General features: G+C 72.1%; 49 protein-coding genes (1 of these 49 running past the window's edge). 16 read left to right on the top strand and 33 right to left on the bottom strand.

Annotated elements, in window-relative coordinates; translation table 11 throughout:
* From ACFYZA_RS22845 to ACFYZA_RS22785, 13 genes are all read right to left on the bottom strand, one after another.
* On the bottom strand, nt 1–403 hold the 5' portion of the coding sequence (locus ACFYZA_RS22845; protein ID WP_382585992.1) for a 1-hydroxy-2-methyl-2-butenyl 4-diphosphate reductase. The gene continues 242 nt to the left of window position 1, outside the view; 403 of the gene's 645 nt are visible here — the first part of the coding sequence; its start codon is at nt 401–403; its stop codon lies beyond the left edge, outside the window.
* Nucleotides 403–2,397 carry a squalene--hopene cyclase gene (gene shc / locus ACFYZA_RS22840; RefSeq protein ID WP_382585989.1) on the bottom strand — a complete coding sequence of 665 codons (1,995 nt, stop codon included), beginning with the start codon at nt 2,395–2,397 and terminating at the stop codon, nt 403–405. Before shc ends, ACFYZA_RS22845 begins: the two co-directional genes overlap by 1 nt.
* 107 nt (nt 2,398–2,504) lie before the next feature.
* Nucleotides 2,505–3,614, bottom strand: coding sequence for a polyprenyl synthetase family protein (locus ACFYZA_RS22835; RefSeq protein ID WP_388492412.1), 1,110 nt, complete (start codon nt 3,612–3,614; stop codon nt 2,505–2,507).
* On the bottom strand, nt 3,611–4,993 hold the full coding sequence (gene hpnE, locus ACFYZA_RS22830) for a hydroxysqualene dehydroxylase HpnE (RefSeq protein WP_388492410.1): 1,383 nt from the start codon (nt 4,991–4,993) through the stop codon (nt 3,611–3,613). Before hpnE ends, ACFYZA_RS22835 begins: the two co-directional genes overlap by 4 nt.
* A 136-nt stretch (nt 4,994–5,129) precedes the next feature.
* On the bottom strand, nt 5,130–6,080 hold the full coding sequence (hpnD, locus tag ACFYZA_RS22825) for a presqualene diphosphate synthase HpnD (RefSeq protein WP_382585980.1): 951 nt from the start codon (nt 6,078–6,080) through the stop codon (nt 5,130–5,132).
* Nucleotides 6,077–6,970 carry a squalene synthase HpnC gene (gene hpnC / locus ACFYZA_RS22820; RefSeq protein ID WP_388492408.1) on the bottom strand — a complete coding sequence of 298 codons (894 nt, stop codon included), beginning with the start codon at nt 6,968–6,970 and terminating at the stop codon, nt 6,077–6,079. The genes hpnD and hpnC overlap by 4 nt, the downstream gene beginning before the upstream one ends.
* A 420-nt stretch (nt 6,971–7,390) precedes the next feature.
* A complete protein-coding gene (locus ACFYZA_RS22815) occupies nt 7,391–8,206 on the bottom strand; it encodes an ABC transporter ATP-binding protein (protein WP_382585974.1) in 816 nt (271 codons plus the stop codon).
* Entirely contained in the window at nt 8,193–9,074 is an 882-nt protein-coding gene (locus tag ACFYZA_RS22810; RefSeq protein ID WP_382585972.1) for an ABC transporter permease, read from the bottom strand. The genes ACFYZA_RS22815 and ACFYZA_RS22810 overlap by 14 nt, the downstream gene beginning before the upstream one ends.
* A 55-nt stretch (nt 9,075–9,129) precedes the next feature.
* Nucleotides 9,130–9,975 carry a glycosyltransferase family 2 protein gene (locus tag ACFYZA_RS22805; RefSeq protein WP_382586509.1) on the bottom strand — a complete coding sequence of 282 codons (846 nt, stop codon included), beginning with the start codon at nt 9,973–9,975 and terminating at the stop codon, nt 9,130–9,132.
* Nucleotides 9,976–10,010: 35 nt separating this feature from the next.
* Nucleotides 10,011–10,790, bottom strand: a complete 780-nt coding sequence (locus ACFYZA_RS22800; protein ID WP_382585969.1) for a CDP-alcohol phosphatidyltransferase family protein — start codon at nt 10,788–10,790, stop codon at nt 10,011–10,013.
* Nucleotides 10,768–11,829, bottom strand: a complete 1,062-nt coding sequence (locus tag ACFYZA_RS22795; RefSeq protein WP_382585966.1) for an iron-containing alcohol dehydrogenase family protein — start codon at nt 11,827–11,829, stop codon at nt 10,768–10,770. Before ACFYZA_RS22795 ends, ACFYZA_RS22800 begins: the two co-directional genes overlap by 23 nt.
* Nucleotides 11,817–12,554, bottom strand: a complete 738-nt coding sequence (locus ACFYZA_RS22790) for a sugar phosphate nucleotidyltransferase (protein ID WP_382585963.1) — start codon at nt 12,552–12,554, stop codon at nt 11,817–11,819. Before ACFYZA_RS22790 ends, ACFYZA_RS22795 begins: the two co-directional genes overlap by 13 nt.
* Entirely contained in the window at nt 12,551–14,356 is a 1,806-nt protein-coding gene (locus ACFYZA_RS22785; protein WP_388492697.1) for a DUF5941 domain-containing protein, read from the bottom strand. The genes ACFYZA_RS22790 and ACFYZA_RS22785 overlap by 4 nt, the downstream gene beginning before the upstream one ends.
* A 410-nt stretch (nt 14,357–14,766) precedes the next feature.
* Between ACFYZA_RS22785 and ACFYZA_RS22780 the strand changes: the two genes are divergently transcribed.
* Together ACFYZA_RS22780 and idi are read left to right on the top strand one after the other, a co-directional pair.
* Complete coding sequence (locus ACFYZA_RS22780) at nt 14,767–15,708, top strand: cation diffusion facilitator family transporter (protein WP_382585960.1); 942 nt, start codon at nt 14,767–14,769, stop codon at nt 15,706–15,708.
* 115 nt (nt 15,709–15,823) lie between these two features.
* Nucleotides 15,824–16,429 (top strand): isopentenyl-diphosphate Delta-isomerase, encoded by a 606-nt coding sequence (gene idi, locus ACFYZA_RS22775; protein ID WP_388492405.1) that lies wholly within the window; start codon nt 15,824–15,826, stop codon nt 16,427–16,429.
* Here idi and ACFYZA_RS22770 read toward each other — a convergent pair.
* Nucleotides 16,404–16,904 (bottom strand): ATP-binding protein, encoded by a 501-nt coding sequence (locus ACFYZA_RS22770; RefSeq protein ID WP_382585953.1) that lies wholly within the window; start codon nt 16,902–16,904, stop codon nt 16,404–16,406. The genes idi and ACFYZA_RS22770 overlap by 26 nt on opposite strands.
* Nucleotides 16,905–17,038: 134 nt before the next feature.
* On the bottom strand, nt 17,039–17,716 hold the full coding sequence (locus ACFYZA_RS22765; protein ID WP_382585950.1) for an HdeD family acid-resistance protein: 678 nt from the start codon (nt 17,714–17,716) through the stop codon (nt 17,039–17,041).
* 74 nt (nt 17,717–17,790) lie between these two features.
* Here ACFYZA_RS22765 and ACFYZA_RS22760 point away from each other — a divergent pair, with 74 nt between their 5' ends.
* Entirely contained in the window at nt 17,791–18,534 is a 744-nt protein-coding gene (locus ACFYZA_RS22760) for an enoyl-CoA hydratase/isomerase family protein (RefSeq protein WP_388492404.1), read from the top strand.
* Here the strand turns inward: ACFYZA_RS22760 and ACFYZA_RS22755 are convergent.
* Entirely contained in the window at nt 18,525–19,163 is a 639-nt protein-coding gene (locus ACFYZA_RS22755; protein ID WP_388492403.1) for a DJ-1/PfpI family protein, read from the bottom strand. The genes ACFYZA_RS22760 and ACFYZA_RS22755 overlap by 10 nt on opposite strands.
* 20 nt (nt 19,164–19,183) lie before the next feature.
* Complete coding sequence (locus ACFYZA_RS22750) at nt 19,184–20,146, bottom strand: GlxA family transcriptional regulator (protein WP_382585939.1); 963 nt, start codon at nt 20,144–20,146, stop codon at nt 19,184–19,186.
* Nucleotides 20,147–20,333: 187 nt separating this feature from the next.
* Here ACFYZA_RS22750 and ACFYZA_RS22745 point away from each other — a divergent pair, with 187 nt between their 5' ends.
* Entirely contained in the window at nt 20,334–21,197 is an 864-nt protein-coding gene (locus ACFYZA_RS22745; protein ID WP_388492401.1) for a hypothetical protein, read from the top strand.
* 66 nt (nt 21,198–21,263) lie between these two features.
* A complete protein-coding gene (locus ACFYZA_RS22740; protein ID WP_382585933.1) occupies nt 21,264–23,714 on the top strand; it encodes a Tex family protein in 2,451 nt (816 codons plus the stop codon).
* Nucleotides 23,715–23,822: 108 nt separating this feature from the next.
* On the opposite strand, the gene ACFYZA_RS22735 is transcribed toward ACFYZA_RS22740, so the two are convergent.
* The 5 genes from ACFYZA_RS22735 to ACFYZA_RS22715 form a co-directional block, all read right to left on the bottom strand.
* The gene (locus ACFYZA_RS22735) at nt 23,823–25,151 is read right to left on the bottom strand and encodes a glycosyltransferase (protein WP_388492399.1); all 1,329 of its coding nucleotides are present in this window, start codon (nt 25,149–25,151) and stop codon (nt 23,823–23,825) included.
* A gap of 123 nt (nt 25,152–25,274) precedes the next feature.
* Nucleotides 25,275–26,411 (bottom strand): non-hydrolyzing UDP-N-acetylglucosamine 2-epimerase, encoded by a 1,137-nt coding sequence (gene wecB / locus ACFYZA_RS22730; RefSeq protein WP_388492398.1) that lies wholly within the window; start codon nt 26,409–26,411, stop codon nt 25,275–25,277.
* A 233-nt stretch (nt 26,412–26,644) separates the two neighbouring features.
* Nucleotides 26,645–27,337, bottom strand: coding sequence for a response regulator transcription factor (locus ACFYZA_RS22725; RefSeq protein WP_388492396.1), 693 nt, complete (start codon nt 27,335–27,337; stop codon nt 26,645–26,647).
* Entirely contained in the window at nt 27,334–28,461 is a 1,128-nt protein-coding gene (locus ACFYZA_RS22720) for an ATP-binding protein (protein WP_382585920.1), read from the bottom strand. The genes ACFYZA_RS22725 and ACFYZA_RS22720 overlap by 4 nt, the downstream gene beginning before the upstream one ends.
* Nucleotides 28,462–28,538: 77 nt before the next feature.
* Nucleotides 28,539–30,176 (bottom strand): ABC-F family ATP-binding cassette domain-containing protein, encoded by a 1,638-nt coding sequence (locus ACFYZA_RS22715; RefSeq protein ID WP_382585917.1) that lies wholly within the window; start codon nt 30,174–30,176, stop codon nt 28,539–28,541.
* A 403-nt stretch (nt 30,177–30,579) separates the two neighbouring features.
* Here ACFYZA_RS22715 and ACFYZA_RS22710 point away from each other — a divergent pair, with 403 nt between their 5' ends.
* Nucleotides 30,580–31,356 carry a thioesterase II family protein gene (locus ACFYZA_RS22710; RefSeq protein ID WP_388492394.1) on the top strand — a complete coding sequence of 259 codons (777 nt, stop codon included), beginning with the start codon at nt 30,580–30,582 and terminating at the stop codon, nt 31,354–31,356.
* Nucleotides 31,357–31,363: 7 nt separating this feature from the next.
* Here ACFYZA_RS22710 and ACFYZA_RS22705 read toward each other — a convergent pair whose 3' ends face one another.
* Nucleotides 31,364–33,355 (bottom strand): Xaa-Pro dipeptidyl-peptidase, encoded by a 1,992-nt coding sequence (locus tag ACFYZA_RS22705; protein ID WP_388492393.1) that lies wholly within the window; start codon nt 33,353–33,355, stop codon nt 31,364–31,366.
* 212 nt (nt 33,356–33,567) lie between these two features.
* Between ACFYZA_RS22705 and ACFYZA_RS22700 the strand changes: the two genes are divergently transcribed.
* Together ACFYZA_RS22700 and ACFYZA_RS22695 are read left to right on the top strand one after the other, a co-directional pair.
* Nucleotides 33,568–35,103: a M1 family metallopeptidase gene (locus ACFYZA_RS22700; RefSeq protein ID WP_388492391.1), complete on the top strand. Its 1,536-nt coding sequence runs from the start codon at nt 33,568–33,570 to the stop codon at nt 35,101–35,103.
* A gap of 227 nt (nt 35,104–35,330) precedes the next feature.
* Nucleotides 35,331–36,356, top strand: coding sequence for a LacI family DNA-binding transcriptional regulator (locus ACFYZA_RS22695; RefSeq protein ID WP_382585905.1), 1,026 nt, complete (start codon nt 35,331–35,333; stop codon nt 36,354–36,356).
* Between the two features lie 41 nt (nt 36,357–36,397).
* Here the strand turns inward: ACFYZA_RS22695 and ACFYZA_RS22690 are convergent, their stop codons facing one another.
* Complete coding sequence (locus ACFYZA_RS22690; protein WP_388492390.1) at nt 36,398–37,273, bottom strand: oxygenase MpaB family protein; 876 nt, start codon at nt 37,271–37,273, stop codon at nt 36,398–36,400.
* 178 nt (nt 37,274–37,451) lie between these two features.
* On the bottom strand, nt 37,452–37,925 hold the full coding sequence (locus tag ACFYZA_RS22685; RefSeq protein ID WP_388492388.1) for a hypothetical protein: 474 nt from the start codon (nt 37,923–37,925) through the stop codon (nt 37,452–37,454).
* Between the two features lie 172 nt (nt 37,926–38,097).
* Between ACFYZA_RS22685 and sph the strand changes: the two genes are divergently transcribed.
* Together sph and ACFYZA_RS22675 are read left to right on the top strand one after the other, a co-directional pair.
* Nucleotides 38,098–39,084, top strand: a complete 987-nt coding sequence (gene sph, locus ACFYZA_RS22680; RefSeq protein ID WP_388492387.1) for a sphingomyelin phosphodiesterase — start codon at nt 38,098–38,100, stop codon at nt 39,082–39,084.
* Between the two features lie 217 nt (nt 39,085–39,301).
* Nucleotides 39,302–40,102 carry a MerR family transcriptional regulator gene (locus tag ACFYZA_RS22675; protein ID WP_388492385.1) on the top strand — a complete coding sequence of 267 codons (801 nt, stop codon included), beginning with the start codon at nt 39,302–39,304 and terminating at the stop codon, nt 40,100–40,102.
* Nucleotides 40,103–40,315: 213 nt separating this feature from the next.
* Here the strand turns inward: ACFYZA_RS22675 and ACFYZA_RS22670 are convergent, their stop codons facing one another.
* From ACFYZA_RS22670 to ACFYZA_RS22655, 4 genes are all read right to left on the bottom strand, one after another.
* On the bottom strand, nt 40,316–42,490 hold the full coding sequence (locus ACFYZA_RS22670) for a 3-hydroxyacyl-CoA dehydrogenase NAD-binding domain-containing protein (RefSeq protein ID WP_382585890.1): 2,175 nt from the start codon (nt 42,488–42,490) through the stop codon (nt 40,316–40,318).
* 50 nt (nt 42,491–42,540) lie between these two features.
* Complete coding sequence (locus ACFYZA_RS22665; protein ID WP_388492383.1) at nt 42,541–43,755, bottom strand: acetyl-CoA C-acetyltransferase; 1,215 nt, start codon at nt 43,753–43,755, stop codon at nt 42,541–42,543.
* Between the two features lie 85 nt (nt 43,756–43,840).
* Nucleotides 43,841–44,983, bottom strand: a complete 1,143-nt coding sequence (locus ACFYZA_RS22660; protein WP_382585884.1) for an acyl-CoA dehydrogenase family protein — start codon at nt 44,981–44,983, stop codon at nt 43,841–43,843.
* Between the two features lies 1 nt (nt 44,984).
* Nucleotides 44,985–46,133, bottom strand: a complete 1,149-nt coding sequence (locus ACFYZA_RS22655) for a CaiB/BaiF CoA transferase family protein (RefSeq protein WP_382585881.1) — start codon at nt 46,131–46,133, stop codon at nt 44,985–44,987.
* A 249-nt stretch (nt 46,134–46,382) separates the two neighbouring features.
* On the opposite strand from ACFYZA_RS22655, the gene ACFYZA_RS22650 reads away from it, so the two are divergent.
* Nucleotides 46,383–47,564, top strand: a complete 1,182-nt coding sequence (locus ACFYZA_RS22650; protein WP_388492381.1) for a saccharopine dehydrogenase family protein — start codon at nt 46,383–46,385, stop codon at nt 47,562–47,564.
* 15 nt (nt 47,565–47,579) lie between these two features.
* Here ACFYZA_RS22650 and ACFYZA_RS22645 read toward each other — a convergent pair whose 3' ends face one another.
* Nucleotides 47,580–48,284 carry an endonuclease V gene (locus ACFYZA_RS22645; RefSeq protein WP_388492379.1) on the bottom strand — a complete coding sequence of 235 codons (705 nt, stop codon included), beginning with the start codon at nt 48,282–48,284 and terminating at the stop codon, nt 47,580–47,582.
* A gap of 318 nt (nt 48,285–48,602) precedes the next feature.
* Between ACFYZA_RS22645 and ACFYZA_RS22640 the strand changes: the two genes are divergently transcribed.
* Nucleotides 48,603–48,902 (top strand): YciI family protein, encoded by a 300-nt coding sequence (locus tag ACFYZA_RS22640; protein ID WP_388492377.1) that lies wholly within the window; start codon nt 48,603–48,605, stop codon nt 48,900–48,902.
* Here ACFYZA_RS22640 and ACFYZA_RS22635 read toward each other — a convergent pair.
* Nucleotides 48,899–49,972: a WD40/YVTN/BNR-like repeat-containing protein gene (locus ACFYZA_RS22635; RefSeq protein WP_382585869.1), complete on the bottom strand. Its 1,074-nt coding sequence runs from the start codon at nt 49,970–49,972 to the stop codon at nt 48,899–48,901. The two genes, ACFYZA_RS22640 and ACFYZA_RS22635, sit on opposite strands and share 4 nt — an antisense overlap.
* A gap of 354 nt (nt 49,973–50,326) precedes the next feature.
* Between ACFYZA_RS22635 and ACFYZA_RS22630 the strand changes: the two genes are divergently transcribed.
* The 3 genes from ACFYZA_RS22630 to ACFYZA_RS22620 all read left to right on the top strand — a co-directional run bounded on the left by ACFYZA_RS22630 (nt 50,327) and on the right by ACFYZA_RS22620 (nt 54,056).
* A complete protein-coding gene (locus ACFYZA_RS22630) occupies nt 50,327–50,743 on the top strand; it encodes an SsgA family sporulation/cell division regulator (RefSeq protein ID WP_382585867.1) in 417 nt (138 codons plus the stop codon).
* Between the two features lie 455 nt (nt 50,744–51,198).
* A complete protein-coding gene (locus ACFYZA_RS22625; RefSeq protein ID WP_388492375.1) occupies nt 51,199–52,839 on the top strand; it encodes an ABC-F family ATP-binding cassette domain-containing protein in 1,641 nt (546 codons plus the stop codon).
* A 248-nt stretch (nt 52,840–53,087) separates the two neighbouring features.
* Nucleotides 53,088–54,056, top strand: a complete 969-nt coding sequence (locus ACFYZA_RS22620) for an acyl-ACP desaturase (protein WP_388492374.1) — start codon at nt 53,088–53,090, stop codon at nt 54,054–54,056.
* Between the two features lie 88 nt (nt 54,057–54,144).
* On the opposite strand, the gene ACFYZA_RS22615 is transcribed toward ACFYZA_RS22620, so the two are convergent.
* Nucleotides 54,145–54,396: a WhiB family transcriptional regulator gene (locus ACFYZA_RS22615; RefSeq protein WP_382585858.1), complete on the bottom strand. Its 252-nt coding sequence runs from the start codon at nt 54,394–54,396 to the stop codon at nt 54,145–54,147.
* 191 nt (nt 54,397–54,587) lie between these two features.
* A complete protein-coding gene (locus ACFYZA_RS22610; RefSeq protein WP_382585855.1) occupies nt 54,588–55,355 on the bottom strand; it encodes a GntR family transcriptional regulator in 768 nt (255 codons plus the stop codon).
* A 242-nt stretch (nt 55,356–55,597) separates the two neighbouring features.
* Here ACFYZA_RS22610 and ACFYZA_RS22605 point away from each other — a divergent pair, with 242 nt between their 5' ends.
* Nucleotides 55,598–56,926 (top strand): PTS transporter subunit EIIC, encoded by a 1,329-nt coding sequence (locus ACFYZA_RS22605; protein WP_388492373.1) that lies wholly within the window; start codon nt 55,598–55,600, stop codon nt 56,924–56,926.
* Nucleotides 56,927–56,945 lie beyond the last annotated feature (19 nt).

Here is a 56,945-nt window from a genome sequence, read left to right as displayed (position 1 = left end):
GCTCAGGGCCTCGTACGACGTGGTCCGACCCGGTGAGCGGGCCGGTGTGCACCGTACGGTCCGGCAGCGCTGCGGCGAGCGCCTTGGCGAGCACCTCGGTGTCGGTGCACACCGTGGTGCCGTCCGGGCCGCGGGTTTCCTCGGCGACGACCAGGTCCCCGGGGTGCATCCCGGGGACGAGGCCGGCGCAGAAGCCTGAGGCGATGACCGCCGCGTCGCGCATCCCTGCCGCGCCGAGCGTGCGCACCATCGCGCGTTCGGCGGCCCTGGGGCCCATGCCGCTGCGCAGCACGGTGACCGGGCCCGCCGCGCCGCCGTGGGCGCCGCGCAGCGCCAGCCGCTCGATGGTGAGCGCACAGGCGATCACCAGCGGGACGGGCTGCGGGGCCTGGGGGGTGTCCATCAGCTCCCCTTGGCGGCGATGAGGGAGAACGGTTCTCCATGGACGTACCGGCCGAGCGCGGTCAGCGGGAAGACCTGCCGGTAGAGGTGGTAGTTGATCGAGAAGTCCCAGGGGAATCCCGTGCCCGTGAAGTACGGCTCGTCCCAGGAGCCGTCCGCGCGCTGGTTCTCGGCGAGCCAGGCGATGCCGCGCTCGGTCGCCGTGGCGTCCCGCTCCCCCGCCGCCAGCAGCGCGAGCAGCGCCCAGGCGGTCTGCGAGGCGGTGGAGGGCCCGCGGCCCACCCATTCGGTCTCGCCGTAGGAGCGCAGGTCCTCGCCCCAGCCGCCGTCGTCGTTCTGCACGGACTCCAGCCAGCCGACCGCGCGGCGGATCGCGGGGTGCGCGGCGGGGATCCCGGCGGCGACCAGGGCGGGCACCACCGACCCTGTGCCATATACGTAGTTGACGCCCCAGCGGCCGAACCAGGCGCCGTTGGCCTCCTGTTCGGCGAGCAGCCACTCGATGCCGCGCCGGGTGCGCGGATCGTGGGACTTGCCCTCGTAGGCGAGCATCTCCACGACGTGTGCGGTGACATCGGCCGAGGGAGGGTCGATGACCTCGCCGAAGTCGCAGAACGGCAGCCGGTTGGGGAAGGCGCTGGTGTTGTCGGCGTCGAAGGCGCCCCAGGCGCCGTTCTTCGACTGCATCCCCAGGTTCCAGCGCACCCCTCGGGAGATGGCCGCCTCGACCTTCTCCTGCTGCGGGTGCTTGACCCGGCGCAGCGCCAGAATGACCTCGGCGGTGTCGTCGATGTCGGGGTAGTTGTCGTTGTGGAACTCGAACGCCCAGCCGCCGGGCTGGAGTTGGGGTCTGCGCACCGCCCAGTCGCCTGGGCGGGTGATCTCCTCCTCCAGCATCCAGTCGGCCGCCCTGACGAGCGCCGGGTGGTCGCCGGGCACGCCCGCGTCGGCCAGGGCGATGGCGGCGAGGCAGGTGTCCCAGACCGGCGACTGGCAGGCCTCGATCATCCGGGCGCCGTCCTCGCGCCATACCGCGAACCGGTCGAGGGACTCCAACCCGGCCCGCATCACCGGGTGTTGGAGGTCGTAGCCGAGCAGATGGAGGGCGATCACGGAGTAGACGGCGGGGGGCTGGATGCCGCCCCAGCAGCCGTCGTTCTCCTGGCGCTCCACGATCCAGCGGGCGGCGCTGCGCATCGCGGCCCGCCGCAGCTTGCGGGGCGCCACCTTGTGGTAGGCGTGCAACACCTTGTCGAGGCGCTGGAACGCGCCGTCCCAACTCGCCACCGGGGCAAGGGGTTTGACCGGATTGGGCCGGCGGGCGTCGGTGTGCAGCTCATCCAGCGCGAAGGGCGCGGGGCGCACCGGGCGTTTCGCCGAGACCACCGTGAGCGGCACGATGGTCTGCCGGGCCCAGCAGCCGAAGTCGTAAATGTTGAGCGGGACCCACTTGGGCAGGAAGATCAGCTCGGGCGGCAGCTCGGGCAGGTCGTCCCACTTCCACCAGCCGAACAGGGCCAGCCAGATGCGGGTGAAGACCCGGCTCGCGGCGATGCCGCCCCTGGCTCTGATCCAGGCCGCGGCGCGGGCCATGTGCGCGTCCTCGGGCCGGTCACCGGCCAGCCTGAGCGCGACGTACGCCTCGACGGTGGTGGAGAGTTCGCCGGGGCCGCCGTAGAAGGTGGCCCAGGTCCCGTCGTCGCGCTGCTCGCCCCGGATGAAGAGGGCGGCGGCGTGCAGTGTCTTCTCGTCCTGGATGCCGAGGAACTGACGCAGCAGCAGGTCCTCGGCGTCCATGGTGACGTTGGTCTCCAGGTCGCCCTTCCACCAGCCCTGGGCGTCCTGCCGCGCCAGCAGATGCTCGACGCCGCGCTCGGCGGCCTGCCGGGCGGCGTCGAGTACCGCGTCCGCGCCGGGAGCGATCCCGGTTGTTGCACTGGCCGCGGCGGCCCGGGGCTGCGGAGCCCCGGTGCTTCCGTCGGTCGTCGCTGTCATGGCTTCCCCTTCGTGCAGTAGCTACTTCTGCTGTGCTGGGGTCTCCGTCGGAGGCGGCCCGGTCTCCCGGGCCGTTCCGGCGACTGCGAGTCATATGCGAATAGTGATCATCTCTTTCGGACGACGACGAAGTCCGCGAGCGCGGTGAGCTGTGCGCGGACCTTTTCCGGCATGTCGACGGCGTCGAGCGCCTGGATCGCGATGGTGTGCTGCCTGCGGGCCTCCTGCGAGGTCCACTCGCGGCCGCCGGCCTCCTCGATCAGGGCGGCGCGGGTGGCGAACTCCGCCTCGGAGAAGCTGTCGAAGTCGTTGCTCTTGGCGTCGGCCGCGAGCAGTTCGCCGAGCCGGGTCGAGGCCGGGCCGCCCGCGGCGAGCGCGGCCACGACCGGCAGCGACTTCTTGCGCTGGCGCAGGTCGCTCCAGGTCTGCTTGCCCGTGGCGTCCGGGTCGCCCCAGATGCCGAGCAGGTCGTCGACGGCCTGGAAGGCGAGGCCGAGGTGGTAGCCGTACGCCTCGAGCGTGTCGGCGGTGTGGTCGTCGGCGCCGCCGAGGACGGCACCGATGGAGACGGCGCAGGCGAGCAGCGCGCCCGTCTTGTTGCCCTCCATCTCCAGGCACTCCTCGACGGTGACCCGCTCGCGGTGCTCGTAGGAGATGTCCTGGGCCTGACCGTCGATCAACTTCCTTGTGGCGGTGGTGAGTCGGCGGGTGGCGCGGCCCGCTTCGACCGTGCCGAGTTCGAGGAGGACCTCGTTGGCGAGGGCGAACAGGGCGTCGCCGACGAGGATCGCCTGGGCGGGCCCGTGCACCTTCCACACCGTGTCGCGGTGGCGGCGCTGCTCGTCGCCGTCCATGAGGTCGTCGTGCAGCAGCGAGAAGTTGTGCACCAGCTCCACCGCGACGGCGCCCGGCACGCCGACCTCGGCGGCGGCACCGGCCGCCTCGGCGGAGAGCAGGGCGAGGGCGGGCCGTACGGCCTTGCCGCCGTCGCCGTCCGCCGGGCGCCCCTGGGCGTCGATCCACCCGAAGTGGTAGGCGGCGACGGTGTCCATGGGAGCCGCGAGCCGCTCGACGGCCGCGCGCAGCTCCGGAGTCGACAGCGCGCGCCCCCGCTCCAGCAGGGCGGTGACGTCCACGGTGTCCACAGCCGGATTCGCCGAAGCCGAAGGCACAGTCGGCACAGTCTCTCCTCTTGTTCCAGTACTGCTAACAGTCATGCCGCCTCCTGAAGCGGATGAACATGGGGGCGGCCGAGGGCGGACAGAGCGGCGCCGGCGGCACTGAATCCGCTGCGCACGGCGCCCTCCATGGTCGCGGGCCAGCCGGTCGCGGTCCACGCGCCGGCCAGGTACAGGCCGTCCGCGCGGGTCCGCGCCGAGGGCCGCAGCCGTCCGACGCCGGGGGTGGGGGCGAACGTCGCCGTACGCTCCCGGGTGACGAAGAAGTCGAGGATCCCCGCGCCGCGCGCCGCGGGCAACAGCTTTTCCAGCTCGGGCAGATAGCGGGCGCGCAGTTCGGCCACCGGCAGCTCGATCTCGTCCCCGGCGTCCGACTGGGAGACGGCCAGATACTGCCCCCCGCCGGTGAGGCCCGAGGAGTCCGTCCGGTCGAAGACCCACTGCACCGGGGAGCCGAGCGCGGCGAAGAAGGGCTGCTTGAGCACCTTGCGGTCGTAGACGACGTGCACGTTGAGGATCGGCGCGGTGCCGATGTCGAGGAGCCTGTCCGGCTCGTCGAGGGCGCCTTCGGGCAGCAGGTCGTGGGTCTCCTTCTGCGGTACGGCGAGCACGACGACCTCGGCGTCCAGCGTCTCGCCGGCCAGCTCGACCCGCCAACCGCCCTTCTCCGTACGGGAGATGGACTCGGCCTTGGTGCGCGTCTCGACGCGCACGGCCGCCGACTCCAGGGCCTTGCGGGCCAGCGTGTCGTGCAGCCGGCCGAGCGGCACCCGGGCCCAGCCGATGTCGGCGGCCCCGGCCTCGGAGAGCAGCCCGGTCTTGAAGACCATGGCGGCAAGGCCGAGGGAGGCGTGCGGCGCGGTGGCGTTCAGGGTCGCCACGCCGACCAGGTCCCACAGGGCTTCGATGGTGCGCTCCGACTGGCCGTGCCGGCCCAGCCAGGTCGCGAAGTCCACGTCGTCCAGGGCCGGGTCGCTCGGGTCGAGCTTCTTCAGCGCGAGCGCGGCGCGCCCGACCGAGGCGCGCTCGGCGAGCGAGAGGTGCGGGTACGTCGCGAGGCTGCGCCCCAGGTGCAGCGGCACGGGCAGCGGGTCGCGGCGCAGCCGGCCGAGCCGGGGCCCCCTGGGATGCCCGACGTCGAGCACGGGAACGTCCAACCGGTCCTGGACCGGGGCGAGTTCGGCTCCGCCGACGCGGTCGAGGAACCAGCGGTAGGCGGTGCAGCAGCGCAGATAGACGTGCTGGCCGTTGTCCACGGTGAGGTCGCCGCGCCGGAAGGAGAACGCGAGGCCGCCGAGCCGCGGGCGGCCCTCGACCAGGGTCACGCCGAGGCCCGCGTCGGCGAGTTCGAGCGCCGCGGTGATGCCGGCGAGTCCGCCGCCGACCACCACCGCGCGCTGGGACCGCGTGTCGCTCATGCTTGCTCCCCCCGGGCAGCGCCGGTGCCGTGCGCACGGCGGGCCGGCACAGTCAGGGACGCATCGCCGCACGGAGAAGTTGCACGTCGGGCCCGCTCCATGGTGCTCGGCCCTGCGTCCAGGTGCGCGTGGTGCATCAGACGCGCCTCCTGGCGGTCTGCCGGGAGACGTACCGGGTGTCGAGACCGGAGAGTCCGCGTACCGCGACGTACGCCTTCTCCCGGCCGGGCAGCGACACGCGCCCGCGCAGCACCGCCTCCGGGTCGCGCTCGATGCGGTCGAGCAGACGGCGGTAGATCCCCGCCATCGCGGCGACACAGGCGCCGCTGCGCCGGTCCAGCATGGGAAGCAGCCGGTAGCCCTCGGCGAACAGGGCCCGGGCGCGCCGCACTTCGAAGTGGACGAGCCCGGCGAAGTCGGAGCCGGGCGGCGGGACGGGCCCGTCGAAGCCCGTCGAGCAGCCGAACTTGGCGAGGTCGTCGGAGGGCAGATACGTCCGCCCGTTGCCGGCGTCCTCGCGAACGTCCCTGAGAATGTTGGTGAGTTGGAGTGCGAGCCCCAGCGTGTCGGCGTACTCCGGGGCGCGTTCGATGCCCGGCGCGCCGGGCTGGGTGCCGAACACGCCGAGCGAGAGCCGGCCGATGGCGCCCGCGACACACCGGCAGTAGGTCTTCAGGTCGTCCCAGGTCTCGTAGCTCTCGCCGTGCACGTCCATCAGGACGCCGTCGATGAGCTCGTCGAGCCCGCCGAGCGGGATCGGGAAGCGGCGTGCCGCGTCCGCGAGCGCCACCGCGACCGGGTCGGTGTCGTCCTCGTCGACGGCGCCGTCGCGGACGCGCCCGAGCAGCGCCCGGGTCTCCTCAAGGCGCGTCTGCTTGGCGTCGTTGGCCAGCGTTCCGTCACCGATGTCGTCGACCCGGCGCGAGAACGCGTACAGCGCGGACATCGCCTGCCGCTTGTCGGCCGGCAGCAGCCTGATGCCGTACGCGAAATTGCGCGCCTGCTGCCCGGTCACGGCCTCGCAATAGCTGTATGCGGCCTGTACCGGTGCGGACACGGGTGCCTGTGCCTCCACTGTCCGGCTCACCCCTCTCTACGCGCTCTTCGCAAGACGGCTCCCACCTCGCGCATCAGCCTTGCCTTGGTGGGCTTGGGCGGCCCCGGGAGTACGTCGTGGCCGGCGGCAGCGACCGCGTCGAGCGCGGCGCGTCCTCCGGCCACGAATCCGGCCAGCAGCAGCTTGAGTCTGCCGTGGACGCTACCCACCAGAGGGGTACCTTCATTCAGCAACGACCCGGCGCGTTCCGCTTCGAACGCGACCAGGGCACGCACCGAAGCGCTCCCCGTAGGGGCGGCCAGATCGGCCTGCGTGACATGGAAACGTGACATGTCCTCGGCCGGCAGATAGATCCGGTCCCGCCCGAGGTCCTCCTTCACGTCCTGGAGGTGTTCGACGATCTGCAACGCCGTGCAGATCGCGTCGGAGCGGCGGACGCGCTCCGGGCTCGTGGTGCCGGTGATGGCGAGGACGAGCCGCCCCACGGGGTTGGCGGAGAGCTCGCAGTAGGCGAGCAGCTCCTCGTACGTCTCGTAGCGCCGGACCCGCTGGTCCTGGCGGTTGGCCGCGACGAGCCCGAGGAACGGCTCGGGGGTCAGCCCGCAGCGCCGCACGGTGGGCTCCAGGGCCACCAGGAGCGGGTGGCGGGGCGTGCCGTCGAAGACGCGGCGCAGATCCGCCTCGAAGGCGTCGAGCATGAGGAGCCGGTCGTCGGCGTCGGCCGGCGCCACGCCGAGGTGGCGGGCGTCGGCACCGCCGGGGGCGAGGTCGCCGTCACCGATGTCGTCGACGAGCCGGGCGAAGCCGTACACGGCCATCAGGTCGTCGCGCCAGGCGCGCGGCAGGAAGAAGGGGGCCACCGGGAAGTTCTCGTCCGCGGCCTTGTCGAGCGTGGCGCGCGAGGGGGTTCCGGTGCGCACGTCCCGGACTGGGGTCACCGGGTACCGCCCGGGGCGGGAACGGCGGCCGTCCCTTTGAGCTGGAGATTTTCCGAAGCCATGGCCGTCACATCTCCCGTTCTACACCGCCGACCCAATACATCCTATTTCGGACACGCCGCCTGACCTCCCCGGACGGAGTGACCCGTCGTGCGAGGAGCCGGGGGCGTATTACCCCACTTGCCGCGAATCAGCACCGGTACAGCTTACGTTGTACAACGGCCGACGCCACGTCGGGGTGTTGCGAGCATTACAAGAACACTCCATTCCGGCCCAACCTTCCCCGCACACTGGCAACTTGACGGGATCTTGACTGTCCGACCACACCATAGGACGCGGAAGCCCCTGCCGGGGTTGATCGACAGGGGCTTCGATGTGCGCGGTCCGCCGGATGACGCCGCGTCAGCGGCCGGACTCCTTCTGGTAGGCCTTGACGACCTCGTCGGTCGGCCCGTCCATGAGCAGCTCGCCCCGCTCCAGCCACAGCACCCGGTCGCAGGTGTCCCGGATGGAGCCGATGCTGTGGCTCACCAGGAACACGGTTCCCGCGTGCTTGCGCAGCTCCCGGATGCGCTCCTCGGAGCGGATCTGGAACTGGCGGTCACCGGTGGCGAGCGCCTCGTCGATCATGAGGACGTCATGGTCCTTGGCCGCGGCGATGGAGAACCGCAGCCGGGCCGCCATGCCGGAGGAGTACGTCCGCATCGGCAGGGAGATGAAGTCGCCCTTGTCGTTGATGCCGGAGAAGTCGACGATCTCCTCGTAGCGCTCCCTGACCTCCTCGCGGGACATGCCCATGGCCAGGCCGCCGAGGATGACGTTGCGCTCGCCCGTCAGGTCGTTCATCAGCGCCGCGTTCACGCCGAGCAGCGAGGGCTGCCCATCCGTGTAGACCCGGCCGCTCTCGGGCGGCAGCAGGCCGGCGATGGCCCGCAGCAGCGTCGACTTGCCGGAGCCGTTGGAGCCGATCAGGCCGATCGCCTCGCCGCGGTACGCGGTGAACGACACGCCCTTGACCGCGTGCACCCGGCGCATGCCCCGGGCGGCTCCGCCGGTCTTGTCCTTCTTGACCATGCGGCTCAGGGCGGCGGTGGCGCTGCCCTTTCCGCCGCCGCCACCGTTGACGGTGTACACGATGTGCACGTCGTCGCAGATGACGGTGGGAATCCGCGCGTCCTCGACCGCGACGCGGTCCCTGATGTCCTCAGCCACGGCCATATCGCTCCTCAGCCTTCCAGAAGTACACGAATCCGAGGGCGCCCACGACGACGGCCCAGCCGACGGCGAGTGCCCAGACGTGCGGGGGCAGGGACCCGCCGCCGTAGCCGTCCAGCAGTGCGTAGCGCGCCAGGTCCATGTAGATGGCGGCCGGATTGACCTGCAGGACGTGCTTGAGCCAGCTCGGCTTGTCGTGGAGCACCGCGGTGATGCTGAACATCACGCCGGACGAGTACATCCAGGTCCGCATGATGAACGGCATCAGCTGCGCGAGGTCCGGCGTCTTGGCGCCGAGCCGGGCGAAGATCAGCGCCAGTCCGGTGTTGAAGACGAACTGCAGCGCGAGGACCGGGATGATCAGGATCCACGTCATGCCCGGCATGAAGCCGGAAGCGACCACCACGATCATCAGGACGATCATCGAGAACAGCAGCTGCTGGAGCTGCTGCAGCGCGAAGGAGACGGGCAGCGAGGCGCGCGGGAAGTGCAGCGCCCGCACCAGGCCCAGGTTGCCCGAGATGGCCCGTACGCCGGCCATCAGCGAGTTCTGCGTGAAGGTGAACAGGAACACTCCGGTCACCAGGAACGGGATGAAGACATCGTTGGGGATGCCCTTCCTCGTTCCCATGAGCACGCCGAAGATGAAGTAGTAGACCAGCGCGTTCAGCAGGGGCGTCGCCACCTGCCAGATCTGGCCGAGCTTCGCCTCGCTGTACTGGGCGGTGAGCTTGGCCGACGAGAACGACAGGATGAAGTGGCGCCGACCCCACAGCTGCTTGATGTAAGCGGTGAGCCCGGGCCGGGCACCGCTCACCGACAGCCCGTGCTTGGCGGCGAGGTCCGCCGGGGACAGGGTTGTGTCACTCACAAGTGGAAACTTTCGTGTTCAAGAAGTACGCCCGATGGTCTCAGAGCCGAGACTCTCAGATGACGGGGGGACGGCCCAGCCGGGTGAGCTTGAAGACCGTACGCCACTTCATGGGGCGACGCGGTCCGCAGGGCGTCGTCCAGCCCTCCTTGAACCCGCCGAACCAGGCCTTGAGCGCCGGGCCCGACGGCTTGCGCGCCAGGGTCAGGAGCAGCCAGACCCCGAGGTAGACCGGCACGAGCGGGGCGGGCAGGTTGCGCCGGGCCAGCCAGACCCGGTTGCGGGCCACCATCCGGTGGTAGACCGCGTGCCGGGACGGGGCGGTCGTCGGGTGGTGCAGGACCATGTCCGCGCGGTAGTCGATCATCCAGCCGGCGTCCAGGGCCCGCCAGGCGAGGTCGGTCTCCTCGTGCGCGTAGAAGAACTCGTCGGGCAGCCCGCCGACCTCCGCGAACACCTGGGTGCGCACGGCGTTGGCGCCGCCGAGGAAGGTCGTCACGCGCGAGGAGCGCATCGGGTCGGCGGCGCGCAGCCTCGGCACGTGGCGGCGCTGGGTGACGCCGGTGTCCGGGTCGGCGATCCGGAAGCTGACGATGCCGAGCTCCGGGTCGGCCGCGAAGGCCTGGCGGCACAGCTCGGCGGTGTCCGGGTTGGGGAGCAGGCCGTCGTCGTCCAGGAAGAGCAGCACGTCGACCTCGGCGCCCGAGGGGCCGAACGCCTCGATGCCGACGTTGCGGCCGCCCGGGATGCCCAGGTTCTCCGGCAGCTCCACGGTGCGTACGCCCTCGGGGACGTCCGGGACCGGGGCGCCGTTGCCGACCACCACGACCTCGACGTGGTCGCCGTCCTGCTTGGCGACGGAGTCGAGCAGGGCGCGCAGTTCGGCGGGGCGGTTGCCCATCGTGATGACGACGGCGCCGACCTTCAGGGGGGCGTTCACTTGAGCCTGCTCGACGCGAGGATGGACACGAGGTGCAGCACCGTCTGCAGCAGCGCGATGCCGGCCAGCACCGCGACGCCCAGGCGCGAGAAGTACAGGTCGCCCCGGACCTGGTCCACGATCGCGAGGACCAGGATCAGCAGGGACGCCTCGATGCCGAGGACGAGCCGGTGGAACTTCAGCGCGGCCGCGGCACGGCGGGCCAGCGCCACACCGGAGGAGCGCGGGGTGGCCGCCGCGTCCTTGACCAGCGGCAGACCGCCCTGGTGGCGGGCGACGCCCACGAGGTCGGTCTCGGCCTTGATCAGGATCGCGCCGAGGGCCGCGAGCGTACCGAGGAAGGCCCACAGCCAGTCGATGCGGCCGGGGCCCCACAGGTCGGCGGCGCGCAGGCCGAAGCCGACCAGGACCGCCGCGTCGCACAGATAGGCACCGACGCGGTCCAGGTAGACGCCGGACAGCGAGAACTGCTTCTTCCAGCGGGCGACTTCGCCGTCGACGCAGTCGAGCAGCAGATAGCCCTGGACGGCGACGACACCGAGCACGGCGCCCCAGATGCCGGGCACGAGGAGGGCCGGGGCGGCGAGGACGCCGCTCAGGGTCATCAGGTACGTCAGCTGGTTCGGCGTGACCTTGGTGGTGACCAGGACGCGGGTGATGCGCAGCGAGATCTCGCGCATGTACAGGCGGCCGCCCCAGTGTTCTCCGCTGACCCGGTCCTTCACACCCGCCGGGTGCACGACCGGGCGGAGCTCAGCTACGGATGGTCTTGGCATAGTCGGCGTACGCGTCCCTGATCTGGTCGGTGGACAGGTCGAGGTGCTCGAGGATGGTGTAGCGGCCGGGGCGGGTCTGCGGGGCGAACTCCACGGCCTGGACGAACTCGTCGGCGGTGAAGCCGATTTCCTCCGCCGTCACCGGCAGGGCGTGCCTGCGCAGCACCTCGGCCATGAGGGCGGACGCGTCCTTGGCACCGCGCAGGTGCATGGCGAACGCGGCGCCCAGGCCGCACTGCTCGCCGTGGCTGGCCGCGCGCTGCGGGAAGAGCAGGTCGAAGGCGTGGCTGATCTCGTGGCAGGCGCCGGACGAGGGCCGGCTGTCGCCGCTGATCGACATGGCGATGCCGGACATGACCAGGCCCTCGGAGAGCGTGACCAGGAAGTCGTCGTCGCCGACGGTGCCCGGGTGGCGCAGGACCGCCTCGCCGGCGCTGCGCGCCATGGCGGCGGCCAGGCCGTCGACGGGCTCCCCGGTCTCGCGGTGCGAGAGCTCCCAGTCCGCGATCGCGGACAGGTTGGAGATCGCGTCGCCGATGCCCGACCGCACGAAGCGCGGCGGGGCGTCCCGGATCACGTCCAGGTCGATCAGGATGGCGATCGGGGTGGGCACGCCGTAGGAGCCGCGCCCGTTGTCGTTGTCCAGGGTGGAGATCGGCGAGCAGATGCCGTCGTGCGAGAGGTTCGTGGCGACGGCGACCATCGGCAGGCCGACGCGGGCCGCCGCGTACTTCGTCACGTCGATGATCTTCCCGCCGCCGAGCGCCACCACCGCGTCGTAGCGCTTGCCGCGCATCGCGTCGGCGAGCCTGACCGCCGCGTCGATGGTGCCGCCGTCGACCGGGTACCACTCGGCGCCCGGCAGCAGGGGGCCGAACTGCTCGCGCAGCTTGAGCCCCGAGCCGCCGCTGATCGCGATCGCCAGCTTGCCGTTGGCGGAGATGCGCTGGTCGGCGAGGACGACCGCGAGGTCGTCCAGGGCCCCGCGCCGGATGTCGACGACAACCGGCGAGGGGATCAGCCGAGTCAGTACTGGCACGCGATCTCACGGCCCTTCGCCAGGTCGTCGTGGTTGTCGATCTCGACCCACGACACCTCGCCGATGGGGGCCACGTCGACGGTGAAACCGCGGTTGACGAGCTCCTGGTAGCCGTCCTCGTAGTAGAGGTCGGGGTCGCGCTCGAAGGTGGCCTTCAGCGCGTCGGCGAGCTCCTCGGCGGCCTCGGCCTCGATGAGCGTGACGCCGATGTACTCGCCGGTGGCGCTCGCCGGGTCCATCAGCTTGGTGATGCGCTGGACGCCCTTGCCCTCGGCGGTGATGACCTTCATCTCCTCGTCGGCGAGGCTCTTCACCGTGTCGAGGGCGAGGATGATCTTCTGGCCGTCGCCGCGCGCGGCGAGCAGGGTCTTCTCGACCGAGACGGGGTGGACGGTGTCGCCGTTGGCGAGGATCACACCGCGCTTGAGGACCTCACGGGCGCACCACAGGGAGTAGGCGTTGTTCCACTCCTCGGCCTTGTCGTTGTCGATCAGCGTGATCGCGACGCCGTACTTGGCCTCCAGGGCCTCCTTGCGCGCGTAGACGGCTTCCTTGCGGTAGCCGACGACGATGGCGACCTCGGTGAGGCCGACCTCGGCGAAGTTCTTCAGCGCGATGTCCAGGACGGTGGTGTCGCCGTCAACAGGCACGAGGGCCTTCGGGAGCGTGTCGGTGTAGGGGCGCAGACGGCGTCCGGCACCGGCTGCCAGTACGAGGCCAATCATGCTGTTTCTCCTTCGTCATGTACGGCAGGTGCTCCGGAGGACACCCAGAAACGGATGGACTCCACGAGCACCACGAGCGCGATGACCGCCGCGAGGGCGGTGAGCGCCAGGGTGAAGTCTGTGTCTCGCGTGGCGAGGACGGCGGCGAGCACCGTCACCACGAGCGTGCGGCCCTCGTGGCCGCCGATCACCCGCACCAGCCACTGCGGCGGCGCGCCGGACCCGCCCTTGATGCGGTAGACCGTGTCGTAGTGATGGTAGGCGACCGCCGCGACGAGCCCGAAGGCCGCGGGAAGGGCCCCGGCCACGTCCGAGCGGGCCGCCAGGATCAGGACCGTGCAGTACTCGGCCACCCGGAAGAACGGCGGTACGAGCCAGTCCAGCGGGCTCTTGAGGGGCCGGGCGACGGCGAGGCCGGACAGGACCGCGTACAGCACGGCCGCACCGGTCACCAGGCCGCTGCCGACGGGCCGCGTGAGCGCGGCGGCGATGAGCAGCAGCGCGCCGACGGCGGCCAGGACGGGGGCGCCCGGGATCCGGGGCGCCCTGGCCGCGACCAGCTGGGCGAGCGGCCCGCTGTCGGCGAGCTCGGCGAGGGCCCGGGCCGCGCGGTCGGTGCGGGCGGCGCGGCGGCTCAGCGAGCGCAGGACCCGGCCGGCGGTGGTGTAGCAGGCGGCGAAGGCGCAGCCGATGAGCAGCGCGTAGAACACGACGCGGGGCGTGGTGACGGCGGTCAGCACGGCGATCATCGCCCAGCGCTCACCGATCGGCAGCACGATCATGCGCCGCACCCACACCGTCCAGCCGACCGAGTCGAGCTTGTCGGAGAGGGCCGCGGTGGGGCTGGTGTTGGCGGTGGCGTCAGTGCCTACGACGTGCGCCTCGTTGAACGAGAAGTCCACGACGTGACGGCAGGTCTGGAGCACCATCGCGCCGAGCGCGAGGGCCCACACGTCGTCGCCGCCACGGGCCGCGCCGAGGGCGAGGCCCGCGTAGTAGGCGTACTCCTTGGCCCGGTCGAACGTGGCGTCGAGCCAGGCGCCCATCGTCGAGTACTGGAGCGAGTAGCGGGCGAGCTGCCCGTCGGTGCAGTCCAGGACGAAGGAGAGGATCAGCAGCACTCCGGCCGCGACATAGCCGCCGCGCGTCCCGGTCGCCGCGCAGCCGGCCGCGATCAGCGCGGTGAGCAGCGAGGCGGTGGTGACCTGGTTGGGGGTGAGACCCCGGCGGGCGCACCAGCGGGCGAGGTAGCGGGAGTACGGGCTGACGCAGTGGGTGGTGAAGAAGCCGTCGCGGGACTTCACCGCGTTGCGCAGGCGCACGGCCTCGTCGTCGACGGCGGCGACGGCCTGGCTCGCGGCGGCCGCGGCCACCGCGTCGGCGGGGACGGTCGCGACCAGCGAGCCGAGCTCGGGGTGGTGGACCGCGACGCCCTCGGCCTCGACGGCTGCCGCGATGTCGTCGGTGAGCACCGAGGCCGTACGGACCTGGGCGGCGGGCGCCGCGGAGCCGCCGGACAGGGCGCGGACGAGCGCCGGGCGGGCCTCGGCCTGAACGGTGAGGGCGCCCGGGACGGAGGCGGCCGCGAAGCGCGGGTCGGTCAGCGCGAGCCGCAGCGCGTGGACGTGGCCGAGGAAGCGCGGGTCGACCAGAGCGACGCGCTCACCGGCCGGCACCTCGGCCAGCAGGCGGGGCAGGTCGTCGGGGAGCAAGGCGTTCCGCACGTCGAATCCCAGCGCGCGCAGATCGGGTCCGAGCTGCGATCCGGGCACCGGCGGACCGGTAAGGATGGCGGTCGACAGACGAATTCACTCCTTGCGACTGACATGGCTGACGTCACGGCCCGGCCCGGCACGGGGGCGGGCGGCACGTCGGCAGAGGCTATCGGATGCGCGGAACCGGGAATTCACTGGCCGTTTACGCCCGATGAGGCCCGGGAGCGCCCGTTGCCGGGGCGCCGCGATCATCATGGTCGATCAAGGGCGCAGCCCACAAACCGCGTTCGAACGCCGCTCGTCCGCCCCGCGCGCCCGCGCTCCCGGGGCGTCCACGAAGCGATCACTGCGACGCTCTGACCTGCAAGCATTTCCGCAGGTCAGAGCACATGACAACGGTGTTCAGTCCCGTGTTGCACATACCCCCTACCCGTAGTTCACTGACCCCTCGTACACAGACATCGGGATTGATCGGCGACGGATCCGGGAGGGCCTTCATGGGGGCTGGGCACGACCACGGACACACACACGGCGGGCCGCCGCCCACCGGCACCGCGGCCGCCGCCTATCGCGGCAGGCTACGTATCGCGCTCGGCATCACACTGACCGTGATGGTCGTGGAGATCGTCGGCGGTCTGCTCGCGGACTCCCTCGCGCTCGTCGCGGACGCGGCGCACATGGCGACGGACGGCCTGGGGCTCGCGATGGCGCTGCTCGCCATCCACTTCGCCAACCGCCCGGCCGGGGGCAACCGCACCTACGGGTACGCCCGCGCCGAGATCCTCGCCGCGCTCGCCAACTGTCTGCTGCTGCTCGGGGTCGGCGGCTACGTCCTGTTCGAGGCGGTCACGCGGTTCGTCGAGCCCGCCGACACCGCCGGCGGCACCGCCGTGATCTTCGGCCTGATCGGTCTGGTGGCGAACTCGGTCTCCCTTTCGCTCCTCATGAAGGGGCAGCAGGACAGCCTCAACGTGCGCGGCGCCTTCCTGGAAGTCCTCTCGGACGCGCTCGGCTCGGCGGCCGTGGTGGTGGCCGGTCTGGTCATCATGACCACGGGCTGGCAGGCGGCCGACCCGATCGCCTCGCTGGTGATCGGCCTGATGATCGTGCCCCGGACCGTCAAACTGCTGCGCGAGACCCTCAACGTGCTGCTGGAGTCGGCGCCCAAGGGGGTCGACATGGCGGAGGTGCGGGCCCACATCGTGGAGCTGCCGGGCGTGGAGGACGTACACGATCTGCACGCCTGGACCATCACCTCCGGCATGCCGGTGCTCTCGGCGCACGTGGTGGTCAGCCAGGAGGTGCTGGACAGCGTGGGGCACGAGAAGCTGCTGCACGAGCTGCAGGGCTGCCTGGGCGATCACTTCGACGTGGAGCACTGCACGTTCCAGCTGGAGCCCGGCGGCCACGCCGAGCACGAGGCGAAGCTCTGCCACTGAGACGCGCGGTTCCGGCGGCCCCGCGTGGGGCAGGACATGCGGATGCCGGTCAATGGCGGAGACGCCGCTTTTGTACGGCAGACTGAGCAGCCGAGGACCGAAGCGAAGGATGGTTATGCCGAGCACATCAGCCACCACGGCGAACAACTCGTCGAACGGGACCACGGGCGCCACCGCACCAGAGATCATGCTCGAACTCGTCGACGAGAGCGGCAACACCATCGGAACCGCGGAGAAGCTCTCCGCCCACCAGGCGCCCGGGCAGTTGCACCGGGCGTTCTCCGTCTTCCTCTTCGACCCGGCGGGCCGGCTCCTCCTCCAGCGGCGGGCGCTCGGCAAGTACCACTCCCCCGGTGTGTGGTCCAACACGTGCTGCGGCCACCCCTACCCCGGCGAGTCCCCGTTCGCGGCGGCCGCCCGGCGCACCTACGAGGAGCTGGGCATCGCGCCGTCGCTGCTCGCAGAGGCGGGCACGGTGCGCTACAACCACCCGGACCCGGAGTCGGGCCTGGTGGAGCAGGAGTTCAACCACCTCTTCGTGGGCCTGGCGCAGTCGCCGCTGCGGCCGGACCCGGAGGAGGTCGGCGAGACCGTGTTCGTGACGCCGCGCGAGCTCACCGAGCGGCACGCGCGCGACACGTTCTCGGCGTGGTTCATGACGGTGCTCGACGCGGCGCGGCCCGCGGTCAGGGAACTCACGGGGCCCGACGCGGGCTGGTGATCCCCGGCAGGGGGGCCAGCGGGAGTGCGGCCCAGACGATCTTTCCGCCGTTGGCGGTCTGCTCGACGTCGCACACCCCGCCGGCCTCCTCGGTGATCTCGCGGACCAGGAGCAGGCCCCGGCCGCCGGTCTGCGCGTAGTCGGCCTCCAGGGCCTTCGGCCGGTAGGGGTGGTTGTCCTCGACGGACACCCTGATCCACTCGGCGCCGATGGCCACCTCGACGGCCACCTGCGGCGAGAGCAGGGCCGCGTGTCTGACCGCGTTGGTGACCAGCTCCGAGACGATCAGGAGCAGGCCCTGGATGAGGTCCTCGTGGGCCGGCACCCCCTGGCGGCGCAGCAGGTCGCGCACCGCGTGCCGGGCCTGCGGCACGGAGGCGTCGACGGCGGGGGCGGTGAACCGCCACACGCCCTCGTACGACTGCTGCCGGGCCGGGGCCGCGGGTTCGGGCGGCAGGCTCCCGCGGATCTCCATGTTCCGGCACCACCCTCGCGGCTCGACTCCACACTCGTCTGCTGAAGAGTGTCGGGAGTGCGTTGGTCCGGACCGGCAGACTGAACAGAAGTCAGCGTCTATCGCCGCTTTTTGATCCCCGATGCGGGAAAAGGTCATCTCTCCGTCGGGTTCTGACCCTCGTCTGACGGCTTTGCCATGGCTTGCGGGGGTGTCGGAGACATCGGAGGGGTGCCCTTTCCGCCCTCTCCCGGGGTCACCGCGTCGCTGACGAGAGTGACGATTCTGCGCCCGCCCACTCCGATGGCGATCAGCCCGAGCCCGTCGAACAGCAGGGCCAGCGAGAAGAAACAGCCGATGACGTACCGGCTGTTGCTCGGCCAGTTGGCGAGCACCAGGATGCCCAGGAGCACCCCGAACGCGCCCTGCACCAGCGTCCAGCCGAACTGCGGGCCGCGCACCACCACGCTGCCCACCAGACGGAAGACGCCGCCGGTCAGGAACAGCAGGGCCGCGAACATCGTGAGCGCCTCGGCGCTGCCCTCGGGCCGCCTGATGATCACCACGCCGGCGGCGAGGTTCAGGGCCGCGACCACGACGGCGAGCCAGAAGAAGCCGGAGCCGCGCGACTGGATCGCGTGCGCGAGGCCGACCACGCCGCCGATCAGGAGCAGCCAGCCGAAGAGCAGCATCGTGGTGAGGGTGGCGAACTCGGTGTAGCCGAGGCCCACCAGACCGGCCACCACCAGAACCGCCCCGAGCAGGGCGAGCAGTCCGAAGCTGCGGCTGAGTCTCCTGCCCTCGCGTCCGACGTTCTGCTTGGGTCCGGCCATCGGCGTCTCCTCATCGATCCGCGTGCGACCCCCTTGTGATCATAGGTTTCGCCCGCCCGGATAGCATCCGGCGCATGCAGCTGGAGCAGAGCCTCGCCGATGGCGTCGCCACCGTCGTGATCAGCAACCCCGCCAAACGCAACGCGATGACCTCCGCGATGTGGCGGGAGCTTCCGCCGCTGCTCGACGCCCTGGCCGGCGATCCACGGGTGGGGGCCCTGGTGCTGACCGGGGCCGGCGACACGTTCTGCGCGGGCGCGGACATCTCGACGCTGCGGGAGCCGGGCGACGACCCTAGGGCCCTCGCGGTACGGGCGGAGGAGGCGCTCGCCGCCTTCCCCAAGCCGACGCTCGCCGCGGTGCGGGGGCACTGCGTGGGCGGCGGCAGTCAGCTCGCGGCCGCCTGCGATCTGCGGTTCGCCCAGGAGGGCGCGCTGTTCGGCGTCACCCCCGCGAAGCTCGGCATCGTCTACCCCGCGTCGGCGACCCGCCGGCTCACCGCGCTCGTGGGTCCCGCGACCGCCAAGTACCTTCTTTTCTCAGGGGAGTTGATCGACAGCGCGCGGGCGCTGCGCACCGGCCTGGTGGACGAGGTGCTCGCGGCGGGCGAACTGGACGAGCGGGTGGCCGAGTTCACCCGCGTCCTGGTGTCGCGCTCGCGGCTCACCCAGGCGGCGGCGAAGGAGTTCGCGGACGGCAGGACCGACCGGGACGCGCACTGGGCGGCACAGGAGCGCGGCTGCGGCGACACCGCGGAGGGGATCGCCGCCTTCCTGGAGCGCCGGGCCCCGCGCTTCACCTGGCACCCTCAGGCCTGAGGCACGCCCTTGGCCCTGAGGTGCTCGACCAGGTCGGCGGGCGCCTTCCGCGGCGAGCCCGCGTCGTAGGGCGGCTGCGGGTCGTACTCCATGAGGAGCTGGACGGACTGGGCGTGCCGGTCCCCGGCGATCTCGCCGAGCAGCGTGAGGCCCATGTCGATGCCGGAGGACACCCCGGCGGCGGTGACGTACTTGTGGTCCATGACCACCCGCTCCGCCGTCGGCGTCGCGCCGAAGCCGCGCAGCCCGTCCAGGGCGAGCCAGTGCGAGGTGGCGCGCCGGCCCCTGAGGAGCCCGGCCGCACCGAGCAGCAGCGAGCCCGTGCACACCGACGTCGTCCACGTCGTCATGACGTCCACCTTGCGCAGCCAGTCCAGGAGCGGCCCGCCCCCGAGGTGCGGCTCGACCGCCTCGGACGGGGCGCCCGGCACGACAACGATGTCGGGTCGGACCACGTCCGCCAGGGACCGCTCGGCGACGAGGCGGAGGCTGCCGCTGTCGTTGCGCACGGCCCCTGCCCGCTCGGCCACGAACACCGTCTCGGCGCCGGGAAGCCGGCTGAGCGCCTCGTACGGGCCGACCGCGTCCAGGGCGGTGAACCGGTCGTAGAGCAGGATCGCGATCTGCATGGGGTGCCTCTCGGGACGGGCTAGGCGGGGGCGGGGCGGAAGCGGCGGCGGTACTCGGCGGGGGCCGTGCCCAGCATTTTGACGAAGGCGCGCCGCATCGCCTCGGGGGTGCCGTAGCCGGCCGCGCGGGAGACCTCCTGGATGCCGTCCGGGGTCTCCTCGAGGAGGCGGCGGGCGTATTCGAGGCGGACGCGCTCGACGTAGCGGCCGGGGGTGGTGCCGGTCTCGGCGTGGAAGGCGCGGGCGAAGTGCCGGGGCGAGAGGCTGGCGCGCTGGGCGAGGGCCTCCACCGACAGGTCGCCGTCGGGGTGCTCGGCGATCCACTGCTGGAGTTCGCGCAGCGGCTCGCGGCGGGCCGTCTGCGCGGCGAGCTGGGCGCTGAACTGAGCCTGATTTCCCGGTCTGCGCAGAAACACCACCATGGTGCGGGCGATGGCCAGGGCCACGTCCCTGCCGTGGTCCTCCTCCACGAGGGCGAGGGAGAGGTCGATGCCGGCGGTGACCCCCGCCGAGGTGGCAACGTTGCCATCCCGCACGAAAATCGGATCCGGCTCGACCCGTACGGCCGGATAGCGGTGGGCGAGGCGGGCGCACAGCGCCCAGTGCGTGGTGGCCCGGCGCCCGTCGAGCAGCCCCGCCTCGGCGAGCAGCAGCGAGCCGGTGCACACCGAGACGAGCCGCTGGGCGCGCGGGCCGTGCGCCCGCAGCCAGTTGACCAGGCGGGGGTCGGGCGCACTCGCGCCGTCGCCGCCCGGCACGAGCAGGATGTCGGCGGGCCCGGCGTCCGCGAGCGCGCAGTCGGCCATGAGGCGCAGCCCGCTGTGCGAGGTGACCGGGGCCCCGTCGAGCGAGGCGAAGCGCAGCCGGTAGGCGGCCGGGTCCCCGAGGACGCGGCACGCCGCGGCGAACACCTCGGCCGGTCCGGTCACATCGAGACTCTGGACGTCGTCGAAGAGGACGACCAGGACGGAGCGCTGCGTCATATCCCCATCCTTGGGCCGGGGCGCGATGGCCGCAATGACGAGAAGCCCACCTTTCCTGCCATCGCGACGCCGGCAGAGGCTGTCGGAGGCCACCTGAGCCCGGCGGACGGCATCGGGGTGCTGTGGTCCTATGCCGGGGCCGCCCCTGCCCTTCACGGCGTACCGACCAGTCGGTAACGTGCCGTGCATGAGTACTCTCCCCCCGCTCGCCGGGCGCCGCTGTCAGAACCCCGTCAACTCCCTGCACTCCACCCTCTACTTCTCGCCCGACCTCACCAAGGAACTGGCCGGGCTCGGCATCGAGGACCGCAGCGCCGCCTACTTCGCCGGGCGGGCGGCCGCGATGGGTGCCGTGGGGCCCGGCGTGGTGGCGGCCACCTTCTACAACTTCAAGCACGAACTGATCGCCCGGCACCTGCCCGCCGTGTGGGACATCGCCTCCCCCGAGGACGTGCTCGCCGCACGCCTGCGCGCCGCCGACAGCACCCTGCGCCGGCTGCTCGGCGAGGAGACCGTCGCGTCGCCGGAGATGGCGGAGGCGGCCCGGCTCGCGCTGCGCGCCACCGAGGGCTGCACCCGCCACGCCCGCCCCCTGTACGCGGCGCACGCCGACCTGCCGGTGCCCGAGCAGCCGCACCTCGCCTACTGGCACGCGGCGACACTGCTGCGCGAACACCGGGGCGACGGCCACCTCACCGCGCTGCTCGACCTGGAACTCGACCCCCTGGAGGCGCTCGTCAGCCACACCGCGACCGGCAAGGGCATGGCTCCGCGCTGGGTCATCGCCACCCGTGGCTGGGAGCGGTCGGACTGGGAGGCGGCGGCCGGGCGGCTTCGCGCGCGCGGACTCCTGGACGCGGACGGCGAGTTGACCGAGGCGGGCGTGGCGCTGCGCGCCGAGCTGGAGGACCGCACCGACCGTCTCGACCTCGCCCCTTATGAACACCTCGGCGAGCAGGGCGTGGCGCGGCTCACCGAGCTCGCGAAGGGCTTCACCGTGACGGCGGCCCTCGCGGGCGGCTTCCCGGCCGATCTCGTCGGCAAGGGCTGATCGTCGATTGTCGTCGCCGCCTGCCACAATGGCGCCCCAGGCTCAGCGAGAAGGCGGTACGGCAACGTGACGACGTCCATCGAAGGCAGGATCGCCGAAGAACTCGGCGTACGGGAGCGGCAGGTGAAGGCCGCCGTCGAGCTGCTCGACGGCGGGTCCACCGTCCCGTTCATCGCGCGCTACCGCAAGGAAGCGACCGAGATGCTGGACGACGCCCAGCTGCGCACCCTTGAGGAGCGGCTGCGCTATCTGCGCGAGCTGGAGGACCGGCGCAGCGCGGTCCTCGACTCCGTACGGGAGCAGGGCAAGCTCACCGAGGCGCTCGAGGCGCAGATCCGGGGCGCCGACACCAAGGCCCGCCTGGAGGACATCTACCTGCCGTTCAAGCCGAAGCGGCGCACCAAGGCGCAGATCGCCCGCGAGGCCGGCCTCGAACCGCTCGCCGACGGACTGCTCACCGACCCGTCGGCCGATCCGCTCGCCGCGGCCGCCGCGTTCGTGGACGCCGACAAGGGCGTCGCCGATCCCGCGGCCGCCCTGGAGGGCGCCCGCTCCATCCTCGCCGAGCGCTTCTCCGAGGACGCCGACCTGACCGGCGAGCTGCGCGAGCGCATGTGGACGAAGGGCCGGCTCGCGGCGAAGGTCCGCGAGGGCAAGGAGGAGGCCGGCGCGAAGTTCGCCGACTACTTCGACTTCACCGAGCCGTTCACCGCGCTGCCCTCGCACCGGGTCCTCGCGATGCTGCGCGGCGAGAAGGAGGAGGTCCTCGACCTCGTCCTGGAGCCCGAAGAGCCGTCGGCGGAGCCCGGCCCCTCGACGTACGAGAACATGGTGGCGCGCCGTTTCGGCGTGGCCGACCGGGGCCGCCCCGGCGACAAGTGGCTCGCCGACACGGTGCGTTGGGCCTGGCGCACCCGCATCCTGGTGCACCTCGGCATCGACCTGCGGCTGCGCCTCCGTACGGCCGCCGAGGACGAGGCGGTCCGCGTCTTCGCCTCCAACCTGCGGGACCTGCTGCTGGCCGCCCCGGCCGGCACCCGCGCCACGCTCGGCCTCGACCCCGGCTTCCGCACGGGTGTGAAGGTGGCCGTCGTCGACGCGACCGGCAAGGTCGTCGCCACCGATGTGATCCACCCGCACGTCCCGGCGAACAAGTGGGACCAGGCGCTCGCGAAGCTGGCCGGCCTGTGCCGGGAGCACGCGGTCGAGCTGATCGCCATCGGCAACGGCACCGCATCGCGCGAGACCGACAAGCTCGCCGGTGAACTCATCGCCCAGCAGCCGGAGTTGGGCCTCGCCAAGGTCATGGTGTCGGAGGCCGGCGCTTCGGTGTACTCGGCCTCGGCGTTCGCCTCGCAGGAGTTCCCGGACATGGACGTGTCGCTGCGCGGCGCGGTCTCCATCGCCCGGCGGCTGCAGGACCCGCTCGCCGAGCTGGTGAAGATCGACCCGAAGTCCATCGGGGTGGGCCAGTACCAGCACGACCTGTCCGAGGTGAAGCTGTCGCGCTCGCTCGACGCGGTGGTCGAGGACTGTGTGAACGGCGTGGGCGTCGACGTCAACACCGCGTCGGCGCCGCTGCTTTCGCGGGTGTCCGGCATCGGCTCCGGCCTCGCCGAGAACATCGTGGCGCACCGCGACACCAACGGCCCGTTCCGCTCGCGCCGGGCGCTGAAGGACGTGGCGCGGCTCGGCCCGAAGGCGTACGAGCAGTGCGCGGGCTTCCTGCGGATCCGCGACGGCGAGGACCCGCTGGACGCGTCCAGCGTGCACCCCGAGGCGTATCCGGTGGTGCGGCGGATGGTGAAGACGGCGGGCAGCGAGGTCGCGTCCCTCATCGGCAACACCGGTGTGCTGCGCTCGCTGCGGCCCGACGACTTCGTGGACGAGACCTTCGGCCTGCCCACCGTCACCGACATCCTGCGCGAGCTGGAGAAGCCGGGCCGCGACCCGCGTCCGGCGTTCAAGACGGCCACCTTCAAGGAGGGCGTCGAGAAGATCGGCGACCTGGCGTCCGGGATGGTCCTCGAAGGAGTCGTCACCAACGTGGCGGCGTTCGGCGCCTTCATCGACATCGGTGTGCACCAGGACGGGCTCGCGCATGTCTCGGCGCTGTCGAAGACGTTCGTGAAGGACCCCCGGGACGTGGTGAAGCCGGGCGACATCGTGAAGGTGAAGGTCCTCGACGTCGACGTGCCGCGCAAGCGGATCTCGCTGACGCTGCGCCTCGACGACGACGCGTCCGCGCCGGGCGGCGCGCCCAAGCGGGAGCGGGGCGAGCGGGGCGGCCAGGGCCAGGCCCAGGGCAACCGGCCCCCGCAGCAGCGGCAGGGCCAGGGCCAGGGCCAGGGAGGCCGGCAGCGCCGGGGCGGCTCCGGCGGCGGCGAGGCCCGCGGCGGCAACCGGCAGGGCGGCGGCCAGGGCCGCGCCTCGGCGCCGGCTCCCGCCAACAGCGCGATGGCGGACGCCCTGCGCAAGGCGGGCCTGGTCGACCCGAAGGGCCGCGGCGGCCGCTGAGGCGACCCGCATGGGGGCGGGCCGCATGGGGACGGGCCGCTCGGGAGCGGGCCGCATGAGGGCGGGCGTACGACAACTGCCGTACGCCCGCCGCCGGTTGACGGGGCCTCAGCCCTCCAGTGCGGTGGGACCGGCCGTGACCGGCTCGGCGTTGCGGCGGGTCTTGGCCCAGCCGGTGCGGCCGCGCAGGCTGCGGACGAAGCCGCGCGCCGAGACCACGAACAGGTGGTAGGCGTACAGCCACAGCGCGACGCCCCACAGCACGCCGGTGATCCGCGAGGCCTCCGGGGCGTGGTCGCGGCGGTAGACGGGCCCCCACAGCACGAACGGTCCGATGGAGAGCGCCGCGAGCACCAGCGTGAGCGGCCACGTCGCGAGCGAACCCAGGCCGCCGAGCACCAGCATCCAGGCGCAGAGCACGAGCGTGAGCAGGTGCGCGACGGGCTGGAAGAACGTGTACAGCGTCTCCAGGACACCCGCGCCGGTGTACTGGCGCGAGGAGAGGATACGGGCGGCGTAGCGCACGCACTGGAGGTTGCCCTGTGCCCAGCGGGTGCGCTGGGTGAGCAGCCGGCGCACGTGCGGCAGGCCTTCCTGGGAGACCCAGGTGTCGGCGATGTGCGTGACGCGGTAGCCCGCGAGGATCATCTGCAGGCCCAGCTCGTAGTCCTCCAGGAGCGCGCCGCGCTGCCAGGGGCGCCGTTCGGACACGGCGATCCGGTCGAGCGCCGAGAGCCGGGTGAACTGGCCGTTGCCGCCGAGTCCGACCGAGCCGGTGCGGCCGCGCAGCAGCTGCATGCCGGCATTGGAGACGGCGAACTCCATGTCCTGCACGCGCACGAGGAGCCGGGCGACGGCGTTGGCCACGCGGCCCCGGTCGGGCAGCGGGCGCTCGTCGTCGACATTGCGCATCCGCACGCCGACCTGCACCCCGCCGACCTCCGGGTCGGCGAACGCGGCCGGTCCCGCGACGAGTCGGAGGGCGTCGGGGTCGAGCCGCCCGTCCGCGTCGATGACGCAGACGACGATCCGCTCCCGGTCCGCCCCGGCGGGCAGGAAGTCCCCGAGCTGCTCATAGGCCGCGTTCAGCGCGTCGCCCTTGCCCGTACGCGCGTCGGGCCGCACCCGGCGCACCAGGTGAACGCGCCGGTCGTCCTCGGCGAGCGCGGCGACGATCAGCCCGGTCCGGTCGTCGCTGTCGTCATCGATGACCCAGACGTGCGCCCCCGGGAAGTCCCCGCGCAGCTGAGCCACGGTGGCCCCCACGACGGCCTCCTCGTCCCGGCACGGCACGAAGAAATGCCAGTCGAACGCCCCGGCCTCCCCCGCTTCGGTCTCCGTACGCCGCAGGTAGGCGTGCCGGGCGCCGGCCCAGTAGAGCAGGAAGCACCCGAGGAGAAAGAAGGGGAAGAGGAAGAGGAGCAGGCTGTTGGGCATGGGAATCCTTGACGCTCGTGAGCCGGTGGGGCCTTTTGAGGGGGGTGCTCGGGGATGTGGGGAGCGGAGCGAGGGGCCGCACCGGCCCGCAGGCGAGGGAGCCCCGGGAGCGGGACGGCCGCGCTATGCCACCCCCGCCGCCGCATACGCGCCGCCCCGCACCCCGAGCCCCGCCAGCAGCGCGACGATCCGCCGCGAGGCGAGCCCGTCGCCGAAGGGGCTGGGGAGGGCCGCGAGGCGGGCCCGGGCGGCCGGTCCCCCGGCCAGGCGGCGACGCACGGCCTCCCCCAACTCCGCTCCCGCAGGGACCAGTTCGGCGAAGTCGGGCATGGCCTCCGGCCGCTCCGTGGAGTTGCGTACGACGACGAGCGGACGGCCGAGGACTGTCACCTCCTCCTGCACGCCCCCGGAGTCGGACACCAGCAGCGCCGCGTGCCGGGCGAGGGCGAGGAACGTGCGGTAGCCCAACGGCTCGGTGACGACCAGCGGTTCGAGGAGCCCGCCGAGCCCCGCCGCCTCGATACGCGCACGGGTGCGGGGGTGGAGCGGCAGCACAACAGGCAACTCGGCCGCCAGCGAGGCCAGTTCGGCGAGGACGGCCCGCAACACCGCCGGGTCGTCCGTGTTCTCGGGCCGGTGGACGGTCGCCAGGACGTACCCGTCACTGGCGAGCCCGAGCCGCCCCAGCTCGGCGAACTGCTGCGCACTGGTGGGCAGTTGACCGCGTACCGCTTCGACGACCGTGTTCCCGGTGACCTCGACGCGCCCCGCCGCGATGCCCTCCGCCAGGAGGTTGTCCCGGTTCGCCGGCGTCGCCGCGCACAGCACGTCCGCCAGCCGGTCGATGAGCACCCGGTTGTGCTCCTCGGGCATGTTCCGGTCGTGGCTGCGCAGCCCCGCCTCGACATGGACGAGCGGAATGCCGCGCGCGTTGGCGGCGAGGGCGCCGGAGAGCGCCGCGTTGGTGTCGCCCTGGACCACGACCGCGCGCGGCGGCTCGGCCGCGAACACCGCGTCGAGCTGGGCCAGGGCCGCCGAGATCTGAACCGCCCGGGACCGGCCGCCGATGCCCGTGAGGTAGGTCGGCTCGGGTATCGCGAGGTCGGCGAGGAAGCGGCCGGACAGTTCCTCGTCGTAGTGCTGCCCCGTGTGCACGACGTGCGCGGCGGGCCCCAGGAGACGGATCAGCTCGGTCAGCTTGACCAGCTCGGGGCGGGTGCCGAGGACGATGGCGATGCTGCGGGGCGGCAGGGCGGGCAAGGGGACTCCAGGAACGGACCGGCGGGGGGACGCCCATGAGAGTGGCCGGTGTCCGTTGCGCACCCGGATGGCGTTCGGTTGCCCAACGGTTGCGAAGCCGCCAACCGGACAACCCGGGCCTTTCGTCCCGGGCGCGGCCGGGACCTTCGCCCCACAGACGCCCCCCGCACAGCCTCCGCGCCGGATACGCGCCCGGCCCTCGTACCCGGTGGGACCACCCGGCCGGGGCCACCTCAGGCGCCCTGATCCCCCCGGTAGCGATAGCCGAGCCCCCGCACGGCTTCGAGCGGGTCGGACTCGAGGCTCCCCGCCGCCTGCTGGAGCTTGCGCCGCACGCGCAGCACGGCGAACTTCACGCGCTCGCGGCCGATGCCCTGGGGGTCGTCCCAGACCTGGTCGAGCAGCTGGTCGGTGGTGACGACCCGGCCCCGGTTGCGGACCAGCACCTGGAGCAGCCGGTACTCGATGTCGCTGAGCCGCACCTCCTCGCCGCGCCAGACCGCCGAGCGTCGCTCGGGTACGAGGCGCAGCGCCTCGTCGTGGGAGGCCCCGGCCCAGCGGGCCGGCGAGGCGCGGCGCAGGAGGGCCTCGACACGGGCCAGCAGTTCCTCGTTGCCGAACGGCTTGGGCAGATAGTCGTCCGCCCCGGCCCGCAGCCCGCGCACCCGGTCGCCCTCGGCGCCTCGTGCGGTGAGCAGCAGCACGGGCAGGTCGGTCATGTCGCGGGTGCGTTCCAGGACCTGCCAGCCGTCGAGTTCCGGCAGGCCGACGTCCAGGACCATCAGGTCGGGGCTGTCCGCGAAGAGCCGGCGCAGCCCCTCGCGGCCGTCGGCGGCGGGCACCACCTCGTACCCGGCCCGGGTGAACAGGATGCGCAGGGCCAGCGCCACATCGGGGTCGTCCTCGACGACCAGGATCCGCGTCACCGCCCGCCCTCCTCGGCGGGCGGCCCCGCGACGGGGAGCCGGATGCCGAAGACCGCTCCCCCGCCCTCGGCACCCGAGACGGTGAGCTCGCCGCCGTGCCGGCGCACGATCTCGCGGCTGATGGTGAGGCCGAGCCCGGTGCCGGGGAAGCCCCCGGTCTCGGCGTTGGGAGCGCGTACGAACCCGGAGAAGATCTCCTCGCGGTACTGCTCGGGCACGCCGATCCCGGTGTCGGTGACGTCGATGTGCCACTGGTCGCCGTGCGGGGCCGCGTCGATGTCGATGCGGCCGCCCGGCGGGGTGAACTTGGCAGCGTTCTCAAGGAGGTTGGCGAGCACATGCGCCAGGCGGTGCTCGTCGCCGTGCAGCAGCGGGCCCTCGGCGCAGCGCAGCACCACGAACACCCCGGCCCGTGAGGTGGTGGACATCCGGTCGAGCACGGCGTGCTGGAGCATCCGCGCGATGTCCACCCGGCCGAACTCCATCTTCAGCTGCGGGGAGCGCAGCCGGGCCGTGTCCATGAGCGTGGTCATGACGCCCTCCATGCGGGCGGCGTTGCGCCGGATCGCGGCCAGGAGAGCGCTCTGATCGGGGTCGAGCGGGCCGGCCGCCGGGTCGGCGAGCAGCTCGCAGAAGCTGAGGATCGAGGTCAGCGGGGTGCGCAGGCTGTGCGAGGCGAGGGCCAGGAACTCGTTGCGCTGCCCGGCGAGCTCGGCCAGGGCCGCGTTGTCGCGCTCCAGGGCGTGCTCGCGGCGCTTGTCCTCGGTGATGTCCTCCGCCGTCCACAGCGACCCGAAGGGCACGCCCTCGGCGTCGTACAGCGGCTCCACGTCGCGCCGGATCACCCGGCCGTCGGTGAGAGCGATCTCGGCGGCCCGGTGGATGTGGCGGGCGGCGATCGCGTGGGTGGTGTCGACGACCCAGGCGGGCCGGTCGGCGAAGGTGTCGCACACCGCGTCGACGACCGGGCCGAGCGGTGCGCCCGGGGTGGTCGCGACGCGGCCCGCGAGGGCGAACATCTCGGTGAAGCGCCGGTTGACGGCGATCACGATGTCGTCGCCGCCTTGAACGATGGCCGCCCTGGGAAGCGCTTCCAGGACGGCCTGCAGTCGGTCGCGGTGCACCCGACCACCGTACGCTCGGGCCACCGCGAATCGCGGTCGCGAACGGGCGCGCCCCCGGTCCGGTGACCCGGGCGGAGTCAGTGCTCGGTGACCTTTCCGTCCGCGACTTCCAGGCGGCGGGACGTGTGGACCGCGTCGAGCATCCGGCGGTCGTGGGTGACCAGGAGCAGGGTGCCGGTGTACGAGTCGAGCGCGGACTCCAGCTGTTCGATGGCCGGCAGGTCGAGGTGGTTGGTCGGCTCGTCGAGGACGAGGAGGTTGACGCCCCGGCCCTGGAGCAGCGCGAGGGCGGCCCGGGTGCGCTCGCCGGGCGAGAGCGAGCCGGCCGGGCGCAGCACGTGGTGCGCCTTGAGCCCGAACTTGGCGAGCAGGGTGCGCACCTCGGCGGGCTCCGTGTCGGGGACGGCCGCGCAGAACGCGTCGAGCAGCGACTCCTCGCCCAGGAACAGGCCGCGCGCCTGGTCGACCTCGCCGACGACGACACCGGAGCCGAGCGTGCCCTGCCCCGCGTCCAGCGGGAGCCGCCCCAGGAGGGCGGCGAGCAGCGTGGACTTGCCCGCGCCGTTGGCACCGGTGATGGCGACGCGGTCGGCCCAGTCGATCTGGAGCGAGACGGGCCCGAAGGTGAAGCCCTCGCGATGCACCTCGGCGCCGTTCAGCGTCGCGACGACCGCGCCCGAGCGGGGCGCGGCGGCGATCTCCATGCGCAGCTCCCACTCCTTGCGGGGCTCGTCGACCACGTCGAGGCGTTCGATCATGCGCTGGGTCTGACGGGCCTTGGCGGCCTGCTTCTCGCTGGACTCGCTGCGGAACTTCCTGCCCAGCTTGTCGCTGTCGGTGGCCTTGCGGCGGGCGTTCTTGACGCCCTTGTCCATCCAGGAGCGCTGCATCTGGGCGCGGCCTTCGAGCGCGGAGCGCTTGTCGGCGTACTCCTCGAAGTCTTCGCGGGCGTGCCGGCGGGCGGTGTCGCGCTCTTCGAGGTAGGCCTCGTAGCCGCCGCCGTACAGGTTGATCTGCTGCTGGGCCAGGTCGAGTTCGAGGACCTTGGTGACGGTGCGGGCGAGGAACTCGCGGTCGTGGCTGACGACGACGGTGCCGGCCCGCAGCCCCTTCACGAAGGCTTCGAGGCGCTCCAGGCCGTCCAGGTCGAGGTCGTTGGTCGGCTCGTCGAGCAGGAAGACGTCGTAGCGGGACAGGAGCAGCGAGGCGAGTCCCGCGCGGGCGGCCTGGCCGCCTGAGAGCGCGGTCATCGGCTGGTCGAGGCCGGTGGTCAGGCCGAGGGAGGCCGCCACCTCCTCGGCCCGCTCGTCGAGGTCGGCGCCGCCGAGCGCGAGCCAGCGCTCCAGGCTGTCGGCGTACGCGTCGTCGGCGCCGGGGGCTCCGTCGACCAGGGCCTGGGTCGCGGTGTCCATCGTTTCCTGGGCGGCGGCGACTCCGGTGCGCCGCGCGAGGAAGGCACGGACCGTCTCACCGGGGCGCCGGTCGGGCTCCTGCGGAAGGTGGCCCACGCTCGCGCCCGGCGGGGAGAGCCGCAGTTCGCCCTGTTCGGGGGTGTCGAGCCCGGCGAGCAGGCGGAGCAGGGAGGACTTGCCCGCGCCGTTGGGTCCGACGAGGCCGATGACGTCGCCGGGGGCGACCACCAGGTCGAGCCCGGCGAACAGGGTGCGGTCGCCGTGGCCGGCGGCGAGGTCCTTGGCGACGAGAGTTGCAGTCATGAGGTGTCCGATCCTAAGCCGTCGCCCGGCCCGCCCCCATCCCCGTCCGCCGACGGCCTCCCCCACACCGGCGCCGCCCGCCGGGGCCGCCACCTGGCAGCGCTTCACGCATCGCGAACGGCCGGGCGGCACGGGCCACCACTGCGGCGCGTCACCGGCCGCCGATGACTTGGCGGCACGGGCCACCGCCGCCGCGTGGCGGGCACGACGGCCGGGCGTCACCGGTCACGACGGGACGGCCAGGCATGGCCCGTCGCGGTGGCCGCGCTCTCCCGGGCCACGGTGGCACGCATCACCGGCCGCCCTGGCCGAAACGGGCCGTCTTCGGCGGCTCGCGGTGCGAGACTCCGCAGGTACGGGCCCCGCCCATGCCACCGCCCCGCACCTTGGAGGTTTCCGCACCATGAGCACTGCCGCGTCGCCCCGCTGGCTCATCGCCGGGTCGCCGCGCCCCGGCGCCCCCAAGCTCTACTGCTTCGCGCACGGGGGCGGTTCCGCCACGGAGTACCTGCGCTGGGCGCCCGACCTGCCGGATGCCGAACTCCACGCCGTACAGCTGCCGGGCCGCGGCTCCCGGTACGGCGAGCCGATGTTCGCCTCGATGGACGCGCTGGTGGCCGCGTTCCTCGACGAGGTGGAACCCGGCCCGGCGCCGTTCGCCTTCTTCGGGCACAGCCTCGGCTCGCTCGTCGCGTACGAGATCACCCGCGCCCTGCGCGACGCGGGCCGGCCACTGCCGTACCGGCTGATCCTGTCGGGCTATCCCGCGCCGCACCGCCGCCACGTACGCGTCGACGACCCCCTGCACCGCCTGCCCGACAACGAGCTCATCGACCGGATCGCGCGGCTCCACGGCGGCATCCCGCAGGAGGTCCTCGACTCGGCCGAGCTGCGGGAGCTGGTCGTCGGTGCGCTGCGGGCCGACTACCGCGTCCTGGAGACGTACGCCTGGCGGAAGGCGGAGCCCCTGCCCGTGCCGATCACGGTGTTCGGCGGCAGCGCGGACCACTCGCGCGAGCAGCTCGACGCCTGGCAGCAGCACACCCAAGCCGACTTGACGGTTCGTCAATTCCCGGGCGGACACTTCTACTTGCGCGAGGACCCCGCCCCGGTGCTGCGGGAGCTGGCGAAGGCCGTGGCACGCACCACGCCCTCCGCCGCTCCCCGCTCGGCCGGCTGAGCCCGGCTCAGCGGCGGGCATCTCCCGGAACCCGCCGCGTCATCCGCGGCACCGGTACGCCCTTGGCGGACGGCGTCGCCGCCTGAGCGCCGAGCCGTGGAGGCGTGCCCGTGGTGGCCCGGGCGAACGCCCGGGAGCCGCCGACGAACGGCACCTGGGCCGCCGTGCGCGCCAGATCCACCGTGAGGGTCGGCTTGTCGGCCGCCGGCTCGATGAGCCCGTTGTCGGTGCCCGCGACGATCAGCGCGAGCCGGTGCCCGGCCGGTACGACATGGTCGGTGGCGGCCAGGTCGAGCGTGATCGTGTACGGCTTGCCCGGGGTCAGCGCCACGCCCTTGGCGGCGGATGCGTAGTGGCCGAGATCGGCCCAGCCACGGCTGAACACGGTGGCGCTCACATCGGCCCTGTCGGCCGAGGTGGTGCGGTAGCAGGAGCTGTCACCGGCCGTGCTCGCGCCCCAGCAGGTGCGGTCGCTGCCGGTGAGGATGCCTTCGCCGTCCCCGGAGTAGTTGCGGATGGTGTCGGGCCCGAGGTCCACGAGGACCGCCGAGAGATGGGCGCTGCTGGTGGTGGGCGTCGCGGTCACGGTGACCTTGGACGAGCCGGACACCCGCAGGTCCCTGGTGAGCGGCTGCGTGACGAACCCGGCCTTCTCGGGAGTGGACTTGTCGATCGCGGCGGCCCAACTGGTCTCGTCGAGGGCCGGGTTGTCGGTGAACGTGGCCGTGGTCCTGGCGGGCGCGGACTTCAGCGAGAGCCCGCCGACACCCGCGACCGGCCCGCTCACGGAGTGCACCACGGTCGCCGAGGTGCCGGCCGGCGGCCACACGCGGTCGGTGCTCCACTGGTCGGGGTGGCGCTCGATGTCGGCCATCGGCTGCCGCTCGATGCCGTTGTCGTAGCCGAGGAGGTAGTGGTCGAACCACTGGTGCAGGGTGTCCACCCAGGCGCCGCGCCGGTAGTCGAACGGGTCGACGTGGCCGGTCTGGGACAGCCAGATCTTGCGCTCCACACCGTTCTTGGAGAGCGCTTCCCACCACTGGCCGAAGTTCTTCGTACGGACGTTGAGGTCCTGCATGCCGTGCACGACGAAGACGCTGGCCTTCACCTTGTCGGCGCCGAGCACGTAGTCCCGGGCGGTCCAGAACTTCGTCCAGTCGCCGGTGCGCGGCGCCCCGTCGACGAGCTTCTGCTGGGCCGCGGCACAGCGGGCCTGTGCGTCCGGGCTGTCGACGTATCCGGCCAGCTCGGCCGGGCCGCCGTCGTAGAGGGCGGCGCCCTTGGCGAAGTAGTAGTCGTACCAGGACGAGATCGAGCTGATCGGCACGATCGTCTTGAGGCCCTCGACACCGGTGGCGGCGACGCCGTTGGCTATGGTGCCGTCCCAGCTCTTGCCGATCATGCCGGTGCGGCCGTTGCTCCACCCGGCGCCGGCGCGCTGGGTCCCGGTGCGCGTCGTGTAGGCGCGGGCCCGGCCGTTCAGCCAGTCGACGACCGCCTTCGCGGAGAGCACGTCGGAGGGTCCGCCGACGTCGACACAGCCGTCCGAGCGATTGGTTCCGGCCAGGTCCACGCCGACCACGGCGTAGCCGCGCGGCACGAAGTAGTTGTCGTAATAGAGCGGCATCTGCACGACGTTCCCGTTGGCGTCGTACGTCTTGAGCTGGCTCTCGTTGCCGCGCCCACAGCACGAGTAGTAGGGGCTCGCGTCCATGATGACCGGAACCTTGCGGCCCTGCTGTGCGGCTTCGCGGGGCCGCACGATGTCGACGGCGACGCGGTCGTTCCTGCCGTCCCCGTCGCCGTCCAGGCCGGTGTCGACCCAGACGGCCTCGCGGACGGCGTTCGCGTACGAATAGACCGGCCGGCTCTCCTTGGCGTGCGCCGCCTGGGCGCCGCCCGGAGCCAGGAGCACCGCCGCCAGGGCGGTCACGGCCGCGAGGACGAGCGAACTGAGGGATCTTGACCTGTGGCGGGTGCCCCGCGCGCGTATCGGCATGGCCGGAAGGTACTCCGGTCAACTCCCGCGCAAAAGAGGGCAGTCGAAGCGCCAAAGCGAACGAAGGGGCACAAGTCAACATGTCGGCCGAATGGCGATCGTGTGACAGGAGGAGCCATGGACATGACCGGGGCGGCAAGGGCTGAATAGGCTCCGAAGAGATCGTTCATCATCGTTCACCCCACGACGACACTGACGACTTGGAGCCTTTCGTGCACCGCAAAATCATCGCCCCGAGCGTGCTCGCCGCCTCCCTGCTGCTGGTGATCCCGGCATCGGCCGCGGACTTCACTCCGGGTGCCCCGGGCATCGGCGACCCCTACTACCCGGCCAGCGGCAACGGCGGTTACGACGTCTCGCACTACGACCTCAAGCTCAGGTACCAGCCGAAGACGGACCTGCTGGAGGGCACGGCCACGCTGCTCGCCACCACCCAGCAGGACCTGTCCCGCTTCAACCTGGACTTCGGCCTCGCCGTCAGCGAGGTGCGGGTGAACGGCACCAAGGCCACGTTCGCGAAGTCCGGCAGCCACGAGCTGGAGATCACCCCGGCGACTCCGCTGCCCAAGGGCCGGTCGATCACGGTGGTCGTCAAGTACGCGGGCAAGCCGTCCGAGTTGAAGGTCGACGGCTGGACGGCGTGGGCGCGCACTCCGGACGGCGGGGTGGCGGCCCAGGAGCCGGACTCGGCCGTGTGGTGGTTCCCCTCCAACGACCACCCCCTGGATAAGGCCACCTACGACGTGTCGGTGAAGGTGCCCGACGGCACCCAGGCGATCAGCAACGGCGTTCTGCAGAGCCAGAGTTCGAAGCTCGGCTGGACCACGTACAACTGGCGCTCCAACAAGCCGCAGGCCTCCTACCTGACCACCCTCGCGGTGGGCAAGTTCGACATCACCACCGACAAGACGGCGAGCGGCCTGCCGGTCCTCAACGCGTACAGCAAGGACCTGGGCGACAACGACGGGTCCGCGCGCGCCAGCATCGAGCGCACCAAGGACGTCGCCGAGTGGCTTGAGAGCGTGTTCGGCAAGTATCCCTTCAACGCGGTCGGCGGCTACGTCCCGAACGTCACGAGCCACTTCGCGCTCGAAACGCAGACGCGGCCGTTCTACAGCCCCGCACAGTTCGCCAACGGCGCCAACGTGTCCGTGGTCGTCCACGAGCTGGCGCACCAGTGGTACGGCGACAGCGTCTCGGTCAAGGGCTGGAAGGACATCTGGGACAACGAGGGCTTCGCGTCCTACGCCCAGTGGCTCTGGTCGGAGAAGGAGGGCGACGGGACCGCGCAGGAGCTGGCGGACTGGGTCTACTCCCAGCACCCCGCCGACGACCCGTTCTGGAAGGTCAAGCCGGGCGACCCGGGCCCGGACAACCAGTTCGACGGCGCCGTCTACGACCGGGGCGCCGTCGCCATCCAGGCGCTGCGCAACACGGTCGGCGACGCCTCCTTCTTCAAGATCCTCAAGGGCTGGCCGACCGAGCACGCCTACGGCAACGCGGCGGTGGGCGACTTCGTGAAGTACGCCGAGAAGGTCTCGGGCAAGCCGCTCGCGGAGCTCTTCGACACCTGGCTCTTCCAGCCGTCGAAGCCGTCCAACTCGGCTGCCCTGAAGGCCAAGTTCGGCGCCCGGGCCGGTGTCACCGCATCGCCGTCGTCGAAGGCGGTCAACCCGGTGAAGCCGGTGGAGCCCAAGTCCTGGAAGAAGATCGCCGAGTCCCACACGTCGGCCCACCCCCAGCACTGACGCCCCAGGGGCGATACGCCGGGACGGCCAGGGGGCAGGACCGGGACGGCCAAGGGAGCTGGGGCCGGGACGCTCAAGGGTCCAGGGCCGGCCCGGATGCCCGGCGGGCGAAGTCCCGTCGGGCATCCCGGCCGGCCGGCCACGGGTGCCTGGGCAGCCGATACGCTGCCGGGCGACGCAGTTCCGCCCAGGGGCTGCCCGTGGTCCGCCGATGAGGAGAACCCGCCGTGACCGAGCAGTACTTCGGGACGCGACCCACCCTCGAAGCCGTCGCGGCGCGCGCCGGCGTCTCCCGGGCCACCGCGTCCCGGGTCGTCAACGGCGGTACCGGGGTGCGTCCGCCGCTCGTCGACAAGGTGCGCCAGGCGGTCGAGGAGCTGGGCTATGTGCCCAATCCCGCGGCCCGTTCACTGGTCACCCGCCGCACCGGCGCGGTCGCCGTGATCGTCGCCGAGCCGGAGACCCGGTTCTTCTCCGACCCGTTCTTCTCCCAGCAGATCCGCGGCATCAGCAAGGAACTGTCGGCGAACGACAGCCAGTTGGTGCTGCTGCTCGTCGAGGGACCGGACGACTACGGGCGCATCTCACGCTATCTGACGGGTGGTCATGTCGACGGGGCGCTCGCCTTCTCGCTGCACGACGACGACCCGTTGCCCGCGATCACCCGGGGCGCCGGCATGCTGACGGTCTTCGGCGGCCGGCCCGGCTTCCCCGCGGCCGTCCCCTATGTCGACGCCGACAACCGGGGCGGCGCGCGGGAGGCCGTGCGCCATCTGCTCTCGCTGGGCCGCAGGCACATCGCGCACATCGCGGGCCCGCTGGACCAGACGGCTTCCACCGACCGGCTCGCCGGGTACCGCGACATGCTCCCGGAGGCGGATCCCGCACTGGTGGCGGAGGGTGCGTTCACCACCGCCAGTGGAGCCCGGGCCATGTCCGAACTCCTCGCCCGGAAGCCGGAGTTGGACGCGGTGTTCGCCGCCAACGACCTGATGGCCTCGGGTGCGCTGCGGGTGCTGCGCGAGCACGGCCGGCGGGTGCCGGAGGACGTCGCGCTGGTCGGCTTCGACGACATGGTCTCGATCGCGGAGGCGACCGACCCGCCGCTGACGACCGTGCGCCAGGAGATCGAGGAGATGGGCCGTCTGATGGCAAGACTGCTGCTGCGCGGCCTCGACCAGGGCGGCGCCGGATCGGTCCCACCCGCCTCGGTGATCACCCCGACCACGCTGGTCCGGCGCGCCTCGGCCTGAGCCACGCGCCCACCGGGGTCAACGCTCGGCGGACCGGCAGGTCAGCGCGGGGCGGTGTGCCGCCCGGCCGAGCGGCGGTGCTCGGCCCGGGCGCGGCGCGCGAGCGGCAGATAGCGCAGCCGCTCGGGCAGCAGGGGCGCGACGATGCGCACCGCCCGTCCGAGACGGCGCAGGGTGCGTTCCTGTGTGTCGCTCCAGTCGAGGCCGATCGCCTCGCGGGCGTCCGGCGGCATGAACCCGATGGTGACGAAGCGGCGGAACCGGGCGAGGGGCGGCAGGAGCACCGGCCAGAGCGCTCTCAGGAGCAGGCGCAGTGGCAGCGGCCCCCGGTCGGGGGCCGGGACGGGCCGGTCGGTGGCGACGAGTTCCTCGACCACGGCGTTGGTGCGTATCTCGTCGGCGAGGACCTTGCGGTAGTAGGGCCAGAACTCCTCGATGGTCCCCGGCATGTCCCGGTCATTGATCCCGAGGATCCGGCCGACCTGGAGCCACTCCGCGTACAGCTTGCGGTGCTGGGCGTCGGTGAAGGGGCGGCCCAGGTACTGCTGGGCGTGGGCGTAGACGGGGTAGCCGGTGGCGTGCACCCACGCGTAGTAGGCGGGGGTGAGCGCGTGGTAGCGGCGGCCGGTCGCGTCGGTGCCCTGGATGGTCTTGTGGAGCTCTCGGAGCCGGCGTCCCTCCTCGGCCGCCCGTTCGCCCCCGTACACCCAGAGCTGGAGCGAGCGCAGCGAGCGCTCTCCGCGCCCCCACGGGTCGGTGCGGAACACCGAGTGCTCGTCCACTCCGGCCCCGACGGCGGGGTGCGCGACCTGCATGGTGAGCGCGGCGGGCAGGGCGAGAAGCATCCGGGCGTCACCGGCCAGGCTCCACAGGACGCCCCCGGGCGGCGGGGGCGCGGGCTCGGCGCGGCGGCTCATGGCTGGGCTCCCTGAGGCTGACGGGGCTGGTGGTACAGCCGTGACTGTAGGGATTCCAGTATGCATTCCCGCAGGTCACGGCCGCACGCGGACCCCTCGGGCACGCGGGATCCTCAAGGACACGCGCAGCCGGACTCCACCCCCGGCGGCCCGCCCGGGTCGGGGGGGCGCGGCGGCGTCAGCGTTCGGCCGGGGCGGTCAGGAGCTCGCCGAGGATGCGGCCGGCGAGGTCGGCGGCCAGGACGTCGACGTAAGGGCGCAGTTCGGCCTCGGCGGCGGCGCGGGCGGCGGCGATGCTCTCGGCGCCGGCGGCGAGGAGTTCATCGCGCTCTCGCACGCCTTCCGCGCGGGCGGCGGCCATCGCCGCGGTGCCCTCCTCCTTGGCCTGCTGCCGGATGCGGGCCGCTTCGTGGCGCGCCCCGGCGAGTTCGGCCTCGTAACGGGAGCGCACCTCGGCGGCCTCGGCGAGGATGGTTTCGGCCTCGTGCGTGCGGCCCGTCGTCAGCGCCTCGCGCTCGTCCAGGGTCCGCTTGACGCGGGGCAGGAGTACGCCCGCGAGGATCCCGAAGCAGAGCAGGAACAGCACCAGGCCGATCAGGAGATCGGGCACCGTGGGGTTGAGGGGGCCCACATTGATCGGAAGAAGCTTCACGCCTGGCACCTTCTCTCTCGCACGCGCCCGTGACCGAATGTCGCCCGGGCGTTCGTACTCGTGATCGTACGACAGCGGTAAGACGGGGGGCGCACGGAGGTTACCTCTAGGTAACCGCAGCTGCTTTGATGTGCGCGCCGGTCCAAATCCCACTCAAGACACAGGAGTTCACGTGCCGCACTCCTCGCTCCGCCGGGCCCATGGGGCGGTCCTCGCCGCCGCGCTCGCAGCCGCCGCCCTGACGGCCGCCGCCCCCGCTCCGGCGGCCGCCGCCGAGCCGCCCCGGCTGAAGGTGCTGACGTACAACACGTTCCTGATGAGCCAGAGCCTGTACCCGAACTGGGGCCAGGCCCACCGGGCGCAGGCGATCCCCGCCGCGCCCTTCTTCCAGGGCAACGACGTGGTCGTGCTCCAGGAGGCGTTCGACAACTCCGCGTCGGACGCGCTGAAGAGCAACGCCGCCGCCCAGTACCCGTACCAGACGCCGGTCGTGGGCCGCGGCAAGGACGGCTGGGACGCCACCGGCGGCCCGTACTCCTCGACCACCCCCGAGGACGGGGGCGTCACGCTGCTCAGCAAGTGGCCGATCCTGCACAAGGAGCAGTACATATACAAGGATGCCTGTGGCTCCGACTGGTGGTCCAACAAGGGCTTCGTCTATGCCGTGTTGAACGTCAACGGCACCAAGGTGCACGTCGTCGGCACCCACACCCAGTCGACGGACTCCGGCTGCGGCGCGGGCGAGGCGGTCAAGGACCGGGCCCTGCAGTTCAAGGCGATCAAGTCCTTCCTGGACTCGAAGAACATCCCCGCGAGCGAGGAGGTCATGGTCGCGGGCGACTTCAACGTGAACTCGCACGGCTCGGAGTACGCCTCGATGCTCGCCAACAGCGGTCTGGTGGGCGCCGATTCACGGACGGGCCACGCGTACTCCTTCGACACCACCGAGAACTCGATCGCCCGCTACCGCTACCCCACGGACCCGAGCGAGGACCTGGACTACGTCCTCCACCTCGCGGGCCACGCCCGTCCGTCGGGCTGGAACAACAAGGTGGTGCAGGAGCCCACGGCCCCCTGGACCGTGAGCAGTTGGGGCACCGACTACACCTACACCGACCTCAGTGACCACTACCCGCTCCAGGCCGGCCGGACCGAGTAGCGGACCGAGCGACCCGCCCCCGCCCCCATCGCGGCACCCGGCCCCGGCCGGCCGGCAGCCCACCGGCCGGCCGGGGCCTTTCGTGCCCCGCAGCGCGTCCGTGCCGGTCTTCGGGACCCGGGCGTATTGAGCAGTGCTGGTGAGACAGCAATACTGTTGCACCGGATCGGCCGCGCACGCGGGCGGCCGGGAACCACCGGGGAGGCGAGGCACTGCCATGGCGACGGAGACCGAGGAGCCGACACTCACGGTTGACGAACTGGCCGCGCGGGCCGGCGTCACCGTACGCACCATCCGTTTCTACAGCACCCGGGGGCTGCTGCCGCCGCCGGTGATCGGGCCGCGCCGGGTCGGCCACTACGGGCCGGCCCATCTGTCCCGGCTCGCTCTGATCGAGGAGTTGCAGCACCACGGGATGACGCTGGCCGCGATCGAGCGCTACCTCCAGCAGCTGCCGGCCGATCTGAGCGCCCATGACCTGGCCATCCACCGGGCCGTGGTGGCGTCGTGGGCGCCGGACTCGGCGGACGACGCGAGCCTCGCGGAGCTGGAGCGGCGGGCCGGGCGTTCCCTGTCCCCGACCGACATCGACCGGCTCGCCGCGATGAACGTCCTGGAAAGGATCGCGGGATCGCCCGACACCTTCCGCGTCGATCCCGGGCTGCTGGCGCTGGGCGTTCAGCTCCTGGACGTGCCGATCGCGCACGAGACGATCCTGGCGGCCCGCACGGTGCTCATGGAGCACACCCGCTCGGCCGCGCACGAGCTGACGCGGCTGTTCCGCGACGAGGTCTGGAACCCGTACCGGGAGAGGGAGTCGGACCCCGACCATGTCGAGGCGATGAAATCGCTCTCGGCGCACATGCAGCCGATGGTGCTCCAGGCGCTCGTCACCGCCTTCCAGCGCTCCCTCAAGGAGGAGCTGCGGGCGGCCTTCGGCTCGGCGGACCCCGGTCTTCGCCAGGGGCACGGGGAGCCGCGCGACCAGCCCCCGCCGGCCCGCGACCAAGACACGTAGACACGTAGACACGGCACCCGCAGAGATCTCCCGCACCCGCCGAGACGCCCCCGCACCGGCCAAGGCCCCGAAGCGCCACCCCGCCGGGGGCGTGGGGAACCGCGCACGCGGCTCAGCTCCCCACGCCCCCGGCCCGCGTCGGCGCCCCTGAGTCCGGGCCCGGGCCCGGAGGAGCGCTCGGGCCCGGAGGAGCGCTCGGGCCCGGAGGAGCGCCTAGGCGTCCTTGAAAGTCTCGCCCTTCTCCGCCTTCTCGACGAGCAGCGCCGGCGGCTGGAAGCGCTCTCCGTAGCGTTCGGCGAGCTCGCGGGCGCGGGCCACGAAGCCGGGCAGGCCGCCCTCGTAGCCGTTGATGTACTGGATGACGCCGCCGGTCCAGGCGGGGAAGCCGATGCCCATGATGGAGCCGATGTTGGCGTCGGCGACCGAGGTGAGGACGCCCTCCTCGAAGAGGCGGACGGTGTCCAGGGACTCCGAGAAGAGCATCCGCTCCTTCATGTCCTCGAACGGGATCTCGTAGCCGGGCCTGGTGAAGTGTTCGCGCAGGCCGGGCCACAGCTTGCCGCGCCTGCCGTCCTCGCCGTACTCGTAGAACCCGGCGCCACCGCTGCGGCCGGGGCGGCCGAACTCGTCGACCATGCGGTCGATGACCGCGTCCGAGGGGTGTTCGGGCCAGACGCCGCCGGACTCTTCGACGGCCCGCTTCGTCTCGTTGCGGATCTTGCGGGGCAGGGTCAGGGTCAGTTCGTCCATCAGCGAGAGCACCTTGGCCGGGTAGCCGGCCTGGCCCGCCGCCTGCTCGATGGAGGCGGGCTCGATGCCCTCGCCGACCATCGCGACGCCCTCGTTGATGAAGTGGCCGATCACGCGCGAGGTGAAGAAGCCGCGCGAGTCGTTCACGACGATCGGCGTCTTCTTGATCTGACGGACCAGGTCGAAGGCGCGGGCCAGGGCCTCGTCGCCGGTGCGCTCGCCCTTGATGATCTCGACGAGCGGCATCTTGTCGACGGGCGAGAAGAAGTGCAGGCCGATGAAGTCGGCCTGGCGCGAGACGCCTTCGGCAAGGCCGGTGATGGGCAGCGTCGAGGTGTTGGAGCACAGGAGCGCGTCCGGCTCGACGATGTCCTGGATCTCCTGGAACACCTTGTGCTTGAGAGCGGTGTCCTCGAAGACCGCCTCGATGACGGCGTCGCAGCCCGCGAGCGCCCCCGGGTCGGCGGTCGGCGTGATCAGGGCGAGCAGCGCGTCCCGCTTGGCCTCGGTGGTGCGCCCGCGTGAGAGCGCTTTCGCCAGGAGCTTCTCGGAGTACGCCTTGCCCTTCTGGGCTGCCTCGATCGACACGTCCTTGAGGACGACCTCGATGCCGGCCCGCGCGCACGAGTACGCGATGCCCGCGCCCATCATTCCGGCGCCGAGGACGGCGACCTTGCGGACGGGGCGCGGCTCGATGCCCTGGGGGCGGCTGACCCCGGAGTTGACGGCCTGGAGGTCGAAGAAGAACGCCTGGATCATGTTCTTCGAGGTCTGCCCGGTGACGAGCTCGGTGAAGTACCGGGCCTCGATGGTGAGAGCGGTCTCGAAGTCGACCTGGGAGCCCTCGACGGCGGCCGCCAGGATGTTGCGCGGCGCCGGGTAGGGCGCGCCCTGGAGCTGCTTCTTCAGGTTGGCCGGGAAGGCGGGCAGGTTGGCGGCGAAGCGCGGGTTGGAGGGCGTGCCGCCGGGGATCTTGTAGCCCTTGACGTCCCAGGGCTGCTGGGACTCCGGGTGGGCGTCGATGAACGCGCGCGCCTTGGCGATCATCTCCTCCGGGGTGGCGGCCACTTCGTGGACGAGACCGTTCTCGAGGGCCCGCTGCGGGGAGTACTGGGTGCCCTGGAGCAGCACCTTGAGCAGGGCGTCGGTGATGCCCATGAGGCGTACGGTGCGGGTCACGCCGCCGCCCGCCGGGAGCAGGCCGAGGGTGACCTCGGGCAGGCCGATCTTGGAGCCGGGGGCGTCCAGGGCGACGCGGTGGTGCGAGGCGAGAGCGATCTCGTAACCGCCGCCCAGGGCCGCGCCGTTGATGGCGGCGACGACCGGCTTGCCCAGGGTCTCGATGCGGCGAAGCGAGCGCTTGATGGCGGTGCCGGTGTCGAAGGCCTGCTGGGCGAGTTCGGGGCCGACCTGGATCATGTCCTTGAGGTCGCCGCCCGCGAAGAAGGTCTTCTTGGCGGAGGTGTAGATGATGCCGCGGATCGAGTCCTTCTCGGCCTCGGCGCGCTCGGCGATGGCCTCGATGGAGTCCTTGAACGCCTGGTTCATGGTGTTGGCGGACTGGTTGGGGTCGTCGAGTACGAGGGTGACGACGCCGGTCTCGTCCTGTTCCCAGCGGATGGTCGTGCTCTTCGTCATTGCTGAAATCTCCGTAGGGGTCCGTATGAGGGGATGCCGGGACAGGACGGTCAGAGACGCTCGACGACGGTGGCGATGCCCATGCCGCCGCCGACGCACAGCGTGGCGAGCCCGTAGCGCAGGTCGCGGCGCTCCAGCTCGTCCACGAGGGTGCCCAGGATCATCGCGCCGGTGGCGCCGAGCGGGTGGCCCATGGCGATGGCGCCGCCGTTGACGTTGACCTTGTCGAGGCTGAGGCCCATGTCCTTGACGAAGCGCAGCACGACCGCGGCGAAGGCCTCGTTGATCTCGACGAGGTCGATGTCGTCGATGGTCAGGCCGGCCTTGGCGAGCGCCTTGCGGGTGGCGGGCGCGGGGCCGGTCAGCATGATGGTGGGCTCGGAGCCGGAGACGGCCGCGGAGACGATACGGGCCCGCGGGGTCATCCCGTACCGCTCGCCGACGGCCCTGGAGCCGATGGCGACGAGGGCCGAACCGTCCACGATGCCCGAGGAGTTGCCCGCGTGGTGGACGTGGTTGATCTCCTCCACCCAGTGGTACTTCTGCAGCGCGACGGCGTCGAAGCCGCCCATCTCGCCGATGCCCGCGAAGGAGGGCTTGAGGCCGGCGAGGGAGTCCGCGGTGGTGCCGGGGCGCATGTGCTCGTCGTGGTCGAGGACGACGAGGCCGTTGCGGTCCTTGACGGGGACGACGGAACGCGCGAACCGGCCGTCCTTCCACGCCTCGGCGGCCCGCTCCTGGGACAGCTCCGCGTACTCGTCGACATCGCGGCGCGAGTAGCCCTCGACGGTGGCGATGAGGTCGGCGCCGATGCCCTGCGGGGCGAAGTTGGTGTCGAAGTTGGTCATCGGGTCGGCGAACCAGGCGCCGCCGTCCGAAGCCATCGGGACGCGCGACATGGACTCGACGCCGCCCGCGAGGACGAGGTCCTCCCAGCCCGAACGGACCTTCATGGCGGCCATGTTGACCGCTTCGAGGCCGGAGGCACAGAAGCGGTTCTCCTGGACGCCGGCCACCGTGTCGGGCAGTCCGGCGGCGATCGCCGCGATGCGGGCGATGTCGGAGCCCTGGTCGCCGACCGGGCCGACGACGCCGAGCACGATGTCGTCGATGGCGGCCGGGTCGAGCCCCGGGAAGCGCGCCTGGATCTCGTGGATCAGGCCGACGACGAGGTCGATCGGCTTGGTCCCGTGCAGGGCGCCGTTGGCCTTGCCGCGTCCGCGCGGGGTGCGGATCGCGTCGTACACATACGCTTCGGTGCTCAACGTCAGGGCCTTTCGGATGAGGGTGGTTCCGGGGAGCGGGGGCCGGCCGGGCGGGAGGAACGGGCCGGGCGGGGAGTGGTCGGAGTCAGCCGAGCAGGGAGCGGCCGATGATCTCCTTCATGATCTCGGTGGTGCCGCCGTAGATCGTCTGGATGCGGCCGTCCGTGAAGGCCTTGGCGACCCGGTACTCGGTCATGTACCCGTAGCCGCCGTGGAGTTGGAGGCAGCGGTCGGCGACGCGCTTTTGCAGTTCGGTGGCCCACCACTTGGCCATCGAGGCGTGCACGGCGTCCAGTTCCCCGGCCGCGTGGTCGACTATGCAGCGGTCGAGGAAGGTGCGGGTGACGGCGCACTCGGTGGCCATCTCGGCGATCTCGAACCGGATGTGCTGGAGCTTGGACAGCGGCCGGCCGAAGGCCTCGCGCTCCTTGACGTAACTCGTGGTGATCTCCAGGAGGTGTTCGGCGGCGGCGATTCCGGCGACCGCGATGCCCATCCGCTCCTGCGCGAGATTGGTCATCAGATGGATGAAGGCGCCGTTGAGCTCGCCGAGGAGATTGTCCTTCGGGACGCGTACGTCGTGGAAGAACAGCTCGGCCGTGTCCTGCGACTTCTGTCCGATCTTGTCGAGGTTGCGGCCGCGCTCGAAGCCCTCGGCGCCGCGCTCGACGACGATGAGGGACAGGCCCTTCGCACCGCCCTCGGGGGTGGTCTTGGCGACCACCACGACCAGGTCGGCGAGGATGCCGTTGGAGATGAACGTCTTGGATCCGTTCAGGAGCCAGTGGTCGCCCTTGTCCTCGGCGGTGGTGCGGATGCCCTGGAGGTCGGAGCCCGCGCCCGGTTCGGTCATCGCGATGGCGGTGATCAGCGAGCCGTCGCAGAATCCGGGCAGCCAGCGCCGCTTCTGCTCCTCGGTGGCGAGCCCGGTCAGATAGGGGCCGATGATGTCGTTGTGCAGGCCGAGCGCGAGCCCGGCCGCCCCCGCTCGGGTGAACTCCTCGGCGAGGACGGCGCTGTAGCGGAAGTCGTCCTGTCCGCCGCCCCCGTACTCCTCGGGCACGGCGAGCCCGAGCAGCCCCTGCTTTCCGGCGGCCAGCCACGCCTGCCGCGAGACGATGCCGTCCTTCTCCCACTGCTCGTAGTGCGGCAGGACCTCCTTGGCGAGGAAGGTACGGACGGTCTCGCGGAACGCCTCGTGCTCGGCACTGAAGATCTGCCGTTTCAACTCAAGCCTCCTGTACGGAAGTTGACGCCGGGCCCGGGGCGAGCTCCGGCAGGTCCCAGTCGCGGGCCACGTCCGCCGCGCCGGCGCCCGGCAGCGCGGGGGGCCGGTGGATGGATCCGGGGGTGGCGGAGAAGCGGGGCGCCGGCGCGGGCTGGGTCATGCCGCCGTGCGCGGTGAAGGTCGCGCGGGCCGCGAGGTGCGGGTGGTGCGGCGCCTCCTTGAGGGACAGGACGGGCGCGACACAGGCGTCCGAGCCCTCGAAGACGGCCGTCCACTCCTCGCGGGTCCTGGTGCGGAACCGCTCGGCGATGGTGGTGCGCAGCTCCGGCCAGCGGGCCAGGTCCTTGCGTGCGGGGGCCGCGTCCTGGATGCCGAGGAGGCGGACGAACTCGTCGTAGAACTGCTGCTCCAGGGAGCCGACCGCCATGTACTGGCCGTCGGAGGTCTCGTAGGTGCCGTAGAAGGGGCAGCCGCCGTCGAGGAGGTTGGCACCGCGCCGGTCCTGCCAGCCGCCGGCCGCCAGCATGCCGTGGATCATCGTGGTGAGGTGGGCGGTCCCGTCGACGATGGCCGCGTCCACGACCTGGCCCGCTCCCCCGCCGCGCGCGTGCTGGAGGGCGGCGAGGACGCCGATGACGAGGTAGAGCGAGCCGCCCGCGTAGTCCCCGACGAGGTTGGCCGGCACGACCGGGCCGCCGTCCGCGCCCCCGATCATGCCGAGGGTGCCGGTGATCGCGATGTACGCGATGTCGTGCCCGGCGCGCTGGGCGAGCGGGCCCTCCTGCCCCCAGCCGGTCATCCGCCCGTAGACGAGCCGGGGGTTGCGGCCGAGGCAGTCCTCGGGCCCGACGCCGAGGCGCTCGGCGACCCCGGGCCGGTAGCCCTCGATGAGGATGTCGGCGCGCTCGACGAGGTCGAGGACCAGGCCCGGCCCTTCGGGCGCCTTCAGGTCGATGATCACGGAGCGCTTGTTGCGGTTGGTGAGGTCGTACGCCGGGTCGACGGCGAGCCCGGCGCCGCCCGGGCGGTCCACGCGCACCACGTCGGCGCCGAGGTCGGCGAGGAGCATGGCGGCGAACGGGCCCGGCCCGATTCCCGCCAGCTCGACCACGCGCACCCCGGCGAGCGGGCCGGTTCCTGTCGCTGTCATCAAGCCCCCAGCACTGTGACACAACTGATGTAACATCAATGATGCTAAGAACACGTTCCACTCCGCACAAGCCCCAATGAGCAACCGCTCAGCAGGCACGCGGGACACGGCGGCACCGGTTGCCCCGATACGCCGGTCTTGCCCGTGCCCGTTGCCGACCCGGGTGCCCCGGGCAAGGTCCGCACGCTAGCCTCACAACCCGGCATCGGCCGACGGCAGCACCCGGCAGCGGACCCGCGGAGGCACACGGTGGAACCCTCGAAGCGCACATACGACCTCGTGCTGTTCGGCGCGACGGGCTTCGTCGGGGCGCTGACCGCCCAATATCTCGCGACCCGTGCGCCCGAGGGCTGCCGGTGGGCGATCGCCGGCCGCAACCGCACCAAGCTGGAGCGGCTGCGCGAGCGCCTCGCGGAACTCAACCCGGCCTGCGCCACGCTGTCGCTGCTCACCGCCGACTCGGCCGACCCCGCCTCGCTGCGCGCGCTCGCCGGGTCGGCGCGCGTGGTGGCCACCACCGTCGGCCCCTACGTCTGGTACGGCGAGGGCCTGGTCGAGGCGTGCGCCGACGCGGGCACGGACTACCTCGACCTGACCGGCGAGCCGGAGTTCGTGGACTCGATGTACGTACGCCATGACGCGCGGGCCCGCGAGCGCGGCGCGCGCCTGGTGCACGCCTGCGGCTTCGACTCGGTGCCGCACGACCTCGGCGTCCAGTTCACCGTGGGGCAGCTCCCGGCCGGGGTGCCGCTGCGGGTCGACGGCTTCGTGCGGACCAACGCGACGTTCTCCGGCGGCACGCTGGCCTCCGCCCTGACCGCGCTCGGCCGCGGCGCGCAGACCGCGCGGGCCGCCCGCGAGCGCCGGCTGCACGAGCCGCGCCTGGTGGGCCGGCGGGCCCGCGCGCCGCTGGGCGCCCCGCACTTCAGCAAGGAGACCGGCACCTGGGCGCTGCCCATGCCCACGATCGACCCGCAGGTCATCGCCCGCTCGGCGGCGGCCGACGAGCGGTACGGGCCGGACTTCCGCTACCGGCACTTCGCCGCGGTCAAGCACCTTCCGGTGGCGATCGGCGGGGTGGCGGCGGTGGGTGCCGTCGCCGCGATCACTCAACTGCCCCCCGCGCGCGAGTGGTTGATGGGCCGTTACGAGGCGGGCAACGGGCCGGACGAGGCGCGGCGACGGCGCAGCTGGTTCAGCGTCCGCTTCGTCGGCGAGGGCGGCGGCCGCCGGGTCTTCACCGAGGTGTCGGGCGGCGACCCCGGGTACGACGAGACGGCCAAGATCCTCGCCGAGGGTGCGCTCAGTCTCGCGTTCGACGAACTGCCCGAGCTGGCGGGCCAGTTGACGCCCGCGACCGCGATGGGACCCGCCCTGACCGAGCGGCTGCGGGCCGCGGGGATGCGCTTCCGGGTGGCCGACACCCGCTGATCTCCCCAAGTGGGCTCAGACGGCGGCCTCTTGGGCTGCCTTGAGCGCCCGGCGGCACAGCGAATCGGCGTGCCGGGTGGACTCGGGGAGGCGGTAGCGCCGGGCGAGTCCGAGGGTGTGGGCGCAGGCCCCTTCGAGGCTCACCCGGTGGCCGACGGAGACGAAGACGGGCTTCGTGGCGTCCTGGGTGCGCAGCGCCCTGCCGACCTCGGTGCCGTCGTCGGCGAGCAGCGGGGAGCTGTCGCCGCGACGGGGGCCCGGCTGGTCGTAGGTGAAGGTGAACGGGTTCTTCGCGACGCCGATGACGGGGAGCCCGGTGAGCACGCCGAGGTGGCTCGCCAGGCCGAAGCGGCGTGGGTGGGCGAGCCCGTACCCGTCGCAAATCACGGTGCCCGGGCCGGAGTTGAGCCGGTCGAGCGCGGCGAGGACGGTGGGGATCTCGCGGAAGGCGAGCAGTCCCGGCACATAGGGGAAGGCCACCCGCCCCACGGCGGTGGCCTCCTCGACGACCTCCAGGGTCGCGGCGTCCAGCACGACGGCGGCCGCCACGACGAGGTCCCGCTCGTCGTCGTAGGCCACGTCGACACCGGTGACGAGCCCGGCGCCGGGGGCCGGGCCCGGCTCGTCGAGCACGACCTTGCCGCGCAGTTCGTCCTGCAGGGCGAGGGCGGCCGCCTCGTCCCCGGGCCAGCCGTCCGGAACCCCCGTGATCATCTCCATGAGCCCCCAGCGTAGGCCACACCACCCCGGCGGGCCCGGGCCCCGTCCCGCCTCCCGGGCGGCGGGCCCCACGACTTGGCGGTGCCGGCCCACCTACAGGGGCGCGGGGAACTGCGCGAACAGCCCCCGACGGCCCGCAGTCGACTAACCGCACGCGGAAGCGCAAGCCTCCCGCAGGGGAGGCCTGTTGGTCCGGTCCGCAGACCGCAGGGCCGGTCACACAGTTCCCCGCGCCACGGGGGCGGCCACCCCGCGACGCTCACGGGGCAGCACACCCCACGCCCCGGCCCGACGGAGCCGGAACATAACCTGGCGCCCATGTTCGTACTTGAGGTGACCTACACCGCCCCCCTGGACCGCGTCGACGCCCGCCTGGACGACCACGTGGCCTGGCTCGACGCACAGTACGAGGCGGGCGTCTTCATCGCCTCCGGGCGCAAGCAGCCGCGCGACGGCGGGATCATCCTGGCGGTCGGGGACGACCGCGCGGCGATGGAAAGGCTCGTCGCGACCGACCCCTTCCACGTCGACGAGCTCTGCACCTACCGGATCACGGAGTTCCTCGCGACGAAGGTGGCGCCCCAACTCGCCGCCTATCAGCAGCAGTTGACCGGCTAGTCGGCCAGGCGGGCCACCCGGCCCCGCTCCCCCGCCGCCCAGCACGCGCCGTCGGACGCGCAGTCGACGGTGTCGTAGGAGCCGGTGTCCACGGTCCGCCAGGTGCGGCCGCCGTCCCGCGTCAGGTCCGTGCCGGTCGGCCCGACGGCGAGCGCGGCCGAGCGCGCACGCGGCAGCCAGGCGACGCCCGAGCGGTAGGCGGCGACCGGGGTCGCCGACGGACGCCAGGTGCGGCCGCCGTCGCCGGTGACGGCCGCGGCCCGTGGCGAAGGCTGGTCCGCCCGGTAGTCGCCACCGACCGCGAGGCCGTGCGTGCGGTCGCGGAAGGCGAGGCCGAACACCCCGCGGGCCGGGTCGCCGGCCGGGATGGTGGCGTCGGCGGCCGTCCAGGTGAGCCCGCGGTCCGAGGAGTGCAGGACGCGGCCGGTGGCGCCGCCGCCGGTGGCGAGCCAGACGTCGCGCGGCCCGGCGCTGACCAGGCACTGGCCGCTCGCGGCGAAGCCCGCTTCGCCGGGCTGGGCGGCGGGCATCCCCCGGTTCGGCAGGACCTTCCAGGAGCGGCCGCCGTCGGCGGTGGACAGGATGCGGTACTTGCCGTCGACGGGGTCGCTCACCGCCAGACCGTGCCGTGGGTCGAAGAAGGTCAGGCAGTCGTAGAACGCCTTCGGGTCGGCGTTGCGGAACGACTCGCTCCAGGTGGCCCCGCCGTCCTCGGTGCGATACACCCGTGACGCCTCGCCCTCGCCGATCGCGAGGACCACCGCGCGCCGCCCGTCGAACGCCTCGACATCGCGGAACTCCAGGTCCCCCGCCCCCGCCGGCGACACGTTCTTCCAGCTGCGGCCGCCGTCGGAGGTCTTCAGGACCGTGCCCTTGGTGCCCGCGACCCAGGCCGTCGAGCGGCTGACCGCGGCGAGCCCCCGGAAGCGCGCGTCCGTGCCGGTGTCCTTCGTCTGCCATGCCACCGTGCCGTGGCCGTGCGCCTGGGCCGGCACGGTCATCGCGGCCGCGAGTGCGACCCCGCCCAGCCCCACCGACAGCAGGCGTCTCGTCTTCCCCATGGACCTCATGGCGTCGGAAGCTAGCCCAGCCCGTGCCACCCGTCCAGGGTGCCTACGCCACCGGCTCCCGGCCGCCGGGCTTCGAGGCGTACGCGAGTCACGCCGCGCACCCTTCGACGCGTACGGCGCCCACCTCGGGTGATCGCACGCCCGCCGGAAGAACCGAGCCGGAAGAGACGGGGGTGGGGCCGTGTGGCTGCCGCGAGAGGGGGAACCAGCGCTATTACGAGCACATCCGGGTCGTGCGCCGAACCCGCCGTCCCGCAGTGACACAGGTCACGTGAACCTCCGGTGCACGGAACGCTGAATTTCGACGTCTTTCCGGGCGGCAGGAGAGAACCCCGAGGTTGAGGGAGCAGGGCTTTGTCCACCGTCATCGAGCAGCCCGTCCAGGTGCGCCTCATCGCGTCCGCGCCCCGCATGGAAACCGTGCCCGCGACGCTGCGCTACGACCCCGAGGACCCCTTCGCCGTGCACATGGCGTTCCCCGCGCCGGCCACCCTCGAAGGCACCGAGGTCTCCTGGGAGTTCGCCCGCGAGCTGCTCGAAGCGGGCATCGAGGCGGCCGCCGGAGTGGGCGACGTCCGGGTGCGGCCGTACGGATACGACCGTACGGTGCTCGAATTCCACGCCCGTGAGGGCGTCGCCATGGTCCACATACGCACCTCCGAAGTGCGCCGCTTCCTCAAGCGCGCCCAGCACCTGGTGCCGACCGGCCGCGAGCACCAGCACCTCGACATGGACGGGGACCTCGCCGCGCTGCTGCGCGACGCCTGCTGAACCGTCCCGCCCTACCAGCCCGGCCGGCTCGACCAGCCCTCGTGGACCAACCCCCTCCCGCACCGCCTCCGCTCCTGCCCGGTCGCGGCGGTGCGGCACGCTTCCTCGCATGCCCCCTGCGCGCCCCGCGAGGTCCACGCGGGCCGCTTCCTCGCGCCCTGCGCTCCGCACGGTCGCGCACCCGCTCCACGGGGCGCCCATTAAATGGTTTGCGGGACCGTCCGGGGGCGGCGTACGTTCGTGACTGGCCCTGTTGTCGTCGATCGGAGTAGGACGTTGCTCGTCTGAGGCCCCTGAGACACCGTCTCGCGCGCTCCCTTCCGTGTCGCGTGTCCCGGTGTGACCTCTGCCTCCGAGCCATGTCCCCCACCACGACCAGGGCCTTTTTTCTGCCCTGAGCGGTGTCTCAGAACCCCCGTTGCCCCCCTTTCCTTCCCCGCAACCGGGAGACCCGTATGTCAACTTTCCCCCCTCAGATCAGCTCGGCCGCGCTGTCCTTCGCGTGGCCGGACGGCACCGATGTCTTCACGGACTTCCAACTCGCCGTCGGCCCCGGCCGCACCGGGCTCGTCGGCCTCAACGGGTCAGGAAAGTCAACCCTGTTGAAGCTGATCGCCGGTGAGCTCACCCCGACCGGGGGCAGCGTCAACACCACGGGCGAGGTCGGCTACCTGCCGCAGACCCTGGTTCTGGACACCACCTTGCGCGTGGACCAGGCCCTCGGCATCGATCAGGTCCGCGCCGCGCTGCACGCCATCGAGGGCGGCGACGCGGACGTGCGGCACTTCGAGACGGTGGGCGACGACTGGGACGTCGAGGAGCGGGCCCGGGCCACGCTCGACCAGCTCGGCCTCGGCGCCATCGGCCTCGACCGCACGATCGGCGAGGTCTCGGGCGGCGAGTCGGTGCTGCTGCGGCTTGCCGCACTGCTCCTGCGGCGCCCGGACATTCTGCTGCTCGACGAACCGACCAACAACCTGGACCTGCCCGCCCGTCGGCGTCTGTACGCGGCGGTCGACGCGTGGAGCGGGGTGCTCGTGGTGGTCAGCCACGACCGGGAACTGCTCGACCGGGTGGACCGCATCGGCGATCTGCGTGAGGGCCAACTAGCCTGGTACGGCGGCAACTTCACCGCCTACGAGGAAGCACTGGCGGCCGAGCAGGACGCGGCCGAGCGGATGGTCCGGGTCGCCGAGGCCGATGTGCAGCGCCAGAAGCGCGAACTGGCCGACGCCAACGTCAAGTTGGCGCGGCGTCAGCGGTACGGACAGAAGAGCTACGACAACAAGGTGGTGCCGAGGATCGTCGCGAACAACCGCAGACGCGAGGCGCAGGTGTCCGCGGGCAAGCACCGCACCCTGCAGAGCGAGCGGCTCGACCAGGCGCGCGAACGGCTCGACCAGGCCGTGGAGGCGGTGCGCGACGACGACGAGATCCGGATCGAGCTGCCGTACACCAAGGTGCACCCGGGCCGTTCCGTACTGACCCTGCGCGAGCTTCGACTCCCTTATGGGGCGCGGGTGGAGGGCGAGCTCGATGTGCGCGGGCCCGAGCGGATCGCGCTGGTCGGCCGCAACGGCGCGGGCAAGACGACGCTGCTGCGCACCCTCGCCGGACAGCTGGAGCCGGTGGCGGGCGAGGCGGTGGCCCATGTGCCGCTGCGCTTCCTGCCGCAACGCCTCGATGTGCTCGACGACGCGCTGAGCGTCGTGGAGAACGTGGCCCGCTACGCGCCGGGGGCGACCGACAACGCCATCCGGGCGCGCCTCGCGCGGTTCCTGTTCAAGGGGGCGAGGGCCGCCCAGCCGGCCGGGACCCTCTCGGGCGGGGAGCGCTTCCGGGCCGCGCTCGCGGCGCTGCTCCTCGCGGAGCCCGCGCCGCAGCTCCTGATGCTGGACGAGCCCACGAACAACCTGGACATGGCGAGCGTGCGGGCCCTGCGGGCCGCGCTCGACGCCTACGAGGGGGCCCTGATCGTGGCGAGCCACGACGTGCCGTTCCTGGAGTCGATCGGCGTCACGCGGTGGCTGCTGCTCGACGGCGAGCTCACCGACACCTCGGCGGAGGAGGTCGGGGCGGGCCCGGGCGCGCGCTAGGCGCGCCTTCGGGGGCGGGGCCGGCCGGGGTGTCCCGACCGGCCCCGCCTTCCGGGTTTCTCCGGCTCCGGGAGGTGACTTGCCTCTCGTTGCGCGCGAACGACCTGCGCATATAACAGAACGTAATCGGACGAAGGGGAAGGCGGGCTTGGCTGGGGCTTACGGCCGCCTTAACCTACGGTCTCGTAACCTACGTATGCGTAGGTACGCCTGCCGTCCCCCCTTTTCCGTCCCCCTGGAGCACACCCGTGACGATCACTTCTCCCCACCTCGGCAGTTCGGACGTGTGGACCGACGCCCGGCTGCTGTTCGCGCTGGAAGAGGTAGTCGAAAAGGAGCTCAACCGGCACCTCAAGGTCGCCAAGGACTGGATGCCGCACGACTACGTGCCGTGGTCGGACGCGCGCAACTTCCCCGGGTTCTTCGAGGACGGGGAGGCCTGGGACCCCCAGCAGTCCAAGGTCACCGACCTCGGGAAGATCGCTCTGGTGGTCAATCTGCTCACCGAGGACAACCTGCCGAGCTACCACCACGAGATCGCCTCGCTGTTCGGCCGCGACGGCGCCTGGGGCACCTGGGTGCACCGCTGGACCGCCGAGGAGGGCCGTCACGGCATCGTGATGCGGGACTACCTGCTGGCCTCGCGCGCGGTGGACCCGGACAAGCTGGAGCAGTTCCGCATGGCGCACATGAGTGAGGGCTTCGAGTCGGACAACCGGCACTCGATGCTGCACTCCGTCGCCTACGTCGCCTTCCAGGAGCTGGCCACCCGCGTCTCGCACCGCAACACCGGCCACCAGTCGGGCGACCCGGTCTGCGACCGGATGCTGGCGCGGATCGCGACCGACGAGAACCTGCACATGGTCTTCTACCGCAACCTGCTGGGCGCGGCCTTCGAGCTCGCCCCGGACCTGACGATGCAGTCGGTGCGCGACGTCGTCGTGAACTTCCGGATGCCCGGTCACGGCATGCCGGGCTTCGAGCGGGCGGCGGCGCAGATGGCGATCGGCGAGGTCTACAACATGCGGATCCACCACGACGACGTCCTCCAGCCGGTCCTCCGCTACCTGAAGGTCCTGGAGATCGACGGGCTCGGCCCCGAGGGCCTCAAGGCGCAGGAGGAGCTCGGCCTGTACATGGGCGGGCTCGACCGCGAGGCCGCCAAGTTCGACGAGAAGCTCGCCGCGCGCAAGGCGCGGATGGCCGCACGCGCCTGACCCAGGGCGACAACGCCGGGCCGGTACGGGATCGTCCGTACCGGCCCCGGTGCGTTCAGCGGGGCCGGTACGGCGGCGCGGTGTCCTCTCAGCGCTGCCGGGCGCGTTGCAGGGTCAGCCGCTCCTTCTCGGACAGACCGCCCCACACCCCGAACCGCTCGTCGTTGGCGAGGGCGTATTCGAGGCACGCCGTGCGCTGCTCGCAGGCCCCGCAGAGCTGTTTGGCCTCCCGGGTCGAGCTGCCGGGGGCGGGGAAGAAGAACTCGGGCCCCGCCTGGGCGCACAACGCGGTCTCCTGCCAGCCGAGTTCCCGGCCGGTGGTCATGGTGTCGTTCAGCATGCGTGCCACGCTGCCGGGCGCTGATCAACGTCCGGTCAACGAATGGTGAACGCGCGAGCCGGTAGCGTCCACCCGGCGCGCCGAGGTGCCGCGGGCCCTACGTCCGGGACGTTCGGGCCGCGCGCCCGCACCCGGGACGTACGGCCCTGCCGTTCGCGCCCAACGGCGGCGGCCGGGGCCCCGCGCGCGTGTCAGCGTGGCTGGAGTGTGGTGCGCAGACGGTAGCGGTCCCCGCTGTACTCGACGGTCGAAAGCAGCACGGGGCGCTGGTCCCGCGCGTAGATCGTCTGGTCGAGCGCGAGCACGGGCGAACCCGGCTCGATGGCGAGGTGGTCGGCCAGCTCGCGGCCCGCGCCGCGCGCCTCGATGGTGGTCTCGGAGCGGTCCAACTCGACGCCGCGGGCGTGCAGTTCGGCGAAGAGCGAGGCCTCGGTGAAGTCGACCTCGTCGAGGCCGGGTGCGAGCGAGGCGACGAGCAGGGTGCGGTCGACGGCGATGCGCACGTCGTCGAGCAGCCGCACGCGCTCCAGGCGCAGCAGCGGGGCGCCGGCCGGCACGTCGAGGCGGTCGGCGTCGTCCAGGGTGGCGGGGCGCAGCTCCTGGTGCAGCACGAGGGAGCTGGGCCGCATGTGCTTGCGGCGGGCCGTGGTGGTGAACGACTCCAGGTCGTTGGGCCACTCGCGGGGCGCCACGGGCGCCGCCACGAACCAGCCGCGCCCGTGCGAGGCCGTCACCAGGCCCTGGTCCACGAGGTGGGCGAGGGCCTTGCGCAGGGTGACCCGGGAGATGTCGAGCCGCTCGCCGAGCTCGCGCTCGGCCGGCAGCCGGGCGCCCGCGGTCAGCCCGCGCCGCTCGATCTCGTCCTGGATCAGCTCGGCGGTCTGGGCCCACAGGGGCGCGGGTCCGCTGCCCCGCTCGGGGAAGCGGGCGGGGCGGGCGGGGGTGGCGTCGGCGCTCATCAGGAACCTCCAGCAGGATCCCCGGAGCATACCACCGCATACCACTCACGTCGCCGCAGTGTACGGGCCCAGCGTCCCGGGCCTTTGGTCATCGCGCGAAATTTCGAGCAGACCACTATTGACCACTTGAATACCACTGCATACCTTTGGGCTGCGGCACCCGGCGAGACCCGGCGGCCGACCGGCTCGGCGGCCACGCCCCTGGATGGCCACGAGACCGCTTGCGCGATGGAGGAAGACGGATGAGTACGGGTCAAGGGAAGGCCGCGGGCAAGAAGCGCGGCGGCGGCGTCATGGCGGTCCTGCAACGCATCGGGCGCAGCCTGATGCTCCCGGTCGCCACGCTGCCCGCGGCGGCGCTCCTGGTCCGCCTGGGCGCGCCGGACCTGCTCGGCCGCGAGAACTTCCCCGAACTGATCCGCAAGCTCGGCATCATCCTGGCCGCCGGCGGCCAGACCGTCTTCGACTATCTGCCGCTGCTCTTCGCCATCGGCGTGGCCATCGGCTTCGCCAAGAAGGCCGACGGCTCCACGGCGCTCGCCGCCGCGGTCGGCTACCTCGTCTTCAAGGCGGTCCTGGCCAGCGACGCCTTCCCCAAGGGGGTGGACGGCAAGCCGCTGGACGCCAAGGTCTTCGGCGGCATCATCATGGGCCTCATCGCGGCGCTGCTCTACCAGCGCTTCAGCCGGACCAAACTCCCCGAGTGGCTGGGCTTCTTCGGCGGCCGCAGGCTGGTGCCGATCCTCTGCGCCTTCGCGGGCGTCGGCATGGGCATCGTGTTCGGTGTCGTCTGGCCGACCGTGGGTGGCTGGTTCTACCACTTCGGCGAGTGGCTGGTGGGCACCGGCGCCTGGGGGGCGGGCATCTTCGGCCTGGTGGTCCGCGCCCTGATCCCGATCGGGATGCACCACTTCTTCAGCGTCTTCCCCTGGTTCGACGCCGGCACCTACGTCAACCCGCACACCGGTGCGGAGGTGCACGGCGACATCGCGCGCTTCCTGGCGGGCGACCCGACCGCGGGCCAGTTCATGACCGGCGGCTTCCCGATCTACATGTTCGCGCTGCCCGCCGCGGCCCTCGCCATCGCGCACACCGCCCGGCCCGAGAACCGCACCATGGTCAAGGGCATGATGATCTCGGTCGCGCTCACCTCGTTCGTCACGGGGGTCACCGAGCCCATCGAGTTCAGCTTCATGTTCGTGGCCCCGCTCCTGTACGCCATCCACGCCGTGCTGTTCGGCGTCTCCATGGCGGTCTGCTACGGGCTCGGCATCCGGGACGGCTTCGGCTTCTCCTCCGGCGCGATCGACTACATCGTCAACTACGGCGTCGCCACCAAGCCCTGGCTCCTGATCCCCATCGGACTCGCGTTCGCCGCGCTCTACTACGCGATCTTCCGGTTCGCGATCGTGCGGTTCAACCTGCCGACGCCGGGCCGCGAACCCGTCGAGGGCGAGGACGCCGATGCCACGGGCACATCCATCGACGCACCTGCCGACACTCCCGTGCGCTCCCCCGACACCATTCCCTCAAGCGCCGCGGTGGAGGACGATCCGGCCTCCAAGGCCTGAAGCACCACCCGACCGCACC

It is taken from the genome of Streptomyces sp. NPDC001828 (assembly GCF_042892175.1).
In the GTDB taxonomy this organism is placed as follows: domain Bacteria; phylum Actinomycetota; class Actinomycetes; order Streptomycetales; family Streptomycetaceae; genus Streptomyces.
Note: the sequence above shows the minus strand (reverse complement) of the source record. Positions and strands in the feature narration are given on the sequence as shown.

Bases quoted from the DNA above. Each gene is read 5' to 3' on its own strand.
- shc (WP_382585989.1), bottom strand. From the start codon at position 2,397: ATGACAGCGACGACCGACGGAAGCACCGGGGCTCCGCAGCCCCGGGCC.
- ACFYZA_RS22835 (WP_388492412.1), bottom strand. From the start codon at position 3,614: ATGACTGTTAGCAGTACTGGAACAAGAGGAGAGACTGTGCCGACTGTG.
- hpnE (WP_388492410.1), bottom strand. From the start codon at position 4,993: ATGAGCGACACGCGGTCCCAGCGCGCGGTGGTGGTCGGCGGCGGACTC.
- ACFYZA_RS22815 (WP_382585974.1), bottom strand. From the start codon at position 8,206: ATGGCCGTGGCTGAGGACATCAGGGACCGCGTCGCGGTCGAGGACGCG.
- ACFYZA_RS22805 (WP_382586509.1), bottom strand. From the start codon at position 9,975: ATGGGCAACCGCCCCGCCGAACTGCGCGCCCTGCTCGACTCCGTCGCC.
- ACFYZA_RS22800 (WP_382585969.1), bottom strand. From the start codon at position 10,790: ATGCCAAGACCATCCGTAGCTGAGCTCCGCCCGGTCGTGCACCCGGCG.
- ACFYZA_RS22790 (WP_382585963.1), bottom strand. From the start codon at position 12,554: ATGATTGGCCTCGTACTGGCAGCCGGTGCCGGACGCCGTCTGCGCCCC.
- ACFYZA_RS22780 (WP_382585960.1), top strand. From the start codon at position 14,767: ATGGGGGCTGGGCACGACCACGGACACACACACGGCGGGCCGCCGCCC.
- idi (WP_388492405.1), top strand. From the start codon at position 15,824: ATGCCGAGCACATCAGCCACCACGGCGAACAACTCGTCGAACGGGACC.
- ACFYZA_RS22770 (WP_382585953.1), bottom strand. From the start codon at position 16,904: ATGGAGATCCGCGGGAGCCTGCCGCCCGAACCCGCGGCCCCGGCCCGG.
- ACFYZA_RS22765 (WP_382585950.1), bottom strand. From the start codon at position 17,716: ATGGCCGGACCCAAGCAGAACGTCGGACGCGAGGGCAGGAGACTCAGC.
- ACFYZA_RS22760 (WP_388492404.1), top strand. From the start codon at position 17,791: ATGCAGCTGGAGCAGAGCCTCGCCGATGGCGTCGCCACCGTCGTGATC.
- ACFYZA_RS22755 (WP_388492403.1), bottom strand. From the start codon at position 19,163: ATGCAGATCGCGATCCTGCTCTACGACCGGTTCACCGCCCTGGACGCG.
- ACFYZA_RS22750 (WP_382585939.1), bottom strand. From the start codon at position 20,146: ATGACGCAGCGCTCCGTCCTGGTCGTCCTCTTCGACGACGTCCAGAGT.
- ACFYZA_RS22745 (WP_388492401.1), top strand. From the start codon at position 20,334: ATGAGTACTCTCCCCCCGCTCGCCGGGCGCCGCTGTCAGAACCCCGTC.
- ACFYZA_RS22735 (WP_388492399.1), bottom strand. From the start codon at position 25,151: ATGCCCAACAGCCTGCTCCTCTTCCTCTTCCCCTTCTTTCTCCTCGGG.
- ACFYZA_RS22715 (WP_382585917.1), bottom strand. From the start codon at position 30,176: ATGACTGCAACTCTCGTCGCCAAGGACCTCGCCGCCGGCCACGGCGAC.
- ACFYZA_RS22710 (WP_388492394.1), top strand. From the start codon at position 30,580: ATGAGCACTGCCGCGTCGCCCCGCTGGCTCATCGCCGGGTCGCCGCGC.
- ACFYZA_RS22705 (WP_388492393.1), bottom strand. From the start codon at position 33,355: ATGCCGATACGCGCGCGGGGCACCCGCCACAGGTCAAGATCCCTCAGT.
- ACFYZA_RS22690 (WP_388492390.1), bottom strand. From the start codon at position 37,273: ATGAGCCGCCGCGCCGAGCCCGCGCCCCCGCCGCCCGGGGGCGTCCTG.
- ACFYZA_RS22675 (WP_388492385.1), top strand. From the start codon at position 39,302: ATGGCGACGGAGACCGAGGAGCCGACACTCACGGTTGACGAACTGGCC.
- ACFYZA_RS22670 (WP_382585890.1), bottom strand. From the start codon at position 42,490: ATGACGAAGAGCACGACCATCCGCTGGGAACAGGACGAGACCGGCGTC.
- ACFYZA_RS22655 (WP_382585881.1), bottom strand. From the start codon at position 46,133: ATGACAGCGACAGGAACCGGCCCGCTCGCCGGGGTGCGCGTGGTCGAG.
- ACFYZA_RS22645 (WP_388492379.1), bottom strand. From the start codon at position 48,284: ATGGAGATGATCACGGGGGTTCCGGACGGCTGGCCCGGGGACGAGGCG.
- ACFYZA_RS22640 (WP_388492377.1), top strand. From the start codon at position 48,603: ATGTTCGTACTTGAGGTGACCTACACCGCCCCCCTGGACCGCGTCGAC.
- ACFYZA_RS22635 (WP_382585869.1), bottom strand. From the start codon at position 49,972: ATGAGGTCCATGGGGAAGACGAGACGCCTGCTGTCGGTGGGGCTGGGC.
- ACFYZA_RS22625 (WP_388492375.1), top strand. From the start codon at position 51,199: ATGTCAACTTTCCCCCCTCAGATCAGCTCGGCCGCGCTGTCCTTCGCG.
- ACFYZA_RS22615 (WP_382585858.1), bottom strand. From the start codon at position 54,396: ATGCTGAACGACACCATGACCACCGGCCGGGAACTCGGCTGGCAGGAG.
- ACFYZA_RS22610 (WP_382585855.1), bottom strand. From the start codon at position 55,355: ATGAGCGCCGACGCCACCCCCGCCCGCCCCGCCCGCTTCCCCGAGCGG.
- ACFYZA_RS22605 (WP_388492373.1), top strand. From the start codon at position 55,598: ATGAGTACGGGTCAAGGGAAGGCCGCGGGCAAGAAGCGCGGCGGCGGC.